The 44,809-nt window shown below is 73.1% G+C and carries 43 protein-coding genes; 20 read left to right on the forward strand and 23 right to left on the reverse strand.

What is annotated here, in order from left to right:
* Positions 1-402: transglycosylase domain-containing protein (locus tag PUR61_RS09145; protein WP_329877589.1), on the reverse strand; the 402-nt coding region annotated here is incomplete at its 3' end.
* A gap of 852 nt (positions 403-1,254) precedes the next feature.
* On the opposite strand from PUR61_RS09145, the gene PUR61_RS09150 reads away from it, so the two are divergent.
* Positions 1,255-1,794: an OsmC family protein gene (locus PUR61_RS09150; protein ID WP_329877590.1), complete on the forward strand. Its 540-nt coding sequence runs from the start codon at positions 1,255-1,257 to the stop codon at positions 1,792-1,794.
* A 180-nt stretch (positions 1,795-1,974) separates the two neighbouring features.
* On the opposite strand, the gene PUR61_RS09155 is transcribed toward PUR61_RS09150, so the two are convergent.
* Together PUR61_RS09155 and PUR61_RS09160 are read right to left on the reverse strand one after the other, a co-directional pair.
* The gene (locus tag PUR61_RS09155) at positions 1,975-2,622 is read right to left on the reverse strand and encodes a hypothetical protein (protein ID WP_329877591.1); all 648 of its coding nucleotides are present in this window, start codon (positions 2,620-2,622) and stop codon (positions 1,975-1,977) included.
* A gap of 540 nt (positions 2,623-3,162) precedes the next feature.
* On the reverse strand, positions 3,163-4,518 hold the full coding sequence (locus PUR61_RS09160; RefSeq protein ID WP_329877592.1) for a tetratricopeptide repeat protein: 1,356 nt from the start codon (positions 4,516-4,518) through the stop codon (positions 3,163-3,165).
* Positions 4,519-4,761: 243 nt separating this feature from the next.
* Between PUR61_RS09160 and PUR61_RS09165 the strand changes: the two genes are divergently transcribed.
* From PUR61_RS09165 to PUR61_RS09175, 3 genes are all read left to right on the forward strand, one after another.
* Positions 4,762-4,917 carry a hypothetical protein gene (locus PUR61_RS09165; protein WP_329877593.1) on the forward strand — a complete coding sequence of 52 codons (156 nt, stop codon included), beginning with the start codon at positions 4,762-4,764 and terminating at the stop codon, positions 4,915-4,917.
* A 115-nt stretch (positions 4,918-5,032) separates the two neighbouring features.
* Entirely contained in the window at positions 5,033-5,959 is a 927-nt protein-coding gene (locus tag PUR61_RS09170) for a hypothetical protein (protein WP_329877595.1), read from the forward strand.
* A gap of 35 nt (positions 5,960-5,994) precedes the next feature.
* Positions 5,995-7,248, forward strand: a complete 1,254-nt coding sequence (locus PUR61_RS09175; RefSeq protein ID WP_329877597.1) for a tetratricopeptide repeat protein — start codon at positions 5,995-5,997, stop codon at positions 7,246-7,248.
* 179 nt (positions 7,249-7,427) lie between these two features.
* Here PUR61_RS09175 and PUR61_RS09180 read toward each other — a convergent pair whose 3' ends face one another.
* The 3 genes from PUR61_RS09180 to PUR61_RS09190 are packed head-to-tail and all read right to left on the reverse strand — an operon-like array spanning position 7,428 to position 11,087.
* A complete protein-coding gene (locus PUR61_RS09180) occupies positions 7,428-8,231 on the reverse strand; it encodes a phosphatase PAP2 family protein (RefSeq protein WP_329877599.1) in 804 nt (267 codons plus the stop codon).
* Between the two features lie 10 nt (positions 8,232-8,241).
* Positions 8,242-9,201 (reverse strand): YihY/virulence factor BrkB family protein, encoded by a 960-nt coding sequence (locus PUR61_RS09185; RefSeq protein WP_329877601.1) that lies wholly within the window; start codon positions 9,199-9,201, stop codon positions 8,242-8,244.
* A complete protein-coding gene (locus PUR61_RS09190; RefSeq protein ID WP_329877603.1) occupies positions 9,201-11,087 on the reverse strand; it encodes a diacylglycerol kinase family protein in 1,887 nt (628 codons plus the stop codon). The genes PUR61_RS09185 and PUR61_RS09190 overlap by 1 nt, the downstream gene beginning before the upstream one ends.
* Before the next feature lie 339 nt (positions 11,088-11,426).
* Between PUR61_RS09190 and PUR61_RS09195 the strand changes: the two genes are divergently transcribed.
* Positions 11,427-12,131 carry a metal-dependent hydrolase gene (locus PUR61_RS09195; protein ID WP_329877605.1) on the forward strand — a complete coding sequence of 235 codons (705 nt, stop codon included), beginning with the start codon at positions 11,427-11,429 and terminating at the stop codon, positions 12,129-12,131.
* Between the two features lie 168 nt (positions 12,132-12,299).
* Here the strand turns inward: PUR61_RS09195 and PUR61_RS09200 are convergent, their stop codons facing one another.
* The 4 genes from PUR61_RS09200 to PUR61_RS09215 all read right to left on the reverse strand — a co-directional run bounded on the left by PUR61_RS09200 (position 12,300) and on the right by PUR61_RS09215 (position 15,179).
* Positions 12,300-12,647 (reverse strand): hypothetical protein, encoded by a 348-nt coding sequence (locus PUR61_RS09200; RefSeq protein ID WP_329877607.1) that lies wholly within the window; start codon positions 12,645-12,647, stop codon positions 12,300-12,302.
* A 101-nt stretch (positions 12,648-12,748) separates the two neighbouring features.
* Positions 12,749-13,090, reverse strand: coding sequence for an STAS domain-containing protein (locus PUR61_RS09205; protein ID WP_329877609.1), 342 nt, complete (start codon positions 13,088-13,090; stop codon positions 12,749-12,751).
* Positions 13,087-14,379 (reverse strand): PP2C family protein-serine/threonine phosphatase, encoded by a 1,293-nt coding sequence (locus PUR61_RS09210; protein WP_329877611.1) that lies wholly within the window; start codon positions 14,377-14,379, stop codon positions 13,087-13,089. Before PUR61_RS09210 ends, PUR61_RS09205 begins: the two co-directional genes overlap by 4 nt.
* Positions 14,376-15,179, reverse strand: coding sequence for an alpha/beta fold hydrolase (locus PUR61_RS09215; protein WP_329877613.1), 804 nt, complete (start codon positions 15,177-15,179; stop codon positions 14,376-14,378). The genes PUR61_RS09210 and PUR61_RS09215 overlap by 4 nt, the downstream gene beginning before the upstream one ends.
* Positions 15,180-15,602: 423 nt before the next feature.
* On the opposite strand from PUR61_RS09215, the gene PUR61_RS09220 reads away from it, so the two are divergent.
* The 4 genes from PUR61_RS09220 (at position 15,603) to PUR61_RS09235 (ending at position 20,626) form a co-directional block, all read left to right on the forward strand.
* Complete coding sequence (locus PUR61_RS09220) at positions 15,603-16,811, forward strand: S8 family peptidase (RefSeq protein ID WP_329877615.1); 1,209 nt, start codon at positions 15,603-15,605, stop codon at positions 16,809-16,811.
* A gap of 231 nt (positions 16,812-17,042) precedes the next feature.
* Positions 17,043-18,242, forward strand: coding sequence for a serine hydrolase domain-containing protein (locus tag PUR61_RS09225; RefSeq protein ID WP_329877617.1), 1,200 nt, complete (start codon positions 17,043-17,045; stop codon positions 18,240-18,242).
* Positions 18,243-18,333: 91 nt separating this feature from the next.
* Positions 18,334-19,476, forward strand: coding sequence for a serine hydrolase domain-containing protein (locus tag PUR61_RS09230; protein ID WP_329877619.1), 1,143 nt, complete (start codon positions 18,334-18,336; stop codon positions 19,474-19,476).
* A 151-nt stretch (positions 19,477-19,627) separates the two neighbouring features.
* Positions 19,628-20,626 (forward strand): hypothetical protein, encoded by a 999-nt coding sequence (locus PUR61_RS09235; protein ID WP_329877621.1) that lies wholly within the window; start codon positions 19,628-19,630, stop codon positions 20,624-20,626.
* Positions 20,627-20,734: 108 nt separating this feature from the next.
* On the opposite strand, the gene PUR61_RS09240 is transcribed toward PUR61_RS09235, so the two are convergent.
* Entirely contained in the window at positions 20,735-20,980 is a 246-nt protein-coding gene (locus PUR61_RS09240; RefSeq protein WP_329877623.1) for a substrate-binding domain-containing protein, read from the reverse strand.
* A 264-nt stretch (positions 20,981-21,244) separates the two neighbouring features.
* On the opposite strand from PUR61_RS09240, the gene PUR61_RS09245 reads away from it, so the two are divergent.
* Together PUR61_RS09245 and PUR61_RS09250 are read left to right on the forward strand one after the other, a co-directional pair.
* On the forward strand, positions 21,245-23,581 hold the full coding sequence (locus PUR61_RS09245) for an Orn/Lys/Arg decarboxylase N-terminal domain-containing protein (RefSeq protein WP_329877625.1): 2,337 nt from the start codon (positions 21,245-21,247) through the stop codon (positions 23,579-23,581).
* A gap of 264 nt (positions 23,582-23,845) precedes the next feature.
* Entirely contained in the window at positions 23,846-24,004 is a 159-nt protein-coding gene (locus PUR61_RS09250) for a hypothetical protein (protein WP_329877627.1), read from the forward strand.
* Positions 24,005-24,186: 182 nt separating this feature from the next.
* Here PUR61_RS09250 and PUR61_RS09255 read toward each other — a convergent pair whose 3' ends face one another.
* Positions 24,187-25,104 carry a hypothetical protein gene (locus tag PUR61_RS09255; protein WP_329877629.1) on the reverse strand — a complete coding sequence of 306 codons (918 nt, stop codon included), beginning with the start codon at positions 25,102-25,104 and terminating at the stop codon, positions 24,187-24,189.
* A 213-nt stretch (positions 25,105-25,317) separates the two neighbouring features.
* On the opposite strand from PUR61_RS09255, the gene PUR61_RS09260 reads away from it, so the two are divergent.
* The 3 genes from PUR61_RS09260 (at position 25,318) to PUR61_RS09270 (ending at position 28,654) form a co-directional block, all read left to right on the forward strand.
* Positions 25,318-26,964, forward strand: a complete 1,647-nt coding sequence (locus PUR61_RS09260; RefSeq protein WP_329877631.1) for a phytoene desaturase family protein — start codon at positions 25,318-25,320, stop codon at positions 26,962-26,964.
* A gap of 124 nt (positions 26,965-27,088) precedes the next feature.
* On the forward strand, positions 27,089-27,562 hold the full coding sequence (locus PUR61_RS09265) for an SRPBCC family protein (protein ID WP_329877633.1): 474 nt from the start codon (positions 27,089-27,091) through the stop codon (positions 27,560-27,562).
* Positions 27,563-27,628: 66 nt separating this feature from the next.
* Positions 27,629-28,654, forward strand: coding sequence for a YihY/virulence factor BrkB family protein (locus PUR61_RS09270; protein ID WP_329877635.1), 1,026 nt, complete (start codon positions 27,629-27,631; stop codon positions 28,652-28,654).
* A gap of 49 nt (positions 28,655-28,703) precedes the next feature.
* On the opposite strand, the gene PUR61_RS09275 is transcribed toward PUR61_RS09270, so the two are convergent.
* The gene (locus PUR61_RS09275; protein ID WP_329877637.1) at positions 28,704-30,947 is read right to left on the reverse strand and encodes a sulfatase-like hydrolase/transferase; all 2,244 of its coding nucleotides are present in this window, start codon (positions 30,945-30,947) and stop codon (positions 28,704-28,706) included.
* Positions 30,948-31,188: 241 nt separating this feature from the next.
* Here PUR61_RS09275 and PUR61_RS09280 point away from each other — a divergent pair, with 241 nt between their 5' ends.
* On the forward strand, positions 31,189-31,416 hold the full coding sequence (locus PUR61_RS09280) for a hypothetical protein (RefSeq protein ID WP_329877639.1): 228 nt from the start codon (positions 31,189-31,191) through the stop codon (positions 31,414-31,416).
* Between the two features lie 209 nt (positions 31,417-31,625).
* Here the strand turns inward: PUR61_RS09280 and PUR61_RS09285 are convergent, their stop codons facing one another.
* From PUR61_RS09285 to PUR61_RS09305, 5 genes are all read right to left on the reverse strand, one after another.
* Complete coding sequence (locus tag PUR61_RS09285; RefSeq protein ID WP_329877641.1) at positions 31,626-32,921, reverse strand: MFS transporter; 1,296 nt, start codon at positions 32,919-32,921, stop codon at positions 31,626-31,628.
* 280 nt (positions 32,922-33,201) lie between these two features.
* A complete protein-coding gene (locus PUR61_RS09290) occupies positions 33,202-34,407 on the reverse strand; it encodes a hypothetical protein (RefSeq protein ID WP_329877643.1) in 1,206 nt (401 codons plus the stop codon).
* 95 nt (positions 34,408-34,502) lie between these two features.
* Positions 34,503-35,708 (reverse strand): hypothetical protein, encoded by a 1,206-nt coding sequence (locus PUR61_RS09295; RefSeq protein WP_329877645.1) that lies wholly within the window; start codon positions 35,706-35,708, stop codon positions 34,503-34,505.
* A 225-nt stretch (positions 35,709-35,933) separates the two neighbouring features.
* On the reverse strand, positions 35,934-36,299 hold the full coding sequence (locus tag PUR61_RS09300; protein ID WP_329877647.1) for a darcynin family protein: 366 nt from the start codon (positions 36,297-36,299) through the stop codon (positions 35,934-35,936).
* A 44-nt stretch (positions 36,300-36,343) separates the two neighbouring features.
* The gene (locus PUR61_RS09305; protein ID WP_329877649.1) at positions 36,344-37,237 is read right to left on the reverse strand and encodes an NAD(P)H-binding protein; all 894 of its coding nucleotides are present in this window, start codon (positions 37,235-37,237) and stop codon (positions 36,344-36,346) included.
* A 106-nt stretch (positions 37,238-37,343) separates the two neighbouring features.
* Here PUR61_RS09305 and PUR61_RS09310 point away from each other — a divergent pair, with 106 nt between their 5' ends.
* From PUR61_RS09310 to PUR61_RS09325, 5 genes are all read left to right on the forward strand, one after another.
* Positions 37,344-38,294 (forward strand): LysR family transcriptional regulator, encoded by a 951-nt coding sequence (locus tag PUR61_RS09310; RefSeq protein ID WP_329877667.1) that lies wholly within the window; start codon positions 37,344-37,346, stop codon positions 38,292-38,294.
* 27 nt (positions 38,295-38,321) lie between these two features.
* Positions 38,322-38,516: a hypothetical protein gene (locus tag PUR61_RS09315; RefSeq protein WP_329877651.1), complete on the forward strand. Its 195-nt coding sequence runs from the start codon at positions 38,322-38,324 to the stop codon at positions 38,514-38,516.
* A 56-nt stretch (positions 38,517-38,572) separates the two neighbouring features.
* Entirely contained in the window at positions 38,573-39,151 is a 579-nt protein-coding gene (locus PUR61_RS45250) for an NUDIX domain-containing protein (protein WP_443035141.1), read from the forward strand.
* 49 nt (positions 39,152-39,200) lie between these two features.
* Positions 39,201-39,941 (forward strand): alpha/beta fold hydrolase, encoded by a 741-nt coding sequence (locus tag PUR61_RS09320; protein WP_329877653.1) that lies wholly within the window; start codon positions 39,201-39,203, stop codon positions 39,939-39,941.
* Between the two features lie 195 nt (positions 39,942-40,136).
* Positions 40,137-40,556, forward strand: coding sequence for a hypothetical protein (locus tag PUR61_RS09325; RefSeq protein ID WP_329877655.1), 420 nt, complete (start codon positions 40,137-40,139; stop codon positions 40,554-40,556).
* Between the two features lie 118 nt (positions 40,557-40,674).
* On the opposite strand, the gene galK is transcribed toward PUR61_RS09325, so the two are convergent.
* From galK to PUR61_RS09350, 5 genes are all read right to left on the reverse strand, one after another.
* Complete coding sequence (gene galK, locus PUR61_RS09330; protein ID WP_329877657.1) at positions 40,675-41,814, reverse strand: galactokinase; 1,140 nt, start codon at positions 41,812-41,814, stop codon at positions 40,675-40,677.
* Positions 41,811-41,945 carry a hypothetical protein gene (locus PUR61_RS09335; RefSeq protein ID WP_329877659.1) on the reverse strand — a complete coding sequence of 45 codons (135 nt, stop codon included), beginning with the start codon at positions 41,943-41,945 and terminating at the stop codon, positions 41,811-41,813. The genes galK and PUR61_RS09335 overlap by 4 nt, the downstream gene beginning before the upstream one ends.
* A complete protein-coding gene (galT, locus tag PUR61_RS09340; protein ID WP_329877661.1) occupies positions 41,942-43,042 on the reverse strand; it encodes a galactose-1-phosphate uridylyltransferase in 1,101 nt (366 codons plus the stop codon). The genes PUR61_RS09335 and galT overlap by 4 nt, the downstream gene beginning before the upstream one ends.
* 229 nt (positions 43,043-43,271) lie before the next feature.
* Positions 43,272-44,261 (reverse strand): aldo/keto reductase, encoded by a 990-nt coding sequence (locus tag PUR61_RS09345; RefSeq protein ID WP_329877663.1) that lies wholly within the window; start codon positions 44,259-44,261, stop codon positions 43,272-43,274.
* Between the two features lie 82 nt (positions 44,262-44,343).
* Positions 44,344-44,809 (reverse strand): amidohydrolase family protein (locus PUR61_RS09350; protein ID WP_329877665.1); only part of this gene is annotated, 466 nt, incomplete at its 5' end.

Raw genomic sequence — 44,809 nt, forward strand, 5'->3', positions numbered from 1 at the left:
CTTGAGGTCGACGGCGCCGTGCTCGTAGAAGCGGGCGTCCTCGATGTCGACCTGGGCCTGCCGCATGTACGGCGACATCTGGTCGGCGGCGAGGACGGTGCGGTCGCGCTCGTACACCTTGGCGATCAGCCCGCCCTTGGCATCGAAGATCTGTGTGACCTGGGAGAGCGGAGGGGTGTCGAAGTCGTCGGGGATGTCGTCGAAGCCCTCCGCCGTGTCCTTCGCGGTCAGCCCGAGCGCCCCGGCGGCGGGCAGGGCGAGGCCGGCGAGCAGTGCCCCGGACACGACGCTCACGCCCAGGAAGGTCGCACCGTGGCGGGCCAGCCGAAGTGGAGAACTGCGAGGCCGGAGGGGGGCTTCGCCGTCGGGGGAATTCCATATCGGAGGGAGGTTCGATGCCATGCGGGAATACTAGCCGCGGTCCCTCGCTGATCGAACAATTCACCGTGCACGGCTGTCACGGCTCTGTAACAGGTATCGGATTCGTCTTATCCATATCAAATCGTATGCGTACTAAATGGCCGTGAAAGGGAAATTGAGGATTCCTGCAAGGAATTCGACAGGCCCCTGCCCGTGGTGCGGAGCCGAAAGGATTCAGTGGAGGCGGCCGTCGTCGGCGGGTTGCCCGCCGACTCCTCCTCCGCCCGTGCGCCCCCGTGGCTTCGCCTTGCGCGCCCCTCTCGTCCCGTGACCCTGCTACCCACTAGATGCCGTGGGCGGGGTGAAAGGTTGCGCACGTCCGGAAGTTTCGGAGGCGGTCCCGGGTGCACCGTCCCCTTCCGGGGCGCTGGAGTCACTCCGCTCGTCACCGGCCCGGCCTAGGGGCGTTCGGGAGCAGCCGTATTCGTCATGGCCCGCGTACCCGGCGGTGCGGTCGAATTCACCCGGATCGTCGGTGATCATCCATTCGTCGACGAATGACCGGACGTCCGCAGAGCCTGCTCGGGGCCGTATGCGGCGCGCTTGCGCGCAGGGTCGGCCGTCCGGACCGCACAGTCACCCTGCCGCCCCGCCGGTGCCGGGTCAACGGCGCGTCGCCAGAGTGCCCCGAATCCGGGCCGGAACCGCCCGAAGGGGCAACCCGGCGTGCCCCGTGCCCCGTGCCCTGCACCCCTGCCCCGTGCCGCCGGGTCCGTCGCGGTGTCGGGGGCCGGCGGTGGGCGCGTCCCGCAGCGGGTGAGGCGGTCGCCCAACTGCACGCCGGCCGGTGGACCTTGGTCGGGTCCGCCGGCTGCGGCCCGTACGCTACCGGCCATGACGCACATACCTGCAGCGCGGCGGCCGGGCCTGGCCGAGCACCTGCGTGACAAGGGCGCGGCGATGCGCGACGCCGCCCGCCGGCGGCCCGAGAGTTCGGACTGGGACGAGGAGATCGGCGCGGTCTGCGTGGCCGACGACGCGACCGGGGTCCGCAAGGTCCGGGTGGGGGACTGGTCGTTCGTCGGTGACGGCGGCCCCGACATCGGCGGCTTCGGCCTCGGCCCGTCCTCTCCGGAACTGCTCTGCGCGGTGATCAGCACCTGCCTGACGCACACCGTCCTGTGCATTGCGGCACTGTCGGACGTCTCGCTCGACCGGGCCGAGGTCCGGGTGAACGCGCGCAACAACGATGCCCGGTTCTTCGGTGTGCCGACCGAGGCGCCCGCCGTGCCGTACGACCTGACGGCGGTGGTGGAGCTGCGGGGAGCCGCCTCGCCCGAGGAGTTGGCGGAGCTTCTGGCCGCCGCGGACGCGCGGTGCCCGATGCTGCAACTGGTCCGTTCCCAGCACACCGTCACGGTTCGTCCGGCCTGAGCCCCTTCTCCTCCGCCTTCCCCGCCCCGGCCGCGTGAGCGCGCGGCCGGGGCGGGGCCGCCTACGCAGGCCCCGGCGAACCCAGTAGCGGGTGCCGGCCGACCGGGCTCCGCGGCCGATGCCCTCGTGACGACGTGTCCGGGAAGCGCGCGTGTCTCCCCGGAGCTCGGCGTAACGAACTCAGTGGAACACGACGGCGTAGCCGCCGGTGACACTCGCCAGGCACGCCCGGTGGAGCTGGTGCCAGGCGAAGCGCTCCGATTCGAACGGTTCGTCGGCCGCGTCCCTCCCGGCCGGCCCGGTCTCCTGCGGGCCGAGGGCGAGGCCCCCGGCGTCGACGCCGATGCCGAGGGCAGGCGCGACGGCCGAGAGCTCCGCGAGGAGACGCTGGGCGGAGCCGACCATCCCGGCGCCCGCGACCTCCGCCTCGGGAGGGAGGAAGAGCGGGTCGGCGAAGTCGACCGGCACGTAGTAGCCCGCGTTGTCGGCGTGACAGAGCAGGTGGGACGAGAACATCGACGTCTCGTCCTGGATCTTCTCGCAGTCGCGGTCCCACTCCTGCTCGCCGATCGACGCGGCGGGCGTGACGGGCTCACCGCGCCCGACGAGCACCACGATGCGGCGCAGCTGGGTCAGGTAGCCGTACGGGAAGCCGCCGGAGAAGGTGGGGGAGTGCGGCGGGCCGGCGATCGGCGGCTCGTGCCAGTCGACTCCCTGCGCCGCGAGCGCCCGGCCGAGGCGGGCGAAGGCGCGCCGGTGGTAGTCGAGCCCCTCGGGGTCGTTGCGCGCCTGGTCGTGGAGGAGGCCGACCGATATCGAAAGTCCCATGGGCACGCAGCCTAGTGCGCACCGGACGACCACCGGCCGGTCGGGAGGTCGGCGGTCTCGTTCCGGCATCGGCTTCGTCCCGTCGTCTGGCCTTCACCCTGCCGCTCGCCGCCGTCATCGCCACCGGCGCCGTCGGCTGCACCCCCGACGGCGCCACCGTCGCCGGACCGAGCAGCGCACCCACCCTGATCGGACCACCGGTAACAAGCTCGACGTCCGGCTCGGCGCCGTCGCGGAGGGCCACACCGCCCCCACTGCCAAGGTCACCCCCGTCGTCACCGGCTGACCCCTTGCCGGGTCACCCCGACGCGGGCCGGCCCCACCACCTGGGAGCCGGCCCGCGCCCGGCCCGACGTCATGGTGTCCGCCGCCTGTGCCGTCCGCCGGGTCGCGGGTAGATCGTGTCAACAGGCTTATCACCGTAGGGAGATGAGCAGAAGGCCGCCTGTTGTGGTGCGTCCGTGCCGTCGACCAAGCCGTTCCAGGTCGCCTTCGACTGTGCGGAGCCCGGGCGCCTCGCTCGCTTCTGGCGCGGGCGGGTCAGGCTCGGACGAGTTCGGCAGCGCGCTGCCCCAGGTCTGCGGCGCCGGGGATTCCACGCCGGGCCCAACTCGTCATTGTCGCACGGACTTTGCGAAGTTCCTTCTTGTGCCGGTCGGACACGACTCCGTCCATGAAATCCAGGGACTGGCCCCAGATCCCTACAGCTTCGTCGTGGCGGCGCTGGGCAGCGACAGACCGGGCCAGGTTCCCGAGTGTCAGGGCGTGGATGCGCCGGAACGCCTCGGGATCGCGACCGGCGAGGGCGGCGCGGTGGTGGCGTTCGGCCGCCTGGTGGTCTTTCAGCTCGGCCAGGGTCTTGGCGGTGTGAGAGGCGACGGTTGCCGCTACCGGCCCGGTAGCCGCCGTGAAGGACGCGGGCGGCGTCGCGGTGTCGAGCATGGCGTCCTCGGCCGCGAGAAGCGCCGCTGCGGCCTTCTGTCCGCTTCCCACGGCTCCGTACGCCCGAGCGCTCGTGATCAGCAACAGAGCCTCGGTCTGCGGGTCCACCTTCCCGCGCGCCCGCCGTAGGGACTCCTCTGCCAGTTCGACACAGAAATCCGGCTGCTTGAGGTTGAGAGCCTGATGGGCGAGGGCGCGCATCATCCAGGCGCCGTGTCCTGTCGGCTCGCTCTCGCAGGCGAGTTGGTAGCCGAGGAGGTAGTACCGCTGCGCGGCTCCCTCCCGGCCCAGGTCGTGGTACTTCCAGGCGGCGAGGTACGACAGTTCGGCCGCCACGCCGTAGGCGTCCCGGCGAACCCCTTCGGAGGGGTACACGGCCTGGAGCATCGGCACCACCGTGTCGGTCAGGTAGGTGGTCACGGCACTCAGCCCGTGCCCACCGCCAAGACGCTCGTCAGCGGCGGTGAACACGCCGGTGATGTGCCGGACGGTGGCCACCTCGCCGACGCCCACCCGGCCGCCGGTCCTTCCCGCTCGCAGGGTAGCGGCGACCGCTTGGTGATCGTAGGTCAGCGGCAACGCCACGGCGGCGGTGGCGAACGCACTGGCGAGGAAGTCGCGGCGGGACTTCATCACGGCTCTCCCGAGGTCGGCGGCGGTGGCCAGCGGGTCGGCGCTCATCACCTCCCCGATCGCTTCCGACCCCAATCCGATCTCCGCCACGGTCACCTTGCGACGTGTCCTCCGGGTAAGGGCCTCGGCAAGATACTGCGGCGTGCGTCCGGTGGGCGTACCGCCGGCCACCCAGTGAGCGACGGCCGAGGGTGCCGTTGCCAGGTGTTCCCCCGCCTCGGAAGCGACCGCGCGCACTGTCGTCGCCAGCGCCTGGTACGTGCATCCGGCCTCCGCGATGGCCCGGGCCAGTGCCTCGTTCGGTGCCTTGGTGTCCGTCAACTGTCGCCCCTCATTCCGATCTTGAACGGGTTGAACGGGATCGGTGTGCTCACACCGTACCTCCGGAGCGTGACTGGATGTTCACTGATTGCACCGGCAGGCCGGAGGTTCCCGCCCGGCTGGCGCGGCAATGGCGACACCGGCCGCAAGCCACGCGGCGAACCCGCCGGCGGCCGCAGGCTCCTCCCCGGACCTCGGGGAGGTGCACCGATCCGCAGTAGTTCCCATGGAAGGAGCAGGACTATGCCCGCCAACATCGAGGTCAGCAACCTGACGCGCCGCCTGGACCACTCGGTGCCGGACGGCGACTTCGCGCCCGTGGCCGTCGAGACCCTGACGCGGCGCCTGGACCACATGGTGCCGGACGGCGACTTCGCGCCCGTGGCCGTCGAGGTCTGACCGCAAGTCCCGTGGGATGCCGTTCAGCTGACGGCATGGCCGGTCGGCTCGGGTGACCACCGGGCCGACCCGCCGCACGGCGTCGCCACACAGTCCCAAGCAAGGAGAGTCCGCAGTGAACACCACCATCGCCCTCAGCGTCCCGGCAGGCTCCTTCTTCGACCTCAGCCGGAAGGACCCGGAACTTCTCCGCCTGCGCGAGGAGGGCGCCGAGAGTGCTCTGCCGTTCGCCCTGATGGAACGCCTCGTCAAGTCCGGCACCTCTTACGCACAGCACGCCCGGTCCCTGCGCAGCGAGAAGGTGACCGTGGCCGGAGTGGCCTTCGACTGGTTCGACGCCCAGCTTCCCGGCGAGATCGCCAACGAGATCAACCTGACGAACTACGAGATCGCCGAGCACACCGACGACCGCCGCGAGGCACTGTCCGAGGCGTTGGACCGCCTGTCGCTGGTCCACTCCGAGGGATTCACCCGTGTGCGTGAGTTCGTCCGTGGCCTGTTGTGGGTCGGGCTCAAGCCCGGTGTCCGCGCTTCTTCCCTGACCAGTTCCAGTGACCCGGCGCTCCCGTACGTCGTCATGTTCTCCGACAAGGCCCGGCACCACATCCCCCCGAACACGGTCAGCTCGGAGCCGTCTCCCCGCTTCCTGGCGGAGAACCTGCTCCACGAGGGTACGCACCAGTCGATCAGCTTCCACATCCTTCAGCACCAGGTCTTCGCCGACGGGTACTCGTCCAAGGAGTCTCCGAAGATCGAGATCAGGTGGCGAGCGGGGCAGGGCGCCGTGCGCAACCAGTACTGGGAGGTGGACCGGGCCTTCCATGCGACCTGTGTCTACAACCAGTTGCTGAGGTTCCGCCGTACCGAGCTGGACCGCGACGACCTGACCCCCGACGAGCGTGCGTGCTTCCAGTCCGCCTACGACGAGGGCCTGCCCGCTGCCCGCTACCTCATGCGCGAACTCGAACTCCTGAGTGTGCACTTCACCCCGCACGGGGTGGAGTTGCTGGCCGATCTGCGCCAGCAGACCGACCACCTGTAGTGCCACCCTGAGCAGAACCGAACGAGGAGGGTCCGGTGCTCCAGCACCTCATCACACAGGACGCCGGCCTGCGAATGGTCCCGACGGACCGGGGCAGGTTGGCCACTGCGGTTGGCCGACTTCAGGACGATCTACGGGCTTTGCCCGAGGACGCCGACCCCGTCCGCACCCGGGCCCTCACCCGGTGGATCGGCGTCGGGCAGATGTGTTTGGGCCAACACGAAGAGGCCCTGACGTTCCTGCGGCAGTCGCTCGACTTGGCCGCAGCGAGCGGCAACACCCGAGCGGTCGTCGCCACCAGCCTCAACCTCGGCGACGCCCACCGCTACGCCGGTGACATGCGGGCAGCGGAGGCGCTCTACCGCGGCGCCCTGGGCACCGCGCGGAGCCAACACCCGGAACTGGTGGACTTCGCGCTCCAGCACACCGGTAAGTACCTGATGGAGCGCGGCGATCTCGCAGGCGCCGAGGCCCATCTCCGGGAAGCGCTGCGGCTGCGGATCGCCAAGGGTGACACCGGGCTGATCGGGTCCACACAGGCAGCACTCTCGCGGGTGGAACTGCTGATCGACCACGCGGCCACGCCGGGGGCGGGCGACACTGCGCCTCGCCAGTGGAGCGGTCAGTGGACCTCGTGGCTCCGGTCCCACACCACGGCCCGGACCCCGGACCGGTGGGCAGAGGACTTCCCCGCCATCCGGGGCGCCGTACGCGGGCTGACCGCGCATCAGCGGGTGCACCCGCGACACCTGCGCGACCAGCTGTTCCCGGCCGAGCTGATCACCGCTATGGCGCAGGAGGCCGAGGCGGCCCTGACTGCCGACGGCTACCTTCACAACGGCAAGTGGAACGCGGCCGTGGGCGACGCAGCGAACCGCTTCGCCGGGCAAGTCGATCTCGCTGCAGTCGTCACGGAGTCCACCGGACTGGAGGTCGAGCAGCCGCACAACGGCGTCTATATCGCCTATCTGGAGGAGGGCCAGTTCCTCGACTTCCACGTTGACGAGTTCGGGTTCGGTGAGGCCAACCTGATCCTGTGTCTCAAGCACGAGCGTTCCGTCGCAGGTCTCACCGTGAGCACTACCGTCTTCATCGGCGCTGACGGTTACCGTGCGTGCGATCTCGCAGCGGGCGAGTGCGTTGTGTTCGATGGGGCGATCACCCCACACGGAAGGACGCCACTCGGCGCCGGAGAGCGCGTGGTCCTCATCAGCTTCGGATTCCGTGCGCGTGATGTGGCCAGGCGCTCGGCCGCTCCAGGGCGTACATGTGTCCCATGGAGCGGATGACGCGGTCGAACCGCCAGAACACCAGCGCGTCGTACGCGCCCGAGTTGCTGAGCCGGCGCTGAAGCTGCGGGCGCTCCCACGGAGGGTCACGGCGGACAGCCGCTGCCTGGGCGTGACGGCGCCGGGTTCGGTCGAGCACCCGGCGCCGGGCCGGTGCCGTCACCGGGCACGCGGGGCGCTCACCGCCCGGCGGGGGCCGACTCCTCCGGCCCTTCCGGTCCCGCCGTCGCGAGCTCCGGCTCCAGACCGTCCGTCACCGGCGGCACGCCGCGGCCGGTCTCCAGCCGCCACGCGTCGAACGCCCACGCCGTCGCCACGACCAGCCCCGCCCCGAGCAGCCAGCCGCCGAGCACGTCACTGGCCCAGTGCACGCCCAGCGCGACGCGGGTGAAGCCCACGCCGAGCACGGACACCGCGGCCACGGCCCAGGCGGCCGGCCGCAGCGCCCTCGGTACCACCGGCTCCAGGACGAGCAGCAGGACCGCGCAGGAGACGGCGGCCGTCATCGCGTGCCCGGAGGGGAAGGAGTATCCGGGTGCCAGGGCCACCGGGTCGGGCAGGCTTGGGCGGACCCGGCCGACGGCCGCCTTGACCAGGAATCCGGTGAGTCCTGCCGCGGTCTCCGTGGCGGCGGCCCACGCGGCCAGCCTCCACGCTCGCCGGTACAGCAGCCAGCCCACGGCCGCCGCGACCAGCAGGCGCAGCGTGACCGGGTCCCACACGCGGTCGCTCAGCACGCGGATCACGGACAGCAGCGCGGGGTGCCCGAGGACGGCGGTGTGCAGGCGGTCGGCGGCGCCGCGGTCGAGCTCGGCCAGCGGCGTCCAGCGTGCCTCGATCAGCACCAGCAGGACGCCGGCCGGTACCGAGGCGAGCGTGAACGCGCCGGCGGCGGCCAGCAGCCGCCGGCCGAAGCGGCGGTCGGCGGCGCGCAGCGGTCGGCGCGGGGGGCGCCGGCGGAGGGATCGGGAATCGGTGTTCATCCTTCGACGGCTACCCACGTTCGGGCTGGTCAGGCCCCGGATCCGGCTCGATCGGCGAGCGCCGGCCGGCCCGGTCCGCCTCCAGCTGGGCGGCGAACGAGATGCCGAGGAGCAGCGCGAGCGCCGTGAGGTAGGCCCAGACGAGCAGCGAGACGCCCGCGCTGAGCGGCCCGTACACGGCGTCGAAGGACCCGCTGATCTTCAGGTAGGTGCGGAGCAGCCAGGTCGCCGCCAGCCAGAGCACCAGGTGGACGGCGGCGCCGAAGGCGAGCCAGCTGTAGCCGGGCTGCTTGCGCCGCGGCGCGCGCCGGAAGATCACGACGGAGGAGAGCAGGGCCAGGCTGAACCCCAGGGGCCGGTGGAGCACCGACCAGACGGTCACGACGACGCTGTTCGGCCGGTAGACGTCGGCCACGGAGGCGGCGATCTCCGGGCCCGCGACCAGGACGACGAGGCCCGCTCCCATCGGGAGTCCCGCCAGGACGGCCATCACCAGGCCCCGGCCGTACTTGCGGTGGGCGGGGCGGTCCCGCTCGATGCCGTAGATGCGATTGGCGCCGCGTTCGATCTGGCTCATCGCCGTGACCAGGTTGACCATCGAGAACACCAGGCCGAACCAGAGCGCGACCGTGCCGCCCGAGCCGGCCCGCGTCCGGCTGCGGTCCAGCACGTCGCGGACCACGTCCGCGCTCGGCCCGGCGGTCAGCCGTTCGATGGTGAGCTCGGCGACCATCCCGATCCGCTCGGTGTGCATGACCTCGGAGAGGCCGATGACGGCGATGGCGAACGGGACGACGGCCAGGACGGTCTGGAAGGCCAGGGCACGGGCGTGACTGAACCCGTCGGCGTACCGGAAGCGGACCACGGCGTCGCGGAAGAGCGGCCAGCGGCCGTGCTCCCGCAGGGTCGCGACCGCCTCGTCGGCGGAGAGGTCGCCGCCCCGGCCCCGCACCCTCCTCGCGGTACCCATCAGCCAGCCGCCCCGACGGTCCGGGGACCCGCTTCGGTCGGTGGTCCCGCCGGGGAGGGTCCCGTCGGCTCCGTCGCCGGGCGCGGCAAGGGCACGGTGGCCCGCCTCCGGCCGGGACGGTCGCCCGCCGGGACCGGGGCGTGCACCAGCAGCGCGCCCGGCCGCACGGTCAGGCGCAGCCGCCGGCCGTCGCCCACCGGCTCGCCGTCCAGCTCGCGCGGGCTTCCGTGCTCCGTGACGAGCGTGATCCGGCGGCCACGGAAGTGTTCCAGGCTGCTCCCGTTCCCGTTCCCGTTCCCGTTCCCGTTCCCGTTCCCGTGCGCGGAGCGCTCTGCCTGCGTGGATTGCGCGTCCTGGTCGGCCTGCCCGGTCCCGCCGCGCCGCGGGTCCTGCTCCTGCCGGCCGTGCCGACCGGTCACCAGCCGGAGCGTCGCCGTGCACCAGCCGGCGAGCCCCCGGGGCTGGAACAGGACCAGGTCGAGCACACCGTCGTCCGGTTCGGCCTGCGGCAGCAGGCGCACGCCGCCCTGGAGCGAGCCGACGTTGCCCACGACGGCCATGGCGGCGCGGCGGTGGAAGGTGGCGCCGTCGTCGAGCGTGACGGCGAGCCGCATCCGCCGGTCCCCGAGGTGCCGGGCGATCCCCACCAGGTAGGCGGCCCAGCCGAGACGGCGCTTGAGGCCGCGCCCGGTGTCCGCCATGACGGCGGCGTCCAGGCCGATCCCGGCCATCGCCCCGACGAGGGTCGGTTCGATGCCGTCGCCCTCCGCCAGGGCCAGGTCGATGCGGCGCGGTGCGCCGTCGAGGGCGGCGGCCAGCGCCCGGGCCGGCGAGGTCGGCAGGCCGAGGTTGCGGGCGAGCAGGTTGCCGGTGCCGCACGGGACGACGGCCAGCGCGGTCCGGGTCCCGGCGAGGGCCTGGGCGCAGGCGGTCACGGTGCCGTCGCCGCCGCAGACGACCAGCAGCGGGAAGCCGTCCGCGACCGCCCGGGCGGCGGCCGACCGCCCGAGGTCGTCGGGGTCGGTCTCGGCGAGCCGGGGCTCCCGGTACCCGTGCGCCGCGAGCACCGCGAGGACGTCGTCGAGAACGGCGGGGTCGGTCACCACGGGGTTGGACACCACCATCGCGCGTCGGCCTGCGGGGCCGGCGGCTTCCCGGCTCCCGGCGGCCGCGCCCGCGGTGGCCGACCCGGGCGCGGCCTGCGTGGACGGCACGGCCCGCCGTGCCGCGGGGCGCCGTTCGGGCCGCAGGAGCGTGCTCAGGATCCAGAGGGCAACGGCGCCGTTCAGCAGCCCGGCCACCACGTCCGTCGGGTGGTGCATCCCCCGGTAGAGCCGACTCGCCGCGACCAGCAGCGGCACCAGGCAGAGCAGCGCGAGGACCGGGAGGTACCGGCGCCGGCCCTTCGCCGACCGCAGCGCGAGCACCGCCAGCGCTCCGTACAGGGCCGTCGCGGCGCCCACGTGCCCGGACGGGAAACTGGAGGTGGCCAGGGCCCCGTCCAGTCGGACCACGTCGGGCCGGGAACGGCCCACCAGCGCCGCCGCCGTCACGAAGACGACGGCCTGGGCGAGGACCGCGCCGCCGACGAACAACGCCTCCCGCCACCGGCGCGGCCGTCCCGCGAGCACGAGCGCCAGCATCACCGCGGCGGTCGCGGCGACGATGGCGGGGGTGAAGCCGATCGCCGAGACCCACCCGGAGGCCCGGTCGAGCGACGGGTTCCGGTGCTCCGCCAGCCAGGTCACGACTGTCGGCTCCCGCTGGTCCCAGAGGCCGAACGGCGGATGCGTGACGAGGAGTCCGGCCAGCACCAGCACGACGGTCTGGACCGGCAGTGCCAGGACGATCCGCCTGACGGAGCGTATGCCCCCTGGTGTCATCATGCGGGCCGTGTGCCCCGAACCGGCCGCTTCACGCGTTCCCGGCCGGCCCCGGGCGGAGCAGGGCCCGGCACGTCAGGCCCGGCGCGTCAGGCCCGGTGCGTCAGGCCCACGGGCGTCAGGACCCGGAGTGGCAGGCCCTCCGAATGTCAGCAACCCGTCCGAGCGTCAGGAACTCCCCGGACCGGACAGGCGGATCGCCCGCCGCCATGGCACGGCCGGGAGTGGGAGAGGGAACGGCGGGTAGCAGACGGACTCCTCCCCACGACGGCCCCGCCGCACGGTCGGCCGGCGGGGGAGCGGACGGCGCCCGAGGGGCAGAAGGGACAGGTGCGATCCGGCATGCTGGGCCAGTCACACGCGGTCAGCGGGGCACTGATCTTCGCCGCGACGGCGTCGTTCCTGCCGGAGGCCCTGCTCGGCAAGGAACTGCGCCCCGGCGAGATCCTGGTGGGCACGCTGCTCTGCGCCGGGGCCGCGCTGCTCCCCGACCTCGACCACCACGACGCGACACCCGCGCACCTGCTGGGCCCGTTGTCGAGGGGGCTCTGCCGCCTGGTGGGCAAGCTGAGCGGCGGACACCGCCACGCCACCCACTCGCTGCTGTTCGTGGCACTCGTCAGTGGCGGCACCTGGTGGGGCGTCACCCGTCTCGGCGACGGCTTCACCCTCGGTGTCACCTTCTTCCTCCTCGCCCTCGCGGCGCGCGCCCTGCACCTGCATCCGCCCGGGCACGGGCTGACCGCGTGGGTGACCTCGGTCGGTCTGGCCGGGGTCGGCACGGCGACGGTCGCCGCCTGGTTCGACGGCATCGCCGGCTGGCTGCCCTACACGGTCGGTCTGGGCGCCCTGACCCATCTGCTCGGCGACTGCCTGACCCGGCAGGGCGCGCCGCTGCTGTGGCCGTACCGGCGGCGCTTCGAGGTGGTCCTGATCCGGCGGACCGGCAGCCGTCGGGAGACCCGCTTCTTCGTGCCGCTGATGACCGTCGCCACCTTCGGGGCCCTCTGGTTCACCGCCTTCGCCCCACGCTTCGCCATGAGCTGACCGCCGACCGCGCCGCCGACCGTGCCTCCGACCGCGTGTCCGGCCTCGGTCCGGAGCCGCTCGGCAGGCCCGGCGCCGCGGGCCCGTGCGGACAGGGCGGCGACGGCCGGGCCTGCGACGGCCGGGCCCGGGGCGGCGGGGGTGATGCCGTCGCGTCCGGGGGCCGGTTCAGCGTGCTGCGGTTCCTGCGGGGTGGGCGCTGTCCTCGAAGTGGTCCGTGGTGGCCGGTTCGGGGGCTCTGGGCGCGGTGCGCTGCCGGGCGGTCTGGCAGGTGCTGCACGTGTGCCAGTGCGGTCGGACCCCCGACCGGTCGGTGTCGGTGAAGCGGTGCGGGGCGAGGGTCATCTCGCCGGTGTCCAGACCGCACAGGGTGAGGGGGCCGCAGACGCCCGACGCGTCCGCGGGGGCGGCGTGCGCGAGGCGCACCGGGTTCTCCGGGTCCGCCGGCGTGTGGTCGGGTCCGAGGATCCGAACGTTGGTGGGCATGTCCAGTTCCAGTACGACGATGATGTCCATCTTCTCAACGTGGCCGCCCGCGCGGTCCGTCGCACCCGCACGGTGGCATCCGGACCAGCCGGACCAGCCGGACCGGCGCGACGGGCTCCGGTGGCGCCCGGTCAGGAACGCAGCACGGCGGTGGCGGTGTCGGGGTGGATGGTGAAGACCCGGTCCAGGCCGACGATGCCGAGGATGCGGGCGGTGTTGGAGGGTACGGAGGCCAGCGCGATGCGGGCGCCGTGGCCCACGGCGACGTTGCGGGCGGCCAGCAGGACGGTGATGCCGCTGGAGTCGCAGAAGTCCAGCCGGGCCAGGTCGAGGACCAGCAACTGTCCGCCGGCGAGGGGGAGGGTGTCGACGGCCTCGCGGAGGCCGGGGGCGGTGTGGTGGTCGAGGTCACCGGCGATCTCCAGTACGGGACCGGTCGCGGCGTCTCGGGTGGTGATCGTCAGCGGGTTCATCCGTGCTCTTCACTCGTAGCAGGGGCCGGGGAGGGGATGCCGAGGGCGAGTAGGGCGGTGTCGTCGTCCAGGCCGTCGCCGAAGCCGGCGAGCAGCCCGGTGAGGGCGGTGACCAGGGCCTGAGGCCCGGCCGGGGCGCGGGTGGCCGCGAAGGCGAGCAGGGCCTCCTCGCCGTACAGCTCGCGGTTCGGGCCGATCCGGGCCTCGGTCAGGCCGTCGGTGTAGAGCAGTAGTGTGTCCCCGCGGGAGAGGACGGTGCGGGTGGGCGTGAACTGGGCGTCGGGCAGCACGCCGATGAGCATGCCGCCGGGAGTGGGAAGGAACTCGGCGGTGCCGTCCGCACGCTGGACCAGCGTCGAGGGGTGGCCGCCGGAGGCCAGCTGCACCGTGCAGGTGTCGCCCCGGGGGTGCAGGACACCGAAGACGGCAGTGCAGTAGCGGGTGTCGCCGCCGCTGGTGTACCGCTCGTTCAGCACGGTGTTGAGCGTGTGGAGCACCGTGACCGGGTCGGGGTCGTGCAGGGCGGCGGCGCGCAGGGTGTGGCGGGTCAGCGAGGTCACGGCGGCGGCCTGGGGGCCCTTGCCGCAGACGTCGCCCAGGAAGAACGCCCACCGGGCGCCGTCCAGGGGGAACAGGTCGTAGAAGTCTCCGCCCAGCAGGTCGGGCGAGGCGGTGTGGTAGTGCGAGGCGGCCTCCAGCCCCGGCACGACGGGCAGGGCGGAGGGCAGCAGGCTCTGCTGCAGCACGGCCAGCGCCTCCTGGAGGCGCTCGCGGTCCGCCTCCGCCTGCCGGCGGGCCTCCTCGGCCGCCCGCCGGGCGCGTAGCAGCTCGGTTTCGTAGGCCCGGCGGTCGCGGGCGTCGAAGACGCTGGTGCGGATGAGCATCGGCTCGCCGCCGGCGCCGGTCTTCACCCGGGAGGTGACCAGGACCGGCAGCCGCGTGCCGCCGGCCGCCTTGAGCTCCAGGGCGATCCCGCTGATCTCGCCGTTCAGGTGCAGCAGGGGCGCGAAGTGCGTCTCGTGGTAGAGCCTGCCGCCGACGGTGAGGAGGTCGGCGAACCGCATCCGGCCCACCACCTGGTCACGGCCGAGGCCCAGCCAGTCCAGCAGGGTGGTGTTGATCTTCGCCACGGTGCCGTCCATCAGGGTGGACAGGTAGCCGCAGGGCGCCTGCTCGTACAGTTCCTCGGCGCTGTCCTCCAGGAGGGCGGTGAACGTCGCGTCGGGGGCGTCCAGGCCCTCCTCCCGTCTCGGGCCGCCGGGGCTCCGGTCGCCGGCGCGAGCCGTCATCGGGCGGCTCCGACGAAGCCGAGGATCGCCTCGGCCGTGGCCTCCGGCGCGCTGAGCTGCGGGCAGTGGCCGGTGGCGTCCAGGGTCACCAGCCGGCTGCCGGGGATCGCGGCGTGGACGTAGGCGCCCACCTCACGGGGGGCGATCACGTCCTGGGCGCACTCCAGCACCAGCGTCGGCACCGTCACCGACTTCAGGTCGTCACGGCTGTCGGACAGGAACGTGGTCCGGGCGAAGACCCGCGCCATGTCCGGATCGGTCGCGCAGAACGACGTGGTCAGCTCCTCGCCGAGCTCCGGCCGGTCCGGGTTGCCCATGATCACCGGGGCCATCGCCGCGGACCAGCCCAGGTAGTTGGACTCCAGCGACTCCAGCAGCTCGTCGATGTCCCCGGCGTCGAACCCGCCCCGGTAGCCGTCCTCGTCTATGTAGCAGGGGGAGGGCGCCACCATCACCAGCCGGGAGAACCGCTCCGGGGCGGCGGCCGCCGCGAGCACCCCCACCATGGCGCTGACCGAGTGCCCCACGAACGTCACGTCCCGCAGGTCCAGCTCCTCGACGACCTCGACCACGTCCCGGGCGTAACCGTCCAGCGAGCTGTAGCGGTCCTCGGTCCACGCGGACGCGTCCGACCGGCCGGACCCGACGTAGTCGAACAGGACCACGCGGTAGTCGCCCGCCAGGGCCGGAACGACCAGGCGCCACATGTTCTGGTCGCACCCGAACCCGTGCGCGAGGACGACCACCGGCCCGTCGGCACGCCCGGTCACCCTGATGTTGTTCCTGCGTGCGACATCCATGCCCACCAGTCTCCCACCCGCCCGTCCGGCGCCTTCTCGGGGCCTCGGGTGCCGGGGGGCGGGTGCAGGGTGCCGGGCCCGGACATCGGGCAGTGGCCCGGCTGCGGGCACCCCGCCGCCCCGGTTCGTCGACCGAGGCTCCGATCCGCGGGTGTGCACGGGCAGGCGGGGCGAGTGCGCCGGTGGGACCGGAATCGGCGGGAATGCCTCCCGGTGCTGTGACCGGACGGGTACACCGGGTTGCACCGGCGGACCGTCGGCCGACGGAATGTCGTGGGACGTCCAGGTCGGGAGTGGCCAGGAACAGCGAGCGGTCGGCTCGGGGACTCAAGGGCAGTACGCCGACGGACGATGCACAAGATGATCGTCACCTACGGGGCTGTCCCGGCCCCGGGGCGGTCGGTTTCGTGAATGGAGCCATCCATGCGATTGTCCGCGCGCTGCGCGTCCGCCGCACTCGTTCTGCTCGTTCCGTTGTGTGCCGCGCAGGGCACCGCAGTCGGCGAAACCTCCGGGAGGGCCTATGCGGCCCCGTTGCACAAGGCGGCCCGGGCCGTCCCGGGCCAGTACATCGTCACCGTACACAAGGGCCTGGACCCGGCCGCGACGGCCGCCGAGGTCCGCGGCGTCGAGCCGCTGCACACCTACCGCCACGCCCTGAACGGCTTCTCCGCCCGCCTCGACCCGGCCCAGCTGGCGCAGGTACGGGCTTTGCCCGGTGTCGAGGCCGTCGAGGAGAACGCCTTCGTGAGCACCCCGGCAGGCGCCACCGCGCCTGCCCCGAAGACCCGGGGAGCCGCCTCCAGCTGGGGTCTGGACCGCATCGACCAGCAGGACTGGGACAAGGCGGCGGCCACCGGTGACGGTCAGTTCACCGTTGAGGGTGACGGAGCCGGTGTCACCGCCTACCTGATCGGCACCGGCATCGAGTTCGGCCACGACGAGTTCGAGGGCCGCGCCGTCCGCGGCACCGACGCCGTCGGTGACGGGCAGAACGGCGCCGACTGTCAGGGCGTCGGCACCCACGTCGCCGGCATCGTCGGCGGCAAGACCTACGGCGTCGCCCGCAAGGTCAACCTGGTCGGCGTCCGCGTCGTGGGCTGTGACGGCCAGGGCACCAACGAGCAGCTCATCGCCGGCCTCGACTGGGTGGCGGCCAACGCCAGGAAGCCCGCCGTCGCCAACATCTCCGTCGGCGGGGACGCGAACGAAGCGATCAACAAGGCCGCCGACGCGCTCTCCAACGCGGGCATCCTGCCCGTCGTCTCCGGCGGCAACGGTGCCCGGGACGCCTGCCTCTCCTCCCCCTCCTCCGCCCAACGGGTCATCACCGTCGGCGCGACCAACAAGTACGACGAGGAGACCGACTTCAGCAACTACGGCACGTGCGTCTCGCTGTACGCGCCCGGCGAGGACATCACCTCCGCCAAGCTCGGCGGCGGCAGCGTCGTCCGGGGCGGCACCGCCATGGCCGCCCCGCACGTCACCGGCACCGTGGCCCTCTACCTCGCCGGACACACCGGCGCGACCCCCGAAGACCTCGCCCTGTGGCTCTCCACCGAAACCACCAAGGGCGCCCTGACCGTCAGCAAGAGCAGCCCCAACGAGCTGCTGTACACCGCCGGCCTCTGACCGGCCCGGACGCGCTCCGGACGCCCCGCCGACCTCAGGGCCGGCGGGGCGTCCGCGTCGCGGGCCAAGCCCCGGCGGGCCCGACGGCTCGTGATCGCGAGTATCGCCGGGAACTCCGTCGGTGGCCTCCCCCGATCGGGGGAGTGATCTTTCCCGCCTTCCCGCGATGCGGAGGGAGGCCCCCGGAAACCAGGATCGTGCCCACACCGAACGATCTCCAGGAGTTGACCGATGCGTACGCAGATCCGGCAGGCCCCCAGTTCTCCGACCGGGCAGCGGGGCGGCAAGCGGCGACGGGCCGTGTCGGCCGTGGCCGCGGCAGCCTTCGGCGTCATGACGGCGGGCGTCCTCGCCCCGCCCGCCGCCCTCGCCGCCGACCCCGCCACCGCCTCCGCCCGCGCGAGGCCGGACGTCGTCCAGCAGGTCCTGAACACGCTGGTGCGTGACGACGGGCTGCCCGCCGCGCTGGCGAGCGTCAAGGGAAGGGACGGCCGTACCCGTACCTACACCGCCGGGACCGGCGACCTGGCCACCGGCTCGAAGGTGCCCAGGGACGGCCAGGTCCGGATCGGCAGCAACACCAAGACGTTCACGGCGGTCGTGGTCCTGCAACTGGTCGCCGAGGGGAAGCTCGGCCTGGACGACTTCGTGGACACCCACCTGCCCGGCCTCGTCCGGGGCGAGGGGATCGACGGGAGCACCATCACCGTCCGCCACCTCCTCCAGCACACCAGCGGACTCCCCGAGTACGGCAACCACCTCGACGACGACGAGATCAGGTACCGGTACGTCGAGCCCCGCGACCTGATCGACATCGCGCTCCGCTACCCGGCCGACGCGGCCCCCGGGAAGGTGTGGGGGTACAGCAACACGAACTACGTCCTGGCCGGCCTGATCGTCCAGAAGGTCACCGGCCGGCCCCTCGCCGAGGAGATCGACCGGCGCATCGTCAAGCCCGTCGGCCTGCGCCACACCTACTTCCCCGCCCCCGGGGACATGACCATCCGCGAGCCGCACCCCAAGGGCTACCACCGCAACCCGACCGACGGTCCGTTGCGCGAGTACACGGAGATGGACCCGTCATGGGGCTGGGCGGCGGGCCAGTTGATCTCCACCAACTCCGACCTCAACCGGTTCTTCGGCGCGCTCCTCGGCGGAGAACTCCTCCCGGACGCCCAGCTCGCCGAGATGCGCACCACCGTCCCCGTCGGCGGGCCCTCCGACCTGCGCTACGGGCTGGGGCTCACCAGCAGGGCCCTGTCCTGCGGCGGCGTCTACTGGGGCCACGGCGGCGACATCGCGGGCTACGAGACCCGGGGCGGCGTCACCGACGACGGCCGCGCCGCCAACGTCGCGGTGACCGGCGTCCCGTGGACCGACGCGGGCACGAAGCACGTGCTGGAGGCCGTGGACAAGGCCCTGTGCGGCTGACACCCGCCGACCTCCCGGGCCGGACGTGCCGCGCCGTGCCGTGCCCGAGCAACCCCGACCGACGAACCGACGATCCCCCAGGAGTTGACCCATGCAGGACCAGACACGCCGAGGACTCCGGCGGCGACACGCCCTGTCGGCCGCGGCCGCGCTGGCCGTCGGCCTCACCGTACCGGGTGTCCTGACGGCGCCCCAGGCCGCCGCCACCGGGCCGGACACCGTCCGACGGAGCCTGAACGCACTGGTGCGTGACGACGGGATGCCCGCCGCGCTGGCGAGCGTCCGGGACCGTCACGGCCGCACCCGCACCTACACCGCGGGGACCGCCGACCTGGCCACCGGCTCGAAGGTGCCCGTCGACGGCCAGGTCCGGGTCGGCAGCAACACCAAGTCCTTCGTCGCGGTCGTGGTCCTGCAGCTGGTCGCCGAGGGGAGGATCGGTCTGGACGACTTCGTGGACGCCCATCTGCCCGGCCTCGTCCGGGGGGAGGGGATCGACGGGCGCGACATCACCGTCCGCCAGCTCCTCCAGCAGACCAGCGGGCTCCCCGACTACAGCAGCGACCTCGGGGACGACGCCCGGTACTACGACCCGAACGAACTGCTCGCCTTCGCCCTCCGGCACCCCGCCGACTTCGCCCCCGGCAAGAAGTGGAAGTACAGCAACACCAACTACGTGCTCGCCGGCCTTCTCGTCCAGGAGGTCACCGGCCGCCCGCTCGCCGAGGAGATCGACCGGCGCGTCGTCCGACCCGCCGGGCTGCGCCACACCTACTTCCCCGCCCCCCGCGACGCGGGCATCCGGGAACCCCACCCCCACGGCTACTACCGGGAATCGGCGGACGCGCCGCTGCGCGACGTCACCGAGATCGACCCGTCCTGGGGGTGGGCCGCCGGGCAGATGGTCTCCACCGGCTCCGACCTCAACCGGTTCTTCGGCGCGCTCCTGGCCGGTCGCCTCCTGCCGCCGGCCCTGCTCGCGCAGATGCGGACCACCGTCCCCGCCGAGGAGACCTTCGGCCCCGGCGCCCGCTACGGACTGGGGCTCGTCAGCAGGCCGCTGCCGTGCGGCGGCCTCTCCTGGGGGCACGGCGGCAGCTTCCCCGGGTACGAGACCCGGAGCGGGGTCACCGACGACGGCCGCGCCGCCACCGTCGCGGTCACCGTGCAGCTCACCGACGCGGCGAGCCGCAGGAAGCTCGAACGCGCCGTGGACACGGCCCTGTGCCGCTGAGCCCCGCCGAGGGGCGTTCCGCGCGGTAGGACGACCGGTGGGCCCGACCCGACGTCGGGCCCACCGGCCCCGTGTCCGCGCACCGGCGCCGCACCGTCGGGCGGAGGGGGTGCGGCGCCGTCCGCAACCGCGGGACGCTACCCTCCGGGACATGGCTCAGCCCCCTCACCCCCGGATCGTCACGCGGCTCGTCGACGGGCACGTCTGCGCCTACGACCTGGCCGCCGGTGCCGCGGACGTGCTGTCACCCGCCGTGAGCTTCCGGCCCGTTCCCGGGGACGAGGTCGTCGACCGGGCCGTCGCCGCCGACCTTCGGCGCGCCTACTACACGACCCTCGACGCGGTCGTCTGCGTGACGTCGGACGGGGACGAGGTCTGGCGGTCGGCGTTCGGGCCGCCGTCGGACCGGCGGTTCGGGCACTGGCCCGGCTGCGCCCTGTCGGCGGACGGACGGACGGTGTGGGTCTACCGGCCCGACGTCATGGCAGGCCGCGACCGCCCCGACCAGTGGGTCGTGCTGGACGCCGGGACGGGCGCGCTCGTCGCCCGGGCGGACCTGTCGACCGTCGGGCAGGGCGGCCGTCAGCTGTCGCACCGGACGAGCGGTCAGGTCCTCCTGAACGTGGGGGAGGGGCAGGACGGTTCGGTCGTCTACCGCGGGTCGCTGACCGAGGGCCGGATGGACCTCGTCCGCTACCCGTGGGACGACCGGTGCCTGATCGACCTGTCGCCCGACGGACGCCGGTTCCTGACCGTTCACCACGATCAGACCGACCTCGCCGTCCACACCTACCCCGACGGCGAGGTGGCGTTCACCCTCACCGTCGACGCCTTCGGGCACGACCCGGACGGCACCTACCTGGAATGGAGCGGCGGCTACCTGGACCAGGACACCGTCGTCGTGACCCTCGTCGGCGAGACCGAGGACGAGGACGAGACCGAGGGGGAGGAGGTCGGGGAGGAGTGGCGCCGTCACTACCGCGTCGACGCCTGCTCCGGCCGGGTCCGGGGGGAGTTCGACGCAATGGTGGCGGGCGACTCCGACGACTTCCGGCCCCTCGGCGACGGATCCTGGCTCACCACGGCTCCGTCCGGTCACCCCGTCCGCCGCACGGAACCGCCGGGCGCGGCCCGGGAGCCGCTCCGCTGACGGCCGTCCGGATCCGCAGGCCGTCCGGATCCGCGGGGGACCGGTTTGGACGGCCTCGACGGGGCACCGTGTGAACTCCCGTCCGCCGAAGGCCGTTTCGGGCGGTGGTCAGCCGGACTCGCGGACCACCAGCCGGTGGGCGATGCGCTTCCGGGCCTGCGGCAGCGGCGTGCTCACGGCCGCCGCGGACATCTGCACGACCTCGTCGAACGCCGGCTGTGCGAACGCCGCGAAGTCCAGCCGGAGCGCCGTGAGTTCGGGCTCGACGAAGACGCCGATCCTCAGGCCGTCGATGCCGATCACGGCGCACGAGTCCGGCACGGCGAGCCCGCGGACCCTCAGCTCCTTCAGCACACCACCGGGACCCGCTCGGGCGTGGTCCGCTTCTCCCTGTACACCCGAAGCGGAGGTGCCGCGCCGAGCGAGCGCGTCCGAGCCGGCCACGGCGGCGACCGACCGGCCGTGGGCCCGGTGCGGACGGCACCGCCCGGCGCCGTCCGCACCGGGTTCGTGGTCGCTCGAAAGGGTGAGAGCCGCCGCTTCCCGCCCCGATCCCCGGTGCGTGGCCTCGACACTGGGCACGTCGGGCCGCTGGGCCCACGGCAGACGGAGAGTGCCATGGCGAACGGAAGTGTCCTGCTGGCGTTGCGCGAGGACCCGCTGGGCCGGGGAGTCGGCGGCGACCAACTACGGCGCATCGGCAAGGAGCTGGAGAGCCGCGGGCTGGAGGTGCGGTGGGCGCGGACGGTCGAAGGGGCCGTCTCCGTCCTGAGCACCGAGGCGGGTCTGGCCGCGGCGGTCGTGGCCTGGGACCTCCCCTCCGAGGACGGCGCGGCGGCCGACGGGGAGGGCGCGGTCGTCCTGCGGCACGTCTCGCGCCGGTTCAAGGACCTGCCGGTCTTCGTCGTGATGTCCGAGACGGCCGACCTCGGGCTGGACCGGCTGCCCCTGTGGGTGGCCGAGATCGCCGTCGGCTACATCTGGCCCCTGGAGGACACCCCCTCCTTCATCGCCGGCCGGGTCCTCAGCGCGGCGCGTGCCTACGCCGACGCCGTCCTGCCGCCGTTCTTCAAGGCGCTCCGCCGGTTCGACGACGCCCACGAGTACTCCTGGCACACCCCCGCGCACTCCGGTGGCGTCGCCTTCCTGAAGTCGCCCGTCGGACGGGCGTTCTTCGACTACTACGGCGAGCGCCTCTTCCGTACGGACCTGTCGATCTCGGTGGAGGAGCTGGGATCCCTCTTCGAGCACAGCGGTCCCATCGGGGACGCCGAGCGCAACGCCGCCCGCGTCTTCGGCGCGGACCGGACGTACTTCGTGCTGCACGGGAACTCCACCGCCGACCGCATGGTCGGTCACTACTGCGTCGCCGACGGCGAGATCGCCCTGGTGGACCGGAACTGCCACAAGTCGGTCCTGCACGGGCTGGTGATCTCCGGCGCCCGCCCCGTCTACCTCGTCCCGACCCGCAACGGCTACGGCCTGGCCGGGCCCCTTCCCGCCACCGAGACCCGTCCCGAGGCGGTGCACGCCCGGATCGCCGCCCATCCGCTGACACCGGGGGCGGTGTCCCCCGGGGCCCAGTACGCGGTGATCACCAACTCGACCTACGACGGCCTCTGCTACGACACCGTGCAGACCGCGCGTGCGCTGGCCCCCAGCACCCCCCGGCTCCACTTCGACGAAGCCTGGTTCGCCTATGCGCGCTTCCACCCCCTCTACGCCGGCCGGTACGGCATGGCCGTGGGCCCGGACACGTTCGAGGGCGACGAGCGGCCGACGGTCTTCTCCACCCAGTCGACCCACAAGCTGCTGGCCGCCCTGTCGCAGACGGCCATGGTGCACGTGAGGTCCTCCCCCCGGGCACCGGTCGAGCACCACCGGTTCAACGAGGCGTTCATGATGCACGGCACCACCTCCGCCCTGTACCCGGCGATCGCCTCGCTCGACGTGGCCACGGCGATGATGGACGGACCCCAGGGGGAGTGGCTCGTCAACGAGGCGATCACCGAAGCCGTCCGGTTCCGGCAGGCCGTCGTCCGCACCGGACGCCGGATCGCGGCCGCCGGCGACAGGCCGCCGTGGTTCTTCGGCGTCTGGCAGCCCGACACCGTGACCGACCCGGCCACCGGGACCACCGTCCCCTTCGCCGACGCCTCCCCGGCGCTCCTGGCCACGGACCCCCGCTGCTGGGAGCTGGAGCCCGGCGCGGCGTGGCACGGCTTCCCCGGACTGAGCCGGGGACAGTGCCTGCTGGACCCGGTCAAGGTGACGCTGACCTGCCCCGGCGTCGACGCGACGGGCCGGACGGCCCCCTGGGGCGTCCCCGCCCGGATCCTCACCGCCTACCTCGCGGGCCGTGGCATCGTCGTGGAGAAGACCGACACCTACACCGCGCTCGTCCTGTTCTCCATGGGCATCACCAAGGGGAAGTGGGGCACCCTGATGGACGCCCTCATGGACTTCAAGGCCCTTCACGACGCCGACACCCCGCTGCGCCAGGTGCTGCCGCACCTGGTCGAGCGCCACCTGCAGCGCTACGGCCGGACGACCCTGCGCGAGCTCTGCCAGGAGATGCACGAACACCTCACCCGCGCGGAACTGATTGACGCCCTGGACACCGCGTTCCGGGAGCTGCCCGAGCCGGTCGTCCCGCCCCAGCACTGCTACCGGCAGCTGATCCGGGGCGGCACCGAGCGCCTCCGTCTCGCGGAGGCCGCCGGCAGGGTGGCCGCCGCCATGGTCACCGTGACCCCGCCCGGGATCCCCGTCCTGATGCCCGGGGAGGCACTCGGGACCCCCGACGGCCCGGTCCTGCGTTACCTCGGCGCGCTGGAGGCCTTCGACCGCTCCTTCCCGGGCTTCCACAGCGAGGCGCACGGCGTGTCCGTCGACCCCGGCACCGGCGACTACCTCATCGAATGCGTGCGGGAGGACGTCCGGGCGACGTGGTGACCGAGGGGCCGTGCGCGGGGCGAGCTCGGGACGGGGCCCTCCCGCCTCGGCGTCGTCGGGCACACATCGGTCCGGCACGCGCCCAGGGCGCTCCGAGGACACCGGGCAGTCCGGCGCGAACGGTCCTCAGAGATGCTGCACGGTGGCCTGGAGGAGCCCGCGGTCCCACCGGGTGGTGGGCGAATCGGGTGACGCCTGACATGGCCTCACTCCTCGGGGGCAGAAGGGACAGCATCTGTTCCGGCCAAACGCTCGGAGGTGCACATGTCCACCACCATGGTGTTGCTGGTGGCGCCGCTCGTCCTCGCTGCCGTACTGGCGGCCACCGGCCCGCGCACGGCGTCCCGGCACCGCGGCCCCCGCGCCGTCGTCGGTCGTGGTGACGACGCGTACCGGCCCCGGCACGCCCGGCCCTCGCCCTGACGCCCTGCCCTGACTCTCCGCCCTGGCTCCTCGTCGGGGTCCGCTGCGCGAGTCACACCGTTCCACCGGGCCGCCCCGGCATCGCCGGGGCGGCCCGGTGCGTCGTACCCCGGCGGTCGTACCCTGGCCGTCGTGGTACGTCGCGCAGCGGCGGGGCGGGCCCCCGCCGTACCCGTCCCGGGTCAGCGCCCGCGCCGCCGCAGGTCCGGGGCCAGGGGGAGCTGATCGCCGGTGGCACCGGTTTCGAGGCGCGCGTAGTCCGGGTGGTCCAGCCGGTGGTGGACGTAGATCTGGTCGGCCCACGGCGGGTCGAACGGCGTGAACGCGCGCAGGCCCAGGACGCGGCCGACCACCCGGTCGGACCGCTCGGCGTTGAAGTCGGCGACCGCGGCGGCTTCGCCGATCTGCTCGACGGTCCCCGGAAGGTCGTCGAGGTAGCAGGTGACCCGCGGCAGCAGGTGCCCGTGCGCGGAGCCGCGGAACAGGTCGAGGGCGGTCGCCGTCGAGGAGTAGTAGTCCAGGTCGAGGGAGACGAAGCCCACCGGATGATCGCGCAGCACGTCCGCGTGGGTGTCGAGGTAGTCGGGCAGCGTCCGGGCGAGGTCGCCGATCACCAGCTCGGACGAGCCCAGGCGGGCCCGCAGCCGGTCGTGGTCCATGGTGTAGAAGCCGGGACCGAACAGGTAGGGCATGTCCCGGGGGTCCTTGGCGGGGGGCATGCCCGAGCCGCCGTCGAAGCCGACCACCCGCACCGCCACACCGGTGGCGGCGGCGTAGTACCGGGCGTGCTCGGCGAGCGCCAGCAGCCCGTTGCCCCCGGCCACCCCGAACTCGACGACGGTGACACCCGGGTGCCCCAGCCGCGCGGCCGACTCGGTGGCCCGACGCACCCCGTACGCGTAGTGGGGCCGCTCGACCAGCCCGAACCGGTACGCCGGCGCCGAACCGACTCCGGGCAGCCGCCGCAGCAGCCGGTTGCGCACCGCGTTCCGGGTGCCGGACTTCGACCAGTCCCACAGCACGTCGGCCAGCCCACCGGCAGGCCGCCGTCCGAACGGGTGACCCTTCTGGGCGGTCGTCCCCACATTCCTGCGCACCATGGCACTCCCCACACGACGAAGCGGTCGGGGGCAGCCTTCCCGTCCACCCCGCCCGCCCAACCGGTTCGCCGCAGGGCGCGGCCGAGAAGTCGTGGGGGACGGTCGCGGCCGTCCGTCCTCCGGAAGGTCCGGAACGGGTCGCCGGATCCTCGGCGGGCCGTGCGGCACCGGCGCGGGTAGCGTGCTGCGAGGGGGAGCGGCGCAAGGAGGGTCATGCCTGACGCCATCGTCATCGGCGCCGGCCCCAACGGGCTGGTGGCCGCCAACATCCTCGCCGACGCCGGCTGGCAGGTCGACGTCCTGGAGGGCCGGTCCGAGCCCGGTGGCGCCGTCCGCAGCGACCGGGGTGTCCACCCCGACTACGTCCACGACGTGTTCAGCTCCTTCCACCCCCTCGCCGTCGCCTCGCCCGCCATCGGCGCGCTGGACCTGGGCGCGTTCGGCCTGCGCTGGAGCCACGCACCCACCGTGCTGGCCCACCCCCTGCTCGACGGGCGCGCCGCCACGCTGCACCGGGGCGTCACGGCGACCTGCGCCGGCCTGGAGGGCGCGTTCGGCGGGGCGGACGCCGAGGCGTGGCAGCGGCTCTCACGGCTCTGGGACGACCTGGACCCGTATCTCCTGCGCACGCTGTTCACACCGTTCCCCCCGGTCAGGGCGGGTGCGGCGATAGCCGCCCGGCTTCGGGCCGCGGGCGGACTGCGGGCCCTGCGGTTCCTGACCCTTCCGGTGCGCCGTCTGGCACAGGAGGAGTTCACCGGGCCCGGCGCCGGCCTGCTGCTCGCCGGGTGCGCCCTGCACGCCGACCTGCTGCCGGAGGGAGTCGGCAGTGGGGCGTTCGGCTGGCTGATGGCGATGCTCGGCCAGCAGGTCGGGTGGCCCGTCCCGGTCGGCGGCGCCGCCGCGCTGACGGGCGCGCTGGTGCGGCGGCTGGAGTCCTCGGGCGGAAGGCTGCACTGCGACGCCCCGGTGGTCGAGGTGGTCGTACGCGGCGGGCGCGCGCTGGGGGTGCGGACCGCCGACGGCCAGGCGTACCGGGCCCGCCGCGCGGTCCTCGCGGACGTCGCGGCCCCCGCCCTGTACGGCGGCCTGGTCGGGTGGGAGCACCTGCCGTCCTCGATGCGCGCGGACCTCCGCCGCTTCCAGTGGGACCTCTCCACCGTGAAGGTCGACTGGGCCCTGAACGGAGCCGTGCCGTGGACGGCGCCCGCGACGGCCGGCGCCGGGACGGTGCACCTGGGGGCCGATCTGGACGAGCTGAGCGACTACGCGCTGCAGCTGGGCACGGACCGCCTGCCGCGTCGCCCGTTCGTGCTGTTCGGGCAGATGACGACGGCCGATCCCGTCCGCTCCCCGGCCGGCACCGAGTCCGCCTGGGCCTACACCCACGTCCCCCGGGCGATCAAGGACGACCTGGGGCCCGACGGCATCACGGGCAGCTGGGACCCGCGGGAGGCGGAGGCGATGGCGGCCCGCATCGAGGACCAGGTGGAGCGCTTCGCCCCGGGGTTCAAGGAGCGGATCGTCGCCCGGCGGATCCTCACCCCGACGCTGCTGCAGGAGCTGAACCCCAACCTGGTCGGCGGCGCGATCAACGGCGGCACCGCCGCGCCGCACCAGCAGCTCGTCTTCCGCCCCGTCCCGGGCACCGGGCGTCCGGAGACGCCCGTCGCCGGGCTCTACCTGGCGTCCTCGTCCGCGCATCCCGGGGGCGGGGTCCACGGCGCCTGCGGGGCCAACGCCGCCCGCGCGGCCCTGCGCGCGCACCGGCTCCTGGCCGGCCGCGTGCTCGCCCCGGGCCTCGCCGCGGCGCAGCGACTGCTGTCGGGCCCGCGCGAGCACCCCCACGACCACGACTGACGACCGCCGGAGCGCGCGGACCGGGCGGACCGGGCCCGACGACGCGCCGAACGGACAACCGGACAGCCCGGCGATACGGCAACACGGCACCACGGCAACACGGCAAGCACCGAGGAGGAGTCGCATGGCACGGCGCCAGCAGTTCATCGCATGCCCGCCCGAAGCAGTCTGGGGCGTCCTGGCCGACGGCCACAGCTACGCCGAGTGGGTGGTCGGGACGCAGGACATCGAGCACGTCGACCCCGGCTGGCCGGCGGTGGGCGCGGCCCTGCGCTACCGGGCCGGTCTCGGCCCGCTCACCATCGACGACAGCTGCACGGTCCGGATCTGCGAGCCCGGCACCCGCCTGGAGCTGGAGGCGAAGGCCGCACCGTTCGGCACCGCCCGCATCGCGTTCACCCTCATCCCCTGGGGTGCCAACACGCTGGTCCTCCTCGACGAGCACCCCCTGACCGGCCCCGGCTCGCGCTTCGAGGGACCACCGAGCGAATTCGTGCTGCACCTGCGCAACCGCAGGCTGCTCGGCAACCTCGCCCGGGTGGCGGTCGAGGAACACCGGCAGGCCACCGGAACCGGTGCCGGCCGGCCCGGCGGGTGACCGCGTTCCGCAGGTCGGGCTCACACCGAGGGGATTGACCGCGGCCGGTGCGGACAGACGCCCGTCATGGCACCTCGGTTCAGACACGCACACGGGCCCGACGGCCGGGAGAACGACGCCGGGCCGGGCCCGAGCCGACGGGTCACGGAAGCGGCCCCGGACTCTCCCGGCGACCTCTCCCGGCGCTCGTGGTGGGCCGCACTGCGCCGCACCGGCAAGGAGTTCCTGGAGGACGAGCTGCCCGACCGCGCTGCGGCCCTCACGTACTACGGCGTCCTGGCGATCTTCCCGGCCCTGCTCGTCCTCGTCTCGGTGCTCGGCGTCATCGGGCAGTCCGCGACCGGTGCCGTGCTGGACAACCTGCAGAACCTGGCACCCGGCGCCGCCCGCGACATCCTGCGCGACGCCGTCGACCAGCTCCGGAACTCCGGCGGCGGCGTCAGCTCGGTTCTGCTGGTCGTGGGCCTGGCGGGCGCCCTGTGGTCGGCGTCCGGCTACGTGGCCGCCTTCATCCGCTCCTCGAACGCCGTCTACGACATCCGTGAGGGCCGCCCGGTGTGGAAGACCACACCGCTGCGCCTGGGCCTGACGCTCCTGCTGATGGTGCTGCTGGCGGCGAGCGCGGTGATCGTCGTGTTCACCGGCCCGCTCGCGGACCGGGTGGGCCGCGCACTCGGCCTGGGCGGTACCGCGCTGACGGTGTGGTCGGTCGCCAAGTGGCCGGTCCTGCTGGTCCTCGTCGTGCTGATGATCGCGGTGCTGTACTGGGCCGCGCCCAACGTGCGGGACCGGGGCTTCCGGTGGGTGTCCCCGGGCAGCGTGCTCGCGGTCGTCCTCTGGATGGCGGCCTCCGCCGGGTTCGCCCTGTACGTCGCGAACTTCTCCTCCTACAACAAGACCTACGGCACGCTGGCCGGTGTGATCGTCTTCCTGGTCTGGCTGTGGATCTCCAACCTCGCCATCCTCCTCGGCCTGGAGTTCGACGCCGAGCTCTCCCGGGAACGCGCCATCGAGGGCGGTCTGCCCGAGAAGGAGGAGCCCTACGTGCGGCCCCGCGACACCCGCACCTGGCCCGACGACGAGAAGACCTAGCCGGCCGGGCTGCCGCGGCGGCCCGGCTCGGAGAAGGCCCGGAGAAGGGTCAGAGCACGGTCACCCGGGCCCGGGCCCAGGAGGTGTGGTCGAAGGCCGTGTTGCCGTTGGCGTCCTCGACGACCAGGCGCAGCAGACGCACGCCCCGGACGTCGACGTCGACCTCGACCGGACCGGAGGCGCCGGTGAGCTTTCCGGTGGTGAAGAGCACCTTGCCGTCGCCGTGGACCGACGCCTTCGTCGCACCGAGCGCGGACTGCCGGGTGGAGAAGTCGTCGATGCCGACGAGCGCCGTGAACCGGTTCCCCCGGGCGCCGAGGTGGTAGACGATCTCGGACGGTGCGTGGACGCCCAGGCCCTTGGCGTACGTCGTGCCGGCGAAGGTGATCGGCGTGCCGTCGCCGGCCTCCTTGCGGCCGTTGGAGGTGTCGCGTTCGACCGGGCCCCAGCCGTTGGTGGCCGACACCCAGGTGAGGTCGCTGAGGTAGGCGTTCGCGGTCGGCGGGGCCGGGAGGAGAGGTGTCCGTCCGGTCGCGGAGAAGGCCAGCGGACCGCCGGTGGAGCGGGCGCCCGCGGTGACGGCCAGGGACCCGTCCGTGCCCGGGGCGGCGCCGGTCGGCGCGGTGACCTCCCACGTCACGGTCAGGACGGTGCCTGCGGCGAGCTCGGTCCGGCCGGTCGGCCCGGTCGGCCGAACGACCCAGCCCGCCGGGGCGCCGAGCGTGAGGAGCGCGTCGCTCCAGGACCGGGCGGACGCGTTGCCGAGGGTGGCCGAGACCGTGAACGGCACGCCCGGCGCGGCGTACGCGGGGACGGTCACGGAGAGCCCGAACGGCTTGCGCGGGTAGGTGTCGCGCCAGGAGGCGCGCATCAGGGCGACGAGGTCGGTGACGACGGAGGGGTTGAGGCCCGCGACGTCCCGCTGCTCGCCGAGGTCGCTCGCCAGGTCGTACAGCTCGACCTGCCACTGGGTGTCGGGGAGGGTGCGGTCCCGGACGGGCGCGAACCGCACGGCCTTCCAGTCGCCCTTGCGGACGGCCTCCGCGAGCCAGGTACCGCGACCCTTGTCCTGACTGTTGGCCCGGCTGGTGACACCGCGTTCGTCGCGGTACCAGTAGAGGTGCGTGTGACGGGCCGCGTCCGTGCTGCCGCCGAGCAGCGGGGCGGCGGACAGGCCGTCGAGGTCGGCGGGGGCGGGCGCGCCGGCGAGTTCCGCGAGGGTGGGCAGTACGTCGGTGAGCGGGGTGGGGCGGTCACTGACGCCCGCGCCGATCCGGCCGGGCGCCCAGGCGATCAGCGGGACCCGGATGCCGCCCTCGTAGAGGTTGCGCTTGTAGCCGCGCAGCGGGCCGTTGGCGTCGAACAGGTCGGGGTCGACGCCGCCCTCCTCGTGCGGGCCGTTGTCGCTGGTGACGAGGAGCACGGTGTCCTCGGCGATGCCCCGCGCGCGCAGCCGGTCGGCGACCCTGCCGACGAGCGCGTCGAAGTAACTGATCTGCGCGGCATGCCCCTTGTTCTCCTGCGACCAGGCGCGTGCGGCGTAGGCGCTGCTGTCGGGGATGTCACTCGGCGCGTGCGGGACGTTGGGGGTGAGGAACAGTGCGAAGGGCTCGGCGGCGTGCGCGTCGATGAACTCCAGCGCGTGCTGCTCGATGAGATCGGGGGCGTACCGGCCCCTGGCACCGCCGGCGTTCGCGGGGACGGTCTCCTTCACCCCGTTGTGCCACAGGTACTGCGGGTAGTACTGGTGCGCGTGCCCGTGGTCGATGTAGCCGTAGAACTCCTCGAAACCACGGGAGTTGGGGTGGCTGGGCTGGTCGCCCTGCTCGGGCCCGAAGCCCCACTTGCCGATCAGCGCGGTGCGGTAGCCCCGGCTGCGCAGGACCTCGGCGAAGGTGGTGTCACCGTCACCCAGCGACCCCTGGGCGCCGTTGGGGTTGGCCCGGACGGCGGAGTGTCCGGTGTGAAGGCCGGTGAGCAGGGAGGCGCGCGAGGGCGCGCAGACGGCGGCGAGCGAGTAGGCGTCCGTGAACCTGAGACCCTCCGCGGCCAGTCGGTCGATCCTCGGGGTGTCGATCAGCTTCTGGCCGTAGGACCCGAGGTCCCCGTAGCCGAGGTCGTCGGCGAGGACCACGACGAGGTTCGGGGCCCGGCCACCGGTGGCCGCACTGCCCGGGGCAGCATCGCCCGGGGACGTGCTGCCCGTGGCCGCGGCCCCGGCCGGCGGGGCCGGCAGCGCGGTGAGGCCGAGGGCCGCGGCGGACCCGGTGAGGAACCGGCGACGACTGGACATCGGGTGCTCCTGGAGGCGAAGGGGCGGACGGCGGGAACGGCGGATGCGACGGCGGGCGGGGGACGCCGCCTGTGCCGGTGCGTCCATCCTCCTGAGCGGCCGGCCGGATACCCATGCATGCGGCATGACAAGGATGTGAAGCCGTCGTCGTCAATCGCCGTCGTCATTCGCCGCCGTCATTCGCCGCCGTCACCCCGGACCCTCACCGAACCTCGGGCCGAGGACTCGGTGGAGGGCCTCCGTGGCAGGCCGGGAGAACGACTGCGGCGTCATGGAGCCGGGGCTGTTCACGACCGACTACACCGTCCCGGGCGGCCTCAGCCCCGACGACCTCCACGCGTGCGCGAAGGTCCTTGCCGTGAGTGCGCCCGTCGGCGCCGAGATCGCCGAGTTCGAGGGGAACGGCTCCGCGACGGCCGACGACCTCGTCGCCGCGATCGAGCCCCTCCTCACCGAACCTCGCAGCTGAACGGAGGGTTCGTCGGACCGGACGTGCCGGTCGGCGAGCCCGGTCCGTACCCGGAGCGGCTGCGGCGGCGTTCGAGAATCAGCACAGGGCAGTTGGACCGGACCCTCCGTCAGTTCGTGACGCAGGTCCGTTCCACTCTCCTTGGTCGCCGTGACCGCACGACTGTCCGGGACCGTCGCACTGCCGCCGGGAGCGCCCGGATCCCGGCATCAGCCCTGGACGGTGTCGGGAAGCGGGGCTTCGTCGGGCCGGGCAGGTGCCGTGCCGGTCGTGTCGTGGATCGGGCGGCGGGTGCGCTCCGCCCAGGCCGCCACCGGCGGGCCCGCCGCGCCCAGGGCCGCGAAGAACACGCCGAGGAGCAGCCAGCCCGCGTGCCCGAGTCCGAGGACCGCCGTCGTCAGGACCACCGGAGCCAGGGCCTGCCCGGCGTTGAACCCGAGGCCGAAGAAGCCCTGGTACTGGCCTTGGGCGTGGTCGGGGGCGAGGCCGAAACCGAGGGCGAAGCCGCCCGAGGACTCCCACACCTCTCCGAGGCTGTGCACGCAGACGGCGAGGACGGCGAGCGCCGGCGCGATCCAGGTCGGAACGTCCGCGGTCAGCGCCATCAGGGGGCAGCTGACCAGGAAGAGCAGCCCGGCGACGCGGAACGCCCGGCCGCCCTGGCGCGGTGTCTCCACCCGCGAGCCGATCCTGCTCTGGAGCAGCACGCACACCCCGCTGTTGACCGCGTAGACGGCCGCCACGGTCCACCGGGGCGCATCGGTGTGGGCGGAGAGCCAGATCGGCAGGAGCAGGGAGACGGTCTGGTACTGCAGGCCCATGGCGCCGTAGAGCGCGGTGAAGCACACGTACGGCCGGTCGGACAGGACGGCCCAGCGGTGGTGTTCCTTCGGCCGGGGCAGGGGATGGTAGTCGGGGACGCCGATCAGGGCGATCAGGCCGGCACAGGCGAAGCTGGCGGCGTTGGCGAGGATGAGCGCGGTGTACGCGGGGCGGCTGTTGACCGAGACCGCGAAGGCGGCACCGAGGGTGCCCAGGACCACGCCGAGGTTGACGAACGTGCGGAGCTTCGCCCTGAAGGCGGCCGGTCGTTCACCGCCGGTACGGGCGATGAGCGCACCACCTGCGGCGCCGCCCGCCGTGGCCGCCAGCCGGTCCAGGGTGGCGATGAGCGTGAACGTGAGCCAGCTGTGGATGAGGACGAACGAGGCCATCGTCACGGCCTGCATCGCGAGGGCCGCCAGCCAGACCGTGCGCGGCCCGTACCGGTCGGCCAGGTTCCCGGCCGGGATCCCGGCGAGCAGCCCGACCAGCCCGGCGATCGTGAGGCCGAGACCGACCTGCGCGGCGGGCAGGTGCACCACCAGCGTGAAGTAGAGCACCGCGGCGGTGTTGAACAGCCCGTTGCCCACCCGGCTGACGAAGCTTGCCGCGATGAGGGCGCGCTGCGGACCGGTTTGCGCCGGCGCGCCGGATATCTTCACCCCGACACTCTTCATGATCATGTCGAACAGGCTAACAGCGCCCCCGTCGGCCCCCTCCGTGCGGTCCGTAACGACTCTGCACGTGCCGGCCGGTGGTGCCGGTGGTGCCGGAACACGGTGCGCGAGCCGGGGCCCGACCCGCCGGGCACGAGAGGTTCCGCCTCACATCCTCGGCGTGGAGGCGGCGGCCGTGATCGCCCGCAGCGCGGGGCTGTCGTGTCTGACGGGTCGCCAACGGATCGCCGACGGGCCGGCGTTCGACGGGCGTCGCCCCGCCGGCTCCCCTCGGCCGTCCCGTGGTTCAGACGTAGTCGACGCTGTAGACGACGTCGGCCGAGTACTCGAACCTGTCGCCGAGCGTGACCGGGGCGCTGGCGAGCGTGAGCACGGCGTCGGTGACCAGTTCCTTCCCCTGGCCTGCCGGGAACGGGAGCGACGTCCCCCGGCCGGGGCCGCCGCCGAGGTAGTCGGCGGTGCTCGCCCGGTCGTCGTCGTCCTGGGGGACGCTGCCCGAGTCGTCCTCGGTGCCGTCGACCCAGACGCGGACCGTCGCGGCGGCGTCCGGCGGCGAGATCGTGAGGTCCGGCCCTGCCGGGACTTCGAGCATGTCGCCGGTGGTCATCGGCTTCCACGAGACCGGAGGCGACATCGCCGTCGCGGAGCCGCCGGTGATCCCGAAGGTGAACTCGCCGGATCCGCTGCCGATCTTGTCGCTGTCCTCGTGGCAGTGGAGCCGGGCCAGTCGGGCGCGAACGACGCGCTGTTTGGTCCTGACAACCTCCGGGGGCGTGGCGGGGGCGAGGCCGGTGGTGTTCCAGACGATGTCGTAGTCGCCCGCTTCGTTCCAGGCCAGGATCGTGAACCACAGTTCCTGGTTGGTCCGCAGGGGGATGTGGCCCGGGGTCGCCGCAGAGATCCGGTCCACCACGGAGACCCGGTGCACGATCGCGGGCCGGGGGGAGACGGCGTCGGCGATCACGTCCGGCGCGAGGAAGACCGGGTGGCCGAAGCTCTCGGTCTGGGGCGTGCTGCCCAGGAGCTGGACACGGGCCATGGTCCGGCTCTGGGTGACGAACGCCATCGAGACGAACGTCCCGCCCGGGGTCACCATGACCCGGGGCTTGTCGCCGCATCCGGTCAGGAAGGTGGCGTGACCGCGTCCGATGGAGGGGAAGTCCAGGGCGCCGAGGGTGAGCCGCCTCGGCTGCGGGTTCTCCGCGAGTTCGGCGCTGCCGTGCCCTCGGTTGAACAGGCGCAGCTGGTAGATGCTGCCGAGTGGAACGGCCTGGACGGTCGGGCTGGTGGGGCTCTCGGACACCGGGCCGGGGCGCAGGGTGAAAGGCGGTAACGGGGCCGTTGCCGGTACCCCGGCCGGGGTGAAGGGGAGCGTCCGTTCCCAGAGCTCCAGGTGGGTCTGCCCGCCGACCGAGTCGCTCGCGTCGAGGTGGAAGACCGCGCCGCCGGCGAGGGCGATGGCCGCCGTGCGGTCCGGAATCAATCTGACCATGGTGTCCTCGCTTGTTCGGTATCGGCGGTTCGACGGTTCGACGGTTTGACGGCCCGGGAACGGCGCGGGCCGGTCCGGTCCGGCCCGGCCCGGATTCAGGCGTAGGTGACGGAGTAGACGACGGTGGTCGAGAAGCTCAGCAGCTCGCCGTCCGTGGTCGGAACGCTGTGGAGCACCAGCGGCTGGTCGGTCACCTGTTCGCGGCCCTCGCCCGCGGGGAAGCTCAGCGGGGTTCCGCGCCCCGCGCCGCCGCCGAGCCGGCCGGCGGTGCTCGCACCGTCGTCGGAGTCCGACGGGAAGCTGCCCGAGTCGTCCTCCGTGGCGTCGACCCAGACGACCACCCTGTCGTCCGTGAACGGGGCGACCAACTGGAGGGCGGTGGCCCAGGCGGGGAGGGGAGTCATGTCGGACCTCAGGGCCATGGGATCCCAGGTGAAGGTCTGTGTCACCGTCCTCGCCCCGCCGGTGAGGCCGAAGGTGAAGTCCGCCTCGCCGAAGCTGTGCCTGTCGCTGTCCTCGTAGCAGTGGACGGCGGCCACCCTGGCCTCGACGATCCGGTTCTTGACCTTGATCTTCTCCGGTGGTGTCGCGGGGGCCTCGCCGGTCGTGTTCCAGACGAAGTCGAAGAAGCCCGCCGCGTCCCACACCACGATCAGGAAGAAGAGCTCGGTGCCGGGTCGCAGCCCGACGTGGGACGAGGTGAGCGGCGAGCGCAGGTCGTCGATCAGCGAGAACTCGTGCATCAGCGCGGGCCGGTCGGAGGTCGCGGTGGCGATCACCTCCTGGTTGCCGAAGAAGGGGTGCCCGGTCAGCGGTGCCACCTGGGGCGGGCTGTCGGAGATCTGGACCCGGGCCATGACCGGGGCGCTCGTCGCGAAGGCGGCCGTCACGAACGTGCCGCCCGGCGTGAGGAGGGTCTGAGGTCTCTCGATACACGCGGTGAGGAACTTGAGGCGCGTCTTCGGGCCCGCGCAGGGGGTGTCGACCCTGCCGACCAGCAGCTCCGGCGGCGGCTTCTCCGCCAGCGCGGCGCTGCCCCTGCCCTTCTCGAAGAGGCGGGCCTGGTAGAGGCCGCCCACGGGGACGTCCGCGTGCAGTGCGCGCGTGGGGTGGGGCGGGTCCCAGACGGGGCCGAGGACGAACGGGGGAGGCGGCGGCGCCGCCGGATCGAAGCGGACCGTCCGGTGCCAGATCTCCAACCCGACGGCTGTTCCGGACGGGTTGACCGTGAAGTCGGCCGGGCCGGTCCCGCCCGCGTTGACGGCGATCCCGGTCGGGTCGTTCGGAGTGAACCTGACCATCGCAGGCCTCCTCGCGTCTACTCCCTTCCATCATCACCCCGCACCGGACCGACCGCCGGATCACCGGCCCCGGCCTTCGCGGGACAACCGTTCCCGCCGGGCGGTGCGGGACGGCCGACGGCTCCGGCTCCTCCGGTTCCTGTGCCCTCCTGTTCCTGTGCCCTCCGGCCGGGTGGGGCCGGAGGGCACAGGAACAGACGCGTGCGGCGGGCGGTGGGCGGTGTGTCAGGTGGTGATGGTGGCGACAGGGTCGAGGCCGTAGGTGCGGGCGTAGCCGTTCTCGGTGCCGACGAGGAGGTCGACGACCTCGAAGTAGCGGTCCCAGAAAGGGGTTTCGCGCAGCGCGTCGATGAGGAGCTGGTACGCGTGGTGGTCGTCGGCCTCCCACACCCAGACGTCGGTGACGCGCGCGGAGTAGAACTCGGTGTCGTAGAAGCGTGACCGGACGCCGGTCGTCCTGGCCTCGATCACGGGCAGGACCTCGGTGGTGAAGGCGTCGACGCGTTGCCGGACGGTCAGGGCGAGCCACTCGGGCGTGGTCTTGACGAGCATGAACGCGGTGACCGGCGATGCGGTCTTCTCAGCGGGCATCAGGGTGTCTCCAGAGCGGCAGGTGGCATCGGTGCGGTGGGGCTTCAGGAGAGGACGGCCGGCTTGAGCGTCCGGGCGCACCACTGCTCGAAGCCGGTGGGGGAGGCGGTCTGCGGGGTGCGGGCGACGCCGGCGTCCAGGCCCTGGTCCTTGGCGCGCTTCATGTCGACGATGCCCTGGACGAACGCGTCGTCGAGGCCGTAGCCGACGAGGGTGGCGTACAGCGCGTCGAGCGACTGGCGTTCGTAGCGGACGGGGCGGCCGAACTGTTCGGTCATGATGCGGGCCAGGTCGTTGGGGGAGAGGTCCTGCGGCCCGAGGACCGGGACGCTGCCGGTGCCGGTCCACGAGCGGTCCAGCAGCAGGACTTCGGCCGCGGCCGCGATGTCGGCGGCGGCGACGAGCGGAGCCCTGCGGTCGGCGTCGACGGAGTCGGTGAAGCAGCCCTTCTCGCGGATCGAGTCGGCCTCCTCCAGGAGGTTCTCGAAGAAGGACGGGTTGGCCAGGGCCCGGTAGGCGACGCCACTGTCGGCGATGAGGTCGTCCAGGGCGAGGGAAGCGGTGACGAGGCCGGCCCGGTCGGCGAGCGGGGTGCCGCGGCCGAGCGCGGAGACGCCGACGACATGGCCGACGCCGTGCGCCGCGAGCGCCCTCACGGCCGGCCCGCTGAAGCCGCTGTAGGCGACCTGTGGGGACGGGGCGGCGACCGGGGGGACGAGCCAGAAGACCGCGTCCGCACCGTCGAAGGCCCGGTCGACGACCTCGGCGTCCCCGTGCGAGCCGACGACCACCTCGACGCGTCCGCGCGCCGCGTCCGGAAGCCGGGCGGGGTCGCGCACGATCACACGCAGTTCCTCGCCTGCGGCGGGGGCGGACTCCAGGAGCCGGGAGAGCAGGTGACGGCCGATGTTCCCGGTGGGAGCAGTGATGACGATCATGAAAACCTCGCAGGTCGTGCTGGTCGGTACGCCCCTCATCCTGCTGAGGACCCCGGTGCTGCCACAATGGGAACGTCGGCACGGAATCATTGACGGAAACGGAATAATGCTGGTGAACAGCCCGGATTCGGCCCTCGACGCCAATCTCGCCATCGCGTTGGACGCCCTGCTGGCCGAGCAGAGCGTCACCCGGGCCGCCGCCCGCCTGCACACCTCGCCCGCCGCCATGAGTCGCACGCTCGCCCGCCTGCGCCGTACCCTGCAGGATCCGCTGCTGGTCCGGGCCGGGCAGCGCATGGTCCCCACCCCCCGCGCCCTGGCCCTGCGCGACGAGGCCGCCGCCGTCGTGCAGCGCCTCGGAGCCCTGCTCAGCCCCGATGCCGGCGTCGACCCCGCCACCCTGCGCGGCACCTTCACCCTCCAGACCGCCGACCTCGTCGGCGCGGCCCTGGCCCCCGGACTGCTGCGCCTGGCCGAGCAGGAGGCGCCGGGGGTCTCGTTCCGGCTCCGGGCCGAGGAGTTGGAGGCCGGCCCGGCCCTGCGCGACGGCCGGATCGACCTGGAGGTCGGGTCCATCGACCACGTGGACCCCGAGACCAGGGTCGAGGAGCTGGTCAGCCTCCGCATGGTGGCGGCCGTCCGGCCCGGCCATCCGCTGACCGAAGGACCCCTGACCCCGGCCCGGCTCGCCGCCGCCCACCACGTCGCGGTCAGCCGCCGCGGCCGGTTCACCGGCCCCCTCGACACCGCCCTGGCCGAGCAGAACCTTCACCGGCGGGTCGGCATCGTCCTTCCCAGCCACCTGGCCGCCATGACCCTCGCCGCCCGCAGCGACATCGTCTGCCTCGTCCCTGCCGCACTCCCCGGCGCGGCCCCCTCACCCCTCACCGGCGACGCCGTCGCCCTCGGACTGCACCTCCTGGACCTCCCCCTGACGCTGCCGCCCGTGATCGTCGGGATGGCCTGGCACCCCCGCCATGCAGCCGACAGGGCCCACCACTGGCTCCGCAACGCCATCCGCCGGACCCTCCGTCCGCCCGGGAGCCCGACCGCGTGAAACAGAGCCGGCTGTCCCGGCGGCTGCGTGCGCCTCGTCGGCCCGGCCGAGATCGAGCAGGCACTGGCCGGAGTCGACCGCGAGGTCCGCGGGGCTACCTTCGAGGTCACTGTCACCCGGACCGGCCCGGTCACCCTCACCGAGCACGACGCGCACGAGTGGGCCGGGCCCGACGAGATCCCAGCCGTCAGCGACGCCGTACGGGAACTCGTCACCCGCTGATCGTGCACCGTGAGCTCATCGACCTGGTCCACGGAGACGGATACGACGCCTTCTGTGTGGGTGCACTCATCGTCCGCCACGGCCGGCTCCTGATGCTCCGACGTACGGCGTCGGACTCCTGGGCCGGCCGTTGGGAACCGCCCGGCGGCGTCGAGACCGGCGAATCCCTGGCCGAAGCTCTCGCACGTGAGGTCCAGGAGGAGGAGGCCGGGCCGGCCATCGCCAGCGCTGTACATCGGCCACCTGGACTACCCAGCCCGCGAGAACCCCCTGCTGCCAGCAGGGGGTTCTTCTTCGCCGCCGAGGAACCGCCCGGTCAATGGCCGGTCCGGATCAACCAGACAGAACACGATCGCTTCGCCCGGTCCACGGCTGACCGTGTCCGGTCGACACGGCCTGACCTCCGCGCTCTCGTTACCCGGCGGCTGGCGCTTACGGCCCGGAGCGGCGCAGGGCCGCCGGGCGACCGGCGTGAGGGCCTCGGACGGCCCGAGGTTGACGACCCGTCAGAAAGAACTCTTCGAGCCGGTACGGATGGTGGAATCTGCTGGCCTGTCGGACGGCCTTCGCGGCACCCGCGCCCGCTACCCTGGCGTCGGCGGCGCCCCCACCGGGCGCGCCGGCCCTGCGGATGATCAGCTTCGACCCTCACGGGAAGGTGGGGCGACATTCCATGAGGACGCCATGAGCACGTTCGTACTCGTGCCCGGCTTCTGGCTCGGTGCCTGGGCCTGGGACGCGGTCGCCGCGCCGCTGCGCGCCGCCGGGCACACCGTCCACCCGGTGAGTCTGACCGGCCTGGCCGAGCGTGCGGGCGAGGCCGGACCGGAGGTCGGGCTGGAGACGCACATCGCCGATCTGACCGGTCTGATGGTCCGCGAGGACCTCCGGGAGGTCGTCCTGGTCGCGCACAGCGGCGGCGGAGCCCCGGCCACCGGCGCGGCCGACCGCCTGCCCGGGCGGATCCGGCGGGTCGTCTACCTCGACAGCGGGCCACTCCCGGACGGCGCCGCCCTGCGCGACCTCTGGGAACCCGCCTACCGGGCCCGCGCCGAAGCGTCCCTGGTCGGCGGCTGGCGGCACCCGATGCCTCCCTGGGACGAACTGGCGGCGAGCGGCGCAAGCCTGGACGGCCTGGACCGGGAGACCCTCGACGACATCCGGGCGCGCGCCACCGATGTGCCGGTCAGGGTCTTCACCGAACCGCTGCGGCTCACGGGCGGCGGACAGGCCCTGCCGAAGGCGCTCGTCTCCTGCTCGTTCCCGCTGGAGCAGATCCGCGCGATGATCGCCTCCGGGGAGCCGTACTTCGCCCCGCTCGCCGGCCCCGAGTGGGAACTGCGCGAACTGCCCACCGGCCACTGGCCGATGTTCTCCCGGCCCGCCGGGACCGCCGTGGTGCTGGAGGAGTTGGCGGCGCTCTGAGGAACGATGGGCTGCCGCGCCGCACCCGTCGCCGCTTCGCGCGGCCGAGCCCCGTCCGTGGGCCGCCTTCCCTCCGTGGGCTGCCCTCCGGCCGACGAGAATTCGGGGTGGTGTGGCGCGGAGACGAAGGGGAAGACGGTGCCAGGGAGCGTCGGTGACGGTCCCTCACCACCGCCCCGTCGAGGAGGACCACCCATGAGTCAGCCCGTCCCTCCGAACCTTTCCGTCGTACGCCTCGCCACCGAGGCCGCCGATCTTCTGCGTGCCGCCGGTACGGCTCCCCAGGGTGGCCGTCCGGGCCTGCTGCACACCGCCGAGGCGGCCGAGACCGTCGCTGCGCTCGCCGGAATCGCCGCGCGCCTGCCGGAGCTGCTGGACCAGGTCGAGGCCTTCCTCAGCAGCGAGCAGGCCTCGGGCCGGATCGCGCCCGCCACCGAACCGGTGGGCGACGCGGCGTTCGACGTCATCCGGGCCGCCCGCGATGCCCGGGACCAGCTGTACGAGGCGAGTCGCACCGCGGCTCTGCTCGCCGAGGTCCTGGCGGCTGCCGCCGGCACTCTCGCTCCGCTGGGCGGGTCCCGGACGGCCGGAGGGCCCCTCACGCCCCACGTCTGAGCGCCCGCCCGGACGCGGACGCGCCGGTCGACGTGCTGCCGAGAGCCGGGGCCGCCTGCGCGGCGCGCGGGGACCGGACCGGCCGGCCCCCGCCGTCAGGGACGATCCTTCGGACGGCTCAGACGATGCGACGGGCGCCGGAGGAAGGGACGGCCGTGAAGGTGCGGGGAGCGGCGTAGGCGGCCTGTCGGAAGGCGGTCTCGACCGCGGTGGTCACGGTGGGCGCGGTGTCGGCCGCGACGAGCGCTATCACCGAGCCGCCGAAGCCGCCGCCGGTCATCCGGGCGCCCAGCGCGCCGGCGTCGACGGCGGCCTCGACGGCGAGGTCGGTCTCCGGGCAGGAGACGCCGAAGTCGTCGCGCAGCGAGGCGTGTCCGCTGGTCAGGATCGGGCCGAGGGCGTGGAGGTAGCCGCCGTGGAGGAGAGCGGCGGCCTGCTCGACGCGCGCGTTCTCGCTCACCACGTGGCGTACGAGCGGGCGTAGTTCGGCCGGCAGGCGGTCCAGCGCCGCCGGCAGCCTGTCCGGGGTGAGGTCGCGCAGGGCGGGGAGGCCGAGGAGGGCTGAGGCCCGCTCGCAGCCGGCCCGCAGCTTCGCGTACTCGCCGTCGGCGAGGTCGTGCTTGACGCGGGTGTCGATGACCAGGAGCCGCAGGCCGGCGCCCTCCAGGTCGAACGGGACGTGACGGGCGGACAGGTCCCGCGTGTCGAGGAACAGCGCCTGGCCCTGCCGGGCGCACACCGAGGCCATCTGGTCCATGATTCCGCAGGGCACGCCGACGAACGCGTTCTCCGCGCGTTGGGCGATCCGGGCCAGTTCCTTCCTGGTCAGCCCGAGATTGTGCAGGCCGTTGTAGGCGGCCGCCATGACGCATTCGATCGCTGCCGAGGAGGAGAGGCCGGCGCCGGTCGGCACGTCGCTGTCGATGTGCACGTCGGCACCGCCGATCGGGCATCCGGCTTCGCGGAGCGCCCAGACGACGGCGGCCGGGTAGCGGGCCCAGCCGTCCACGCTGCCGGGGGAGAGGGCGTCGATGTCCAGTTCGACGGTCCGGCCGTCCCCCTGCTCGCTGTAGAGGCGAAGAACCCGGTCGGCGCGGGGGCGGACGGTGGCGCGGGCCGCCTGGGTCAGCGCGATCGGCAGGACGAACCCGTCGTTGTAGTCCGTGTGCTCGCCGATCAGGTTGACTCGGCCGGGGGCGGCCCAGACCCCGGTCCGGGCGGGGGCCGTCGCGCCGGCGGCGGTGTGTACCGGGCTCATCGTGCGTGCTGCCTCTCGGTGCTCTGCCTCGGGACGAAGGTCCGGGCGTCGGTGACGGTGTCGTCGAGGTCGGGGTGGCGCGGGGTCCTGCCGACATGGGCGGCGCCGCCCGTGACCGGGTAGCTGCTCATGACGAGACCTCCCGCAGACGCTGTGCGGCCGCCTCCGGCGACACGTCGTTGACGAACGCGTCCATCCCCGACTCCACACCGGCGAGGAACTTGAGCTTGCCGGCCGTCCGTCGGATCGTGAACAACTCCAGATGCAGGGCCAGTTCGGGGGCACCGACGGTCGGTGCCTGGTGCCAGGCCGCTATGTACGGGGTCGGCGCGGCCTGTCCGCCGCTCCCCTCCTCGACGAACAGGCGGTCGAAACGGCGCAGCAGTTCCAGGTAGAGGCCGGGGAACTCGGCGCGCTCCGCCTCGTTCAGCTGCGTCAGGTCGGCGACCCGCCGGTTCGGATAGAGGTGCACCTCGTAGGGCCAGCGGGCGGCGAACGGAACGAACGCGGTCCAGTGCTCACCGGCCAGCACCACGCGTACCGGATCGGCGTGTTCGGCCGCCAGCACGTCCTCGAAGAGGTTGCGGCCGGTGGTGACGCGGTGCCAGTCGGCCTGCTCGATCATGCGGGCGGTGCGCGGCGGGACGAACGGGAAGGCGTAGACCTGTCCGTGCGGGTGGGCGAGGGTGACACCGATCTCGGCGCCGCGGTTCTCGAAGATGTACACGTGCTTGACGTCGGGCAGCTGGGACAGCTCCGCGGTCCGGTCCGTCCACGCGTCGAGGACGAGGCGGGCCCGGGTCTCGGTCAGGTCGGCGAACGACGATCCGTGGTCGGCGGTGAAGCACACCACCTCGCAGCGCCCGGCGCCCGGCTCCGCCTTGGCCACCGGGTGGCCGAGGCGCTCGGGGTCGGCACCGATGGCCAGGGCGGGGAAGCGGTTCTCGAACACGACGACCTGGTAGTCCGGGGCGGGAATCTCGCTGAGCCGGCCGTCACGGGAGGGGCAGAGCGGGCACTCGTCCGCGGGCGGATGGTAGGTGCGGGCCTGCCGGTGCGCGGCGATGGTCACCCAGTCCCCGGTGAGCGGGTCCCTGCGGATCTCGGACAGGCTCGCCGCCGGCTCCAAGGGACGCTGGTCGACCGAGCGGGCTCGGGGAGTGGCGTCGTCCTGGTCGAAGTAGAGGAGTTCGCGGCCGTCCGCGAGCTTGTCCGAGGTCTTGATCATGGCTTCCTTCCCTGCCGGGCCTGTCTCGGCTACCCGTACTGAGCAAGCCTCGGGTTCATATTCGAACACAAAGAAACAGAAGTCAACAATCAGGTGTCGTGAAATGGTGGGTGAGCACTGCGGGGCGGAGATCCCCCGCCGGCCGGCCGGCCGCTGCCGCCGCCCGGGGCGACGAAGGAGGGCGACGACCCGCACCACGTGGTGCGGGTCGTCGCCCTCCTTCGTCGTGTCAGCGGCTCAGCAGGTCGATCTCGGCGAGCTCCTCCTCCGACAGCGGCCCGCCGTCCAGCGCGTCGATGTTCTGGTCCAGCTGGGCCACGCTGCTCGCCCCGATGATCACCGAGACCACCCGGGGGTCGCGCAGCACCCACGACAGTGCCAGCTGCGCCAGCGTCTGGCCGCGCCGCTCCGCGACCTTGTTCAACGCGCGCAACTGCTCCAGCTTGGCGCCGGTCAGCGCCTGCTCCTTGAGGAAGTGTCCGACCGACATCCGAGAGCCGGTCGGCACATTGCCCGTGAGGTAGCGGTCCGTCAGGAGCCCCTGAGCCAGGGGTGAGTAGGCGATCAGACCGGTCCTGGTGTGGCCGACCGCCGCCAGGAGGCCGTCCTCCGGGGCGCGGTCGAGGACGGAGTACCGGGCCTGGTTCAGCAGCAGCGGCGTGCCCAGGTCGCGCAGGATCGCCGCCGCCTCCCGGTGCTCGGCCGCCGGGTAGTTGGAGATGCCGGCGTACAGCGCGCGGCCGGAGCGCACCGCGTGGTCCAGCGCCCCCATCGTCTCCTCCAACGGGGTCTCGGGGTCGTGGCGGTGCGAGTAGAAGACGTCCACGTAGTCCAGGCCCATCCGCCCCAGCGACTGGTCGAGGCTGGCCAGCAGGTACTTGCGGCTGCCGCCGTCCCCGTACGGGCCGGGCCACATGTCGTAGCCCGCCTTGGAGGCGATGAAGAGCTCGTCCCGGTACGGGCGGAAGTCCTGCGCGAACAGGTGGCCGAAGTTGCGCTCGGCGCTCCCGTACGGCGGGCCGTAGTTGTTCGCCAGGTCGAAGTGGGTGACCCCCCGGTCGAAGGCCCGGCGCAGTACCGCGCGCTGCACGTCCAGCGGCTGGGTGTCACCGAAGTTGTGCCACAGCCCCAGCGAGACCGCGGGCAGCTGCACACCGCTGTGTCCGGTGCGGCGATAGGTCATCGAGGCGTAGCGGTCTTCCGAGGCATGGTAGTTCATGTCGCACATCCTGCCAGTTACCCACCAGAACGTGAACTCAAATCAACAGGGAACAACGTTGCGTCCGAGGACGGTTCGGACGTTAGCCGTCGGACCGGACGGATCCCGTGACAGAACCGAACGGCGGCTCGACCGCGCCGAAGCGGTCGGCCCCGGTGATCCACTCGCCGCGGCGCATGACGGCGACCAGGTCGTGGGTGGCGGAGTCGAGCACCACGAGGTCGGCGTTCTTGCCGGGTTCCAGCGTGCCGACCGAGTCGGCGAGGCCGAGCAGGCGGGCGGGGACGGTGGAGAGCGACTCGACGGCCTGGTTGAGGGTCAGTCCGTTGACGGCGACGGAGCGCTTGAACGCCGCGTCCAGGGTGAGGGTGGAGCCGGCGATGGAGCTGCCGTCGAGGAGCATGGCGACGCCGTCCTTGACCTCGACCTGGAGGGGGCCGAGGGGGTAGAGGCCGTCGCCCATGCCGGCTGCGCCCATGGCGTCGGTGATCAGCGCGACGCGGGAGGAGCCGGCGGTGCCGTAGGCGAGGTCGAGGACGGAGGGGTGC

The organism is Streptomyces sp. BE20, from assembly GCF_036322525.1.
GTDB lineage: Bacteria > Actinomycetota > Actinomycetes > Streptomycetales > Streptomycetaceae > Kitasatospora.

Excerpts from the sequence above, each read along its gene's own strand:
- PUR61_RS09265 (WP_329877633.1), top strand. The coding sequence starts at position 27,089 with ATGGCACGGCGCCAGCAGTTCATCGCATGCCCGCCCGAAGCAGTCTGG.
- PUR61_RS09210 (WP_329877611.1), bottom strand. The coding sequence starts at position 14,379 with ATGACGGCTCGCGCCGGCGACCGGAGCCCCGGCGGCCCGAGACGGGAG.
- PUR61_RS09310 (WP_329877667.1), top strand. The coding sequence starts at position 37,344 with ATGCTGGTGAACAGCCCGGATTCGGCCCTCGACGCCAATCTCGCCATC.
- PUR61_RS09225 (WP_329877617.1), top strand. The coding sequence starts at position 17,043 with ATGCGTACGCAGATCCGGCAGGCCCCCAGTTCTCCGACCGGGCAGCGG.
- PUR61_RS09270 (WP_329877635.1), top strand. The coding sequence starts at position 27,629 with ATGGCACCTCGGTTCAGACACGCACACGGGCCCGACGGCCGGGAGAAC.
- PUR61_RS09155 (WP_329877591.1), bottom strand. The coding sequence starts at position 2,622 with ATGGGACTTTCGATATCGGTCGGCCTCCTCCACGACCAGGCGCGCAAC.
- PUR61_RS09230 (WP_329877619.1), top strand. The coding sequence starts at position 18,334 with ATGCAGGACCAGACACGCCGAGGACTCCGGCGGCGACACGCCCTGTCG.
- PUR61_RS09185 (WP_329877601.1), bottom strand. The coding sequence starts at position 9,201 with ATGGGTACCGCGAGGAGGGTGCGGGGCCGGGGCGGCGACCTCTCCGCC.
- galK (WP_329877657.1), bottom strand. The coding sequence starts at position 41,814 with ATGAGCCCGGTACACACCGCCGCCGGCGCGACGGCCCCCGCCCGGACC.
- PUR61_RS09300 (WP_329877647.1), bottom strand. The coding sequence starts at position 36,299 with ATGCCCGCTGAGAAGACCGCATCGCCGGTCACCGCGTTCATGCTCGTC.
- PUR61_RS09165 (WP_329877593.1), top strand. The coding sequence starts at position 4,762 with ATGCCCGCCAACATCGAGGTCAGCAACCTGACGCGCCGCCTGGACCAC.
- PUR61_RS09345 (WP_329877663.1), bottom strand. The coding sequence starts at position 44,261 with ATGAACTACCATGCCTCGGAAGACCGCTACGCCTCGATGACCTATCGC.
- PUR61_RS09190 (WP_329877603.1), bottom strand. The coding sequence starts at position 11,087 with ATGATGACACCAGGGGGCATACGCTCCGTCAGGCGGATCGTCCTGGCA.
- PUR61_RS09290 (WP_329877643.1), bottom strand. The coding sequence starts at position 34,407 with ATGGTCAGATTGATTCCGGACCGCACGGCGGCCATCGCCCTCGCCGGC.
- PUR61_RS09150 (WP_329877590.1), top strand. The coding sequence starts at position 1,255 with ATGACGCACATACCTGCAGCGCGGCGGCCGGGCCTGGCCGAGCACCTG.
- PUR61_RS09235 (WP_329877621.1), top strand. The coding sequence starts at position 19,628 with ATGGCTCAGCCCCCTCACCCCCGGATCGTCACGCGGCTCGTCGACGGG.
- PUR61_RS09325 (WP_329877655.1), top strand. The coding sequence starts at position 40,137 with ATGAGTCAGCCCGTCCCTCCGAACCTTTCCGTCGTACGCCTCGCCACC.
- galT (WP_329877661.1), bottom strand. The coding sequence starts at position 43,042 with ATGATCAAGACCTCGGACAAGCTCGCGGACGGCCGCGAACTCCTCTAC.
- PUR61_RS09260 (WP_329877631.1), top strand. The coding sequence starts at position 25,318 with ATGCCTGACGCCATCGTCATCGGCGCCGGCCCCAACGGGCTGGTGGCC.
- PUR61_RS09295 (WP_329877645.1), bottom strand. The coding sequence starts at position 35,708 with ATGGTCAGGTTCACTCCGAACGACCCGACCGGGATCGCCGTCAACGCG.
- PUR61_RS09320 (WP_329877653.1), top strand. The coding sequence starts at position 39,201 with ATGAGCACGTTCGTACTCGTGCCCGGCTTCTGGCTCGGTGCCTGGGCC.
- PUR61_RS09250 (WP_329877627.1), top strand. The coding sequence starts at position 23,846 with ATGTCCACCACCATGGTGTTGCTGGTGGCGCCGCTCGTCCTCGCTGCC.
- PUR61_RS09245 (WP_329877625.1), top strand. The coding sequence starts at position 21,245 with ATGGCGAACGGAAGTGTCCTGCTGGCGTTGCGCGAGGACCCGCTGGGC.
- PUR61_RS09215 (WP_329877613.1), bottom strand. The coding sequence starts at position 15,179 with ATGGATGTCGCACGCAGGAACAACATCAGGGTGACCGGGCGTGCCGAC.
- PUR61_RS09285 (WP_329877641.1), bottom strand. The coding sequence starts at position 32,921 with ATGATCATGAAGAGTGTCGGGGTGAAGATATCCGGCGCGCCGGCGCAA.
- PUR61_RS09275 (WP_329877637.1), bottom strand. The coding sequence starts at position 30,947 with ATGTCCAGTCGTCGCCGGTTCCTCACCGGGTCCGCCGCGGCCCTCGGC.
- PUR61_RS09255 (WP_329877629.1), bottom strand. The coding sequence starts at position 25,104 with ATGGTGCGCAGGAATGTGGGGACGACCGCCCAGAAGGGTCACCCGTTC.
- PUR61_RS09200 (WP_329877607.1), bottom strand. The coding sequence starts at position 12,647 with ATGGACATCATCGTCGTACTGGAACTGGACATGCCCACCAACGTTCGG.
- PUR61_RS09180 (WP_329877599.1), bottom strand. The coding sequence starts at position 8,231 with ATGAACACCGATTCCCGATCCCTCCGCCGGCGCCCCCCGCGCCGACCG.
- PUR61_RS09195 (WP_329877605.1), top strand. The coding sequence starts at position 11,427 with ATGCTGGGCCAGTCACACGCGGTCAGCGGGGCACTGATCTTCGCCGCG.
- PUR61_RS09205 (WP_329877609.1), bottom strand. The coding sequence starts at position 13,090 with ATGAACCCGCTGACGATCACCACCCGAGACGCCGCGACCGGTCCCGTA.
- PUR61_RS09305 (WP_329877649.1), bottom strand. The coding sequence starts at position 37,237 with ATGATCGTCATCACTGCTCCCACCGGGAACATCGGCCGTCACCTGCTC.
- PUR61_RS09220 (WP_329877615.1), top strand. The coding sequence starts at position 15,603 with ATGCGATTGTCCGCGCGCTGCGCGTCCGCCGCACTCGTTCTGCTCGTT.
- PUR61_RS09335 (WP_329877659.1), bottom strand. The coding sequence starts at position 41,945 with ATGAGCAGCTACCCGGTCACGGGCGGCGCCGCCCATGTCGGCAGGACC.